The organism is Bifidobacterium sp. UTCIF-38, assembly GCF_006454495.1.
GTDB classification, from domain to species: Bacteria; Actinomycetota; Actinomycetes; order Actinomycetales; family Bifidobacteriaceae; genus Bifidobacterium; species Bifidobacterium callitrichos.
This window is the reverse complement of record NZ_JFAL01000026.1, coordinates 1-57,671: the sequence shown is the minus strand read 5'-3', so window position 1 is coordinate 57,671 and position 57,671 is coordinate 1. Positions and strand designations below refer to the sequence as shown.

The 57,671-nt window shown below is 61.4% G+C and carries 39 protein-coding genes and 1 pseudogene (1 of these 40 running past the window's edge); 11 read left to right on the top strand and 29 right to left on the bottom strand.

Annotated features, from left to right (window positions below):
- The 11 genes from BW11_RS09685 to BW11_RS09635 all read right to left on the bottom strand — a co-directional run.
- Positions 1–120 carry the 5' end (the start) of a serine O-acetyltransferase gene (locus BW11_RS09685; protein WP_140445391.1) on the bottom strand. The gene continues 447 nt to the left of window position 1, outside the view, so only the first 120 of its 567 coding nucleotides appear in the window; the start codon lies at positions 118–120; the stop codon falls past the left edge of the window.
- Entirely contained in the window at positions 113–1,507 is a 1,395-nt protein-coding gene (locus tag BW11_RS09680; protein WP_140445392.1) for a hypothetical protein, read from the bottom strand. Before BW11_RS09680 ends, BW11_RS09685 begins: the two co-directional genes overlap by 8 nt.
- Before the next feature lie 440 nt (positions 1,508–1,947).
- Positions 1,948–3,000, bottom strand: coding sequence for a glycosyltransferase (locus BW11_RS09675; protein ID WP_181162568.1), 1,053 nt, complete (start codon positions 2,998–3,000; stop codon positions 1,948–1,950).
- Positions 3,001–3,096: 96 nt separating this feature from the next.
- Positions 3,097–4,110, bottom strand: a complete 1,014-nt coding sequence (locus tag BW11_RS09670) for a capsular polysaccharide synthesis protein (RefSeq protein WP_140445394.1) — start codon at positions 4,108–4,110, stop codon at positions 3,097–3,099.
- 41 nt (positions 4,111–4,151) lie between these two features.
- Positions 4,152–5,489, bottom strand: coding sequence for a glycosyltransferase (locus BW11_RS09665; RefSeq protein WP_140445395.1), 1,338 nt, complete (start codon positions 5,487–5,489; stop codon positions 4,152–4,154).
- Positions 5,489–6,628 (bottom strand): glycosyltransferase family 4 protein, encoded by a 1,140-nt coding sequence (locus BW11_RS09660; protein WP_140445396.1) that lies wholly within the window; start codon positions 6,626–6,628, stop codon positions 5,489–5,491. The genes BW11_RS09665 and BW11_RS09660 overlap by 1 nt, the downstream gene beginning before the upstream one ends.
- Before the next feature lie 192 nt (positions 6,629–6,820).
- A complete protein-coding gene (locus BW11_RS09655; protein WP_140445397.1) occupies positions 6,821–8,221 on the bottom strand; it encodes a type II toxin-antitoxin system HipA family toxin in 1,401 nt (466 codons plus the stop codon).
- Entirely contained in the window at positions 8,221–8,523 is a 303-nt protein-coding gene (locus BW11_RS09650; RefSeq protein ID WP_140445398.1) for a hypothetical protein, read from the bottom strand. Before BW11_RS09650 ends, BW11_RS09655 begins: the two co-directional genes overlap by 1 nt.
- Before the next feature lie 277 nt (positions 8,524–8,800).
- The gene (locus tag BW11_RS09645) at positions 8,801–10,246 is read right to left on the bottom strand and encodes a polysaccharide biosynthesis tyrosine autokinase (RefSeq protein ID WP_375137661.1); all 1,446 of its coding nucleotides are present in this window, start codon (positions 10,244–10,246) and stop codon (positions 8,801–8,803) included.
- A gap of 109 nt (positions 10,247–10,355) precedes the next feature.
- A complete protein-coding gene (locus BW11_RS09640; protein ID WP_375137658.1) occupies positions 10,356–12,191 on the bottom strand; it encodes a DUF4012 domain-containing protein in 1,836 nt (611 codons plus the stop codon).
- 242 nt (positions 12,192–12,433) lie between these two features.
- Positions 12,434–14,011 (bottom strand): sugar transferase, encoded by a 1,578-nt coding sequence (locus tag BW11_RS09635; RefSeq protein WP_140445414.1) that lies wholly within the window; start codon positions 14,009–14,011, stop codon positions 12,434–12,436.
- Positions 14,012–15,229: 1,218 nt separating this feature from the next.
- Between BW11_RS09635 and BW11_RS09630 the strand changes: the two genes are divergently transcribed.
- Entirely contained in the window at positions 15,230–16,366 is a 1,137-nt protein-coding gene (locus BW11_RS09630; RefSeq protein WP_258184631.1) for an ATP-binding protein, read from the top strand.
- Between the two features lie 16 nt (positions 16,367–16,382).
- On the opposite strand, the gene BW11_RS11610 is transcribed toward BW11_RS09630, so the two are convergent.
- Positions 16,383–16,550 (bottom strand): hypothetical protein, encoded by a 168-nt coding sequence (locus BW11_RS11610; protein WP_181162569.1) that lies wholly within the window; start codon positions 16,548–16,550, stop codon positions 16,383–16,385.
- Between the two features lie 50 nt (positions 16,551–16,600).
- Here BW11_RS11610 and BW11_RS09625 point away from each other — a divergent pair, with 50 nt between their 5' ends.
- The 6 genes from BW11_RS09625 (at position 16,601) to BW11_RS09600 (ending at position 24,049) form a co-directional block, all read left to right on the top strand.
- Entirely contained in the window at positions 16,601–17,749 is a 1,149-nt protein-coding gene (locus BW11_RS09625; protein WP_140445401.1) for an ATP-binding protein, read from the top strand.
- Positions 17,750–17,980: 231 nt separating this feature from the next.
- Positions 17,981–18,460 carry a hypothetical protein gene (locus BW11_RS09620; RefSeq protein WP_140445402.1) on the top strand — a complete coding sequence of 160 codons (480 nt, stop codon included), beginning with the start codon at positions 17,981–17,983 and terminating at the stop codon, positions 18,458–18,460.
- A gap of 246 nt (positions 18,461–18,706) precedes the next feature.
- On the top strand, positions 18,707–19,675 hold the full coding sequence (locus tag BW11_RS09615) for a type IV toxin-antitoxin system AbiEi family antitoxin domain-containing protein (RefSeq protein ID WP_181162570.1): 969 nt from the start codon (positions 18,707–18,709) through the stop codon (positions 19,673–19,675).
- 463 nt (positions 19,676–20,138) lie between these two features.
- Positions 20,139–21,308 (top strand): endonuclease domain-containing protein, encoded by a 1,170-nt coding sequence (locus tag BW11_RS09610; RefSeq protein WP_258184633.1) that lies wholly within the window; start codon positions 20,139–20,141, stop codon positions 21,306–21,308.
- Positions 21,309–21,820: 512 nt separating this feature from the next.
- A complete protein-coding gene (locus tag BW11_RS09605; protein ID WP_140445404.1) occupies positions 21,821–23,140 on the top strand; it encodes an IS481 family transposase in 1,320 nt (439 codons plus the stop codon).
- Between the two features lie 453 nt (positions 23,141–23,593).
- Complete coding sequence (locus BW11_RS09600; RefSeq protein WP_140445405.1) at positions 23,594–24,049, top strand: hypothetical protein; 456 nt, start codon at positions 23,594–23,596, stop codon at positions 24,047–24,049.
- Positions 24,050–24,116: 67 nt separating this feature from the next.
- Here BW11_RS09600 and BW11_RS09595 read toward each other — a convergent pair whose 3' ends face one another.
- The 8 genes from BW11_RS09595 to BW11_RS09560 form a co-directional block, all read right to left on the bottom strand.
- Positions 24,117–25,448 carry an Nramp family divalent metal transporter gene (locus tag BW11_RS09595; protein ID WP_140445417.1) on the bottom strand — a complete coding sequence of 444 codons (1,332 nt, stop codon included), beginning with the start codon at positions 25,446–25,448 and terminating at the stop codon, positions 24,117–24,119.
- Positions 25,449–26,033: 585 nt separating this feature from the next.
- Positions 26,034–26,816, bottom strand: coding sequence for an HNH endonuclease family protein (locus BW11_RS09590; protein WP_140445406.1), 783 nt, complete (start codon positions 26,814–26,816; stop codon positions 26,034–26,036).
- Positions 26,809–27,672: an aldo/keto reductase gene (locus tag BW11_RS09585; RefSeq protein ID WP_140445407.1), complete on the bottom strand. Its 864-nt coding sequence runs from the start codon at positions 27,670–27,672 to the stop codon at positions 26,809–26,811. The genes BW11_RS09590 and BW11_RS09585 overlap by 8 nt, the downstream gene beginning before the upstream one ends.
- 219 nt (positions 27,673–27,891) lie before the next feature.
- Positions 27,892–28,911, bottom strand: coding sequence for a LacI family DNA-binding transcriptional regulator (locus BW11_RS09580; protein ID WP_258184636.1), 1,020 nt, complete (start codon positions 28,909–28,911; stop codon positions 27,892–27,894).
- Positions 28,912–29,595: 684 nt separating this feature from the next.
- Positions 29,596–31,836: a beta-galactosidase gene (locus BW11_RS09575; RefSeq protein ID WP_140445408.1), complete on the bottom strand. Its 2,241-nt coding sequence runs from the start codon at positions 31,834–31,836 to the stop codon at positions 29,596–29,598.
- Positions 31,837–31,845: 9 nt separating this feature from the next.
- Positions 31,846–32,850 carry a carbohydrate ABC transporter permease gene (locus BW11_RS09570; protein WP_140445409.1) on the bottom strand — a complete coding sequence of 335 codons (1,005 nt, stop codon included), beginning with the start codon at positions 32,848–32,850 and terminating at the stop codon, positions 31,846–31,848.
- Positions 32,851–32,983: 133 nt separating this feature from the next.
- Complete coding sequence (locus BW11_RS09565; protein ID WP_140445410.1) at positions 32,984–33,913, bottom strand: carbohydrate ABC transporter permease; 930 nt, start codon at positions 33,911–33,913, stop codon at positions 32,984–32,986.
- Positions 33,914–34,111: 198 nt separating this feature from the next.
- Entirely contained in the window at positions 34,112–35,473 is a 1,362-nt protein-coding gene (locus BW11_RS09560; protein WP_140445411.1) for an ABC transporter substrate-binding protein, read from the bottom strand.
- 421 nt (positions 35,474–35,894) lie between these two features.
- On the opposite strand from BW11_RS09560, the gene BW11_RS09555 reads away from it, so the two are divergent.
- Positions 35,895–38,480 (top strand): sugar porter family MFS transporter, encoded by a 2,586-nt coding sequence (locus tag BW11_RS09555; RefSeq protein ID WP_258184634.1) that lies wholly within the window; start codon positions 35,895–35,897, stop codon positions 38,478–38,480.
- Between the two features lie 415 nt (positions 38,481–38,895).
- On the opposite strand, the gene BW11_RS09550 is transcribed toward BW11_RS09555, so the two are convergent.
- The 6 genes from BW11_RS09550 to BW11_RS09525 all read right to left on the bottom strand — a co-directional run bounded on the left by BW11_RS09550 (position 38,896) and on the right by BW11_RS09525 (position 48,030).
- Positions 38,896–43,101 carry an ATP-binding cassette domain-containing protein gene (locus BW11_RS09550; protein ID WP_375137660.1) on the bottom strand — a complete coding sequence of 1,402 codons (4,206 nt, stop codon included), beginning with the start codon at positions 43,099–43,101 and terminating at the stop codon, positions 38,896–38,898.
- A 301-nt stretch (positions 43,102–43,402) separates the two neighbouring features.
- Complete coding sequence (locus tag BW11_RS09545) at positions 43,403–44,467, bottom strand: amidohydrolase family protein (protein ID WP_140476363.1); 1,065 nt, start codon at positions 44,465–44,467, stop codon at positions 43,403–43,405.
- Complete coding sequence (locus BW11_RS09540; protein WP_140445419.1) at positions 44,464–45,336, bottom strand: ABC transporter ATP-binding protein; 873 nt, start codon at positions 45,334–45,336, stop codon at positions 44,464–44,466. The genes BW11_RS09545 and BW11_RS09540 overlap by 4 nt, the downstream gene beginning before the upstream one ends.
- A complete protein-coding gene (locus BW11_RS09535; protein ID WP_219846746.1) occupies positions 45,333–46,250 on the bottom strand; it encodes an ABC transporter ATP-binding protein in 918 nt (305 codons plus the stop codon). The genes BW11_RS09540 and BW11_RS09535 overlap by 4 nt, the downstream gene beginning before the upstream one ends.
- On the bottom strand, positions 46,247–47,053 hold the full coding sequence (locus BW11_RS09530; RefSeq protein ID WP_140445420.1) for an ABC transporter permease: 807 nt from the start codon (positions 47,051–47,053) through the stop codon (positions 46,247–46,249). Before BW11_RS09530 ends, BW11_RS09535 begins: the two co-directional genes overlap by 4 nt.
- A 2-nt stretch (positions 47,054–47,055) precedes the next feature.
- Positions 47,056–48,030: an ABC transporter permease gene (locus tag BW11_RS09525; protein ID WP_219846747.1), complete on the bottom strand. Its 975-nt coding sequence runs from the start codon at positions 48,028–48,030 to the stop codon at positions 47,056–47,058.
- 513 nt (positions 48,031–48,543) lie between these two features.
- Between BW11_RS09525 and BW11_RS09520 the strand changes: the two genes are divergently transcribed.
- The gene (locus BW11_RS09520; RefSeq protein ID WP_181162571.1) at positions 48,544–50,604 is read left to right on the top strand and encodes a cation:proton antiporter; all 2,061 of its coding nucleotides are present in this window, start codon (positions 48,544–48,546) and stop codon (positions 50,602–50,604) included.
- 136 nt (positions 50,605–50,740) lie between these two features.
- Here the strand turns inward: BW11_RS09520 and BW11_RS09515 are convergent, their stop codons facing one another.
- Positions 50,741–52,327 (bottom strand): ABC transporter substrate-binding protein, encoded by a 1,587-nt coding sequence (locus tag BW11_RS09515; RefSeq protein WP_140445422.1) that lies wholly within the window; start codon positions 52,325–52,327, stop codon positions 50,741–50,743.
- Between the two features lie 236 nt (positions 52,328–52,563).
- The gene (locus BW11_RS09510) at positions 52,564–54,177 is read right to left on the bottom strand and encodes a sugar porter family MFS transporter (protein ID WP_140445423.1); all 1,614 of its coding nucleotides are present in this window, start codon (positions 54,175–54,177) and stop codon (positions 52,564–52,566) included.
- Positions 54,178–54,610: 433 nt separating this feature from the next.
- On the opposite strand from BW11_RS09510, the gene BW11_RS09505 reads away from it, so the two are divergent.
- Positions 54,611–56,434, top strand: coding sequence for a long-chain fatty acid--CoA ligase (locus BW11_RS09505; RefSeq protein ID WP_140445424.1), 1,824 nt, complete (start codon positions 54,611–54,613; stop codon positions 56,432–56,434).
- Positions 56,435–56,517: 83 nt separating this feature from the next.
- Here BW11_RS09505 and BW11_RS09500 read toward each other — a convergent pair whose 3' ends face one another.
- Positions 56,518–57,306: a hypothetical protein gene (locus BW11_RS09500; protein WP_140445425.1), complete on the bottom strand. Its 789-nt coding sequence runs from the start codon at positions 57,304–57,306 to the stop codon at positions 56,518–56,520.
- A gap of 151 nt (positions 57,307–57,457) precedes the next feature.
- On the opposite strand from BW11_RS09500, the pseudogene BW11_RS09495 reads away from it, so the two are divergent.
- Positions 57,458–57,671, top strand: a pseudogene (locus tag BW11_RS09495) (response regulator); the annotation flags it as partial.

Genomic DNA, 57,671 nt, shown 5'->3' with positions numbered 1-57,671 from the left:
AATTCGTACCGAAGGAACCTGGACCAAGTAGTCTATCAATGCAGTTCTAGGATTGGAAGAAATATATATCTTTTTTTCTGCGTCAAGAAAAGACCTTAAATCACTTAGGGTTTTAATCATGAATACTTCCTTCAACGAGTAAATGATCTTTAACAAAAACTAAGGGGAGGCCAATAAACCACGCCATAAGATATGAAGATTCGATAATAGCAGTCGAATTATACGATATAAGAAGGATAGAAAGAATGGAAAACACGAAACAAGAATTACTGATCGATGAACGATTTATATTCCTAACACTAAATACTTTGCAAGATACGCAAAGATAAAAACCAACATAAAGTAATAGACCAACGAAACCAGTTTCAATGAATACAGAAGCGTGCGTAAAATATATCCAATGAAGAATATCGCCATATTTACTATACAAAGGAGCTTCAAAAAATTGGGTATGCTGCCCACTACCTAATCCGAAACCAAATAACGAATCAATAGGAGAATGCATAAAATCACTGTTTAAGGTTTGGACAGCCGTTAGACGATTAAGATCATAACGAGTCGAATAACCCCCTTGTGCAGAATATTTCATTATTGAATTGATGTCAAAAATATCAATCGAATCGGGATATAAAATATAGTATAAATGTATTCCTAAATAAAATACTAAAATAAATCCAATAATTAAAACTAAAGTTTTAAACGATAATTTTAAAATGGTTACTGAAAGAAGAATAATGATAAATAACTCAATGTAGAAAACTTTAATCTCTGAGAGAGCAGCAAAGATACAACAAATAATAAGTCCTGCCAAAGAAACATAGAAATGCAAACTACGCGACAGCAAGCCGACAACACAAAGGCATGACACGAGGATCAATAAGACATTTAAACCTGTGTTTCCTCCACTGAGAGAACCAAAAAATCCACTTACGTTATCAGGAGTCGATGGGAATTCTATTTTTTGGATTAGAAATATTGGTATACTAAATATTATATATATAGGCAAAAATTTCAACTGTTTAACAGCATCTTGCTCTCTCATAAGGACAACTGCTGAAAACAAGAAAACTGGCGCTCGAAGGAACACCCTTAACGACCACAGTGTATAAAGTGGATTCACACCATTACCAAGCGCAGAAGTAATACCTACTGTTACAAAAAGGAAAAGAACGAAAAATGCTCCACCAAATTTGGGTCTGTAGTATCGGGGCGTTTTGATGAATCTGTATAAAGCGATCAAAAACGCCATAGCATTGATCACATCCATCCCATACGACAAAGCTCCAGGAAGATGCAGGTCGCCTATTAAAAAGCCATAGAATAATACATATATGAATTGAACATAAATTAATCTAACTGGATGCATACACATCCATATACATGCAGGAATAGCAAGAAATAAACCTACAATCAGTAGCGGCATGCTAGTAACAAGTGACAAACAAACAAAAACTGCAAGACATGAACCTACAGTTACAGTTCCTGCATCAAATTTGAAACGCGTCATTAGTTGTCTCATGTAAATCAACTTTGCCTCTCATCAGCAATGACGATGACTCCACAACCACCGGCATATCGTTCGATGAATTCAACACATCGGCGGACAATCATGCGGAACATTTTCAACTCCCTGCCACCAGCAAACCCGGATCTTTCCTTTCAAACTGGAGTCACTGACCGGTAGAGACACATTATAATCATACGTATTGTAGAAACGACTGTTTCGTTTCTCGAAGTACCTCGTAAAGATCTCATGCTTGCGTACGAGTCTATCGCGTACATCAGAAGACTCCTTAAATCCGTTACGATTCATCACCTGAATGTCCACTTTCGAAAAGAATATTCCCGATACTTCAGACCATTACATCAAACAATTGGTCTCGGTTGTAGAATGAGGCCCCTCAACAATTCGATTGATGATTCGTCTGTTACTTGCATGCCCTGTGGTCATTTCCAAATCCTCTTCTTCAGTAGCTGTCGCATATGCAACAATAACAGTGCTGTGTTCAATCCGTTCTTCAACAATGCTTCATGGAACAATCGTTGTTGTCGAGGCAACTTGTCCATCGGATAATCACGGCAGTACTTATGGAACATCTCACTAGAAGTCAACCGCTTGGTTTCCACGAGCTGCTGGCGCCAAGACAACCGCCCCCCGGCGATCAGACCGACATACAAACGACAGTAATCGATCGCCATGCGCTTTGCACGAAGTAGACAACGCTCACGCCTCGGATCCTGTTCAGCTATATGGAACAGTTCATCTATAAAACCCTCATACTGTTTCAACTTCTTTGCAGAGAAAGTTCGCATGATCGAAGGCTGGTTATCCATACGATAACAATATGCGGTGCCATCGGTAAATGAAATCACCTGAGCCTGTTGATATGCGGATAGATTAAAGATCGTATCCTCAGAAAGAATCGCCTTGAACCGTAGGCAGTGTTCTTTAAGGAAGTCGTTCCTGTAGATGCCCGTCCAGACACGCATCGGAAACGCCTCGATCTCCGCGTCATCTGGTAGATGTCCGAACAGCCTTTCTCGAATGTCGAGGATCTGACTTTTAGTTGTCAGCGTCATACCGGCCAGCGGATGGGACTTGACGGTATTCACTTTGCCATTGACCATGTCCTTATGGCCACCGAACACGATATCCGCGTGGCGACGCTTCGCTGCATCGTACAGTCCCTTGAACATGTCGGGGTCGACCCAGTCGTCGGAGTCCACGAAACCGACGTATTCGCCTGACGCATGTTCGATGCCAGTATTACGTGCGGGGCCAAGTCCCCCATTCTGCTGATGAACGGTCTTGACACAATCATGCTCAGCTGCAAGCTCGTCCGCGATTCGTCCGCTACTATCCGGAGAGCCGTCATCCACAAGAATGATTTCCATGCTAGGCAATGTCTGTCGCAATAGACTATCAACACATATGCGCAAATACCGTTCTACGTTATAGATAGGGACCACAACGGATACGGTCGGACGTGACGATCTCATAGGTGTTATCATTGCTGTATTACCTCTCTATGAGGGCTGATATGCACGGGCAAGCATGGTGGATTCGTTGATGATTATCCATATATAAGTCCTGCCTTACAGGGTGCCGTCGATCAATTTGCCGTAGAAGGTCTTTCCTCCTTTTACCTCAGCAGGGAAGCTCTGTTTCCACGTAAGCTTAAAGAGGGAGGTATCTGAAACAAGTTTCCGCCATGATTGCTCGCTATAACGATTGCCAAGTACCTTGTACAAATCATCGCATCGCGGATTGTTCGGTTCGATAGCTTGGAAGATATCCCTAATCTCATCACAATGCCGTTGCGCCATGACGATCATGTAATCCACCATAAGGTAGTCCACCATGAACTCGTTTGTCTTCCAATACTCGAGGAAGAAATCGCGTATGGCACGGAACACCCACCTGTGCTCAGTATCACATGCCAGAGAATATCCAGCGAAGTACCCCTGCGCAATGGAACAATGCAGGTAATCCGGTCGTTTAATCGACCAGAGCGGACCACAGAAAGCCGTGTCCTCCAACGGTCCTGTACAGTAAAACGTGGAATCGAGCCACAGGCCTCCATGTTCAGCAAGCAACGACAAGCGCAGCAAATCGGAGAGATTCGTCCTCGTGATGATGCCGGCCTTTTGCTTTTCCTTCACCCATTGGGGAATATGCACGTACTGTTCGTAGTTATCGTCGGTGATGACGATGACATCACGGTCGCCGGCGTTCCGCTTGATGGATTCCACACATCGCTTCACGATGGCAGGAGCCTGATCAAGCCCTTGCCACCAGCACATCCAGATCTTGCCTTCCAATGCAGGATCACTCTCTGGCATGGGCGCATGGAAGTCGTATGCATCGGCGAAACGCCCGTAGCGCTGCTCGAAATACTTCATGAGAATCTCATGCTTGTGCACCAGACGCCTGCGTACCGCAGGTGGTTCCTTGAACCCGTTGCGGTTCATCACCTGAATGTCCACTTTGGCCATGAAGGTCTCCAGCGCCTCCGGCCATGACGTCAGCCGTGCGATCTCCGCCGTGGACCGGCATTCCTCACCGACACGGTGGACAATGCGTTTGATACTTGAATGACCTGCGACCATATCTATCCTCACTCTCCTCTTCCTCTGCCTCTTCTACACGCCTAAACGGCAACTCGAGTTGATTCGTTCCCCTCACGAGAAGCCACAGTGAAGACATCGGCATGATGAATGGCCTGATAGATGTCCTCCAACTGCTGCACGTATATGTTCTGTCGGCAACGGTCCTCGACGTAGCGACCGCACGCTTGCTGCATTGTTCCGTAACGCTCTGCATCCACCTGTGATGCATTATTCAATATATGTGCCAAGTCGGCTTTGTTTCCGCTCTCGAATCTGAAACCGGTCTTGCCTTCCACCACAAGCTCGGGGATGCCACCGATGTTCGCGCCGATCACCGGGGTCTGCGCGGCCAAGGACTCCAAGCCGGAGTACGGCATGTTCTCGCGCCATTCGGAGCAGAGCACACTGAAACGAGCGTTGCCAACTTCGCGCTGCAGGTCCTCGCCAGTCTTGTAGCCGAGTAGCCTGATGCGATGCTCCGCCTCGCCGCCTGTCTGCTTCACGAGATTTTCAATGGTTCCGCGTTCCAGTCCATCACCGACAATGTGCAGCGTCCAATCCTTCGGAAGGGACTTGTTTACGGCATCAAGGAACGCTCTCACCAGCGTAAGGATGCCCTTCTCCTTAGAGAGCCTGCCGAAGAAGAGGAAATACGGTTCAACCGTGTTGAACTTATCCGTATTCGTTACCTTCTTGGCCATCGCCATCTGGCTTTCGGTCAGGAAGTTCTGCATCGCAATGGTACGGCCGGCGTATCCACCCTCATCGAGCTTGTTCTTCATGAACTCACTCGGCGCGATGATCCTGTCGATCTTATCGTAGCTGTGGTGGTACTTGAGGAATTCGGCCTCCAGAAACGCCAGTCCACTCTTGGCCTTTGAACCCTTCACACAGGTCTTCTTCACCGCATGGATGAAGTGACGGTCGAGGCAGTCGTCGCACACGTTGCCGGAACCATCCACCATCGTGTAGGCGGGGCACAGCAGGATGTAGTCATGCGCCGTATACACCACCGGTACGTGATGCTTCTTCAGATACGGCGCATCCAGAATCGACAATGTGAGCTGTCGGTGGACGTTGTTCATGTGGATCACGTCCGGCTTGAACTCCTCAAGCAGCGCTTCGAACTTGCGCTTCGACTCGAACGAATAGACGAGTGTGGCCGCTTCCTTCGCCTGCTGGAACGCGGAGATCTTGCCCACGTAGTCCTTTTCGGACACGAAGTACTTGCTCCAATAGCTCGGCTCGTTGTTCGGATGCAGCATGGAGAAGAACGCAACCTCGTGGCCGAGTGCCTTCAATCCCTCGGCTAGCGCGAAGAAATAGGTTTCCGCGCCGCCCTTGCGGTAGAAGTACTTGTTGACCAGCAGAATCCTCATCAGGCTTCCTCCCCACGGTAGAGAGCGAGTGTCCGATCGACGACCTTGTTCCAGCTGTACTTGGCGGTGATGTAGTCGGCGGCAGTGTCCTTGAGTGATTTCACACGAGCGGAATCAATGAGCAGCGCATTGAGCTTATCGGCAAGATCGTCGATATTCCCCTTGTGGAACATCATCCCATGGTCCTCGAGCACCTCGGCGCATTCGGGGATATCGGAGGTTAGGCAGCAATTGCCGTAACTCATCGCCTCCAGAAGGCTCATCGGCATGCCTTCAAGATCGCTCGGCAGCACGTACACGTAGGCATTCGAGTACAGTTCCGCAAGCTCACGGCCTTCCGTGAACCCGGTGAGGACGATACGCGGATCAGCCTGCGCGGCAGTCTTGATCGTGTCGTAGTACTCGGCGGAATCGGAGGATCCTCCTGCGATGACGAGCTTCTTGTCCGTATCGAGGCGCTTGAACGCATCGATCAGGTAATGCACGCCCTTCTCCGGCACGATACGCCCCAGGAACAGAATGTATCCATCCTTCTCAAGACCGTACTTGCGCGTGATCTCATCCGCAGACACGGGCGTATTGCGTTCGATGCCGTTCGGAATGAATCGAACATCGCGACCGTACGTGTCCTTGAAATACCGCTGGACGTTACGGCTCAGGACAATCACCTCGTCCGCGCATGTCGCGGCCGTACGTTCGCCCAGCTTCAGATACGTGGAGGCGAATTTGCCCCACTTGGCGCGCTGCCAGTCCAAGCCGTGGATCGTGGCAACCGTGCGGATACCCGCCCAGTGCGCCAGACGCAACGGAACGCACGGGCCCTCCGCATGGTAATGGATTACATCGGGGCGAGCCTTGATGGCCTTGATCGTCGCGAAGAACGAGGAGGTGAGCGCAGCCAGACCCTTCGCATCGATCGTGGTGACGGGGATGACCTTCACGCCCTTGTACGTGAACGGTTTGTCGTTCTTGTTGGACTCATTGTCGAAACGTTCGCCAGCGACGTTGTGCCCCTTGCGGTTATACGCGACCACCTGCTCCCCACGCGCGGCCATGCGGGTCGTGAGTTCGTCCACGACGATCTCAATGCCCCCCTCGCGCGAGGGAATACGCTTATGCCCTATCATCGCAATACGCATTGCAGACTCCAGACAAACCTCAGCAGTCAGCGAACCACGAAACTGGCATCACGGCCGTTATCGACCATACGGCTCTTCTTCACTGTCTCTTCCTCCTGCCTGCGCTGCGTCTCCCCGAAGGGATCCGCGCCTCGCAACGAATCACGCTCCAGTATAACCCGACGGGGGTAACAACGGGGGTCAACCCCGTCCTCAGACCACATCGTGAGTCAAGTCACGCCTACGCCAGTATCCAGAGATATGATGGTCTTCACGGACATAGGGCCGTACCCACACGTCGTCGTCCTCGCGTTGGTAGCCAGAAAAGACAGATGAGTCCGCTCCAATATCCTCAAGGGGCTCATCAACCGGCTCGATATTAGCGTTCGACTTGATGATCCCTCGCAACATGGCATCGCGTTGAGGTGCAGGAACATCGCGTACTGCCTGATCGGCATACATTAATACCGCATGTGCAATGACACGGGCGATGCGGACGACCCTTTCCTCATCCAAACCAGCGGCTCTGGCGAACGCAGCCCAATCAGACGGAGTCAGCCAATCAGCATATTGGACACCATTGATGGACATCGACAGCTCCTGATCAAGTTGAGGCCAAGTTCTCGTCGACGTCAGATCATACATAGGCGAGAACCGGAATCCACTAGGGGTAAAGATGATCGAATAGTTCTTGCCATGGGAGTCGCAATCACCGGACGAGATGTTGAAGGCAAGACGTCTCACCCACTCGTATGCCATCTTGTTGGTCTCGTCATAGCCACGAAGGAACCTGACGCAACTGATCGCATCAATGTCGTACTTCAGCCCTGGCATCATGCCCATAGACTGAGCAAGATCCTCGCAATGCACGCGACGCACGATACCGGAATTGATCACACGGTCGAATCGACGAGTAATAAACGCACGCGTTCCCGCAACCTCCAGCAAACCATGCTCGGCTACAGGCAAACCGCACATCTCCCCCAGCGTCATGGTGGCATTCTCCACCGTATCGGAATTCGGACAATCCAATACCTCGGGCTTGATGATATGTGTAGAAGGAATATCTAGATTCGGCCACAGCCACACGCCACCACGCCTAGCCACCGTAAATTTGGGCTGTCCACCCGCAATGGAAAATCGACATCGCGGAACAGCACGCTCATTGAACTCATCATCAATGTCCCGAGCGAACCAGTTGTAACCATTCGCTCTAACGTAACCGATCTGTCGTGCCAACTCCTCGTCATCGAGAGGCCGTACCTCCAACGGCATATCAGGCAACTTGTCCCGCCGCGTGAACACTAGTCCGCCTACAGTGTCCGCGCCGTCAAGCAGATCAAATGTATCCGTTGAGGAAATATGCAACCTTGCAGCCATTCTTTGCCGGGCATTCGGATCATCAGGAAGCATGTTCTCCAGAAACGCCTTGGGCGCCCGCCGGGACGATACGCCGCTCAAAGGAAGGCTAAGACTGATCGGCACACCGACACCGCCGGAAGTAGATTCGTCCGAATCATAACGGAAATCTACATCAGAATCGGTTCCTGTACGGAAGAATTCCCCCACATGGCAACCTTCGTTCCACACATGTAGGACATCACGGCGACGCATCAGGCCTCCAGATACTCGGCAGGTACGCGCACCGGTTTGACACCCACCACGTCGAATACGCGCATCGCTTCGGCCAACGGAACCGGATGACCGCCCGCCATATTCTTAACCACCGTATCAGGGACACATGCTCGATCGGCGACCTTCATGGCAGACCATCCGGTCTCGTTCAAACAGCCGCCAACGATGCGGGAGACATCCTCCAAACGAGGCATGTCACGTATACCGCCATGATAGGGTTCATCCAACACGATCACATGCTCATCCCTCAGCGGTAGCGCATCAAACTCGCTGAAATCCATGAAAGCGCCTCCTCTCAGGTTGCGTTGCACTCCTGTTCTTTCGGGTTCCCTACGAATCCGCGTATCTACATCGTATACGCATACATGCTACGGCCACGTGCAGCTCCTCGAGCTTCGGCGTTGAGCAAGACCGACCGGTCAACGTATCAAGAAGGTACGTACAAGCACCGGCGGACCATACATGTGATGATGCCGCGCCGCCACATGGGTGGCGGCGCGGCATCATCACAGTACTATTGCGTGAGAGTCTTGAACAGGCTTATGCACGAACGGAGAATCAGGCGTTCTTCTTGTCGTCGGTTTTCGCCTGGGCATCACTCTTGGCACTGCCGTGCTGGCCCTTCTTGCCCTTGCCGTCCGCGTCATCACCGTAGTAGTAATAGCCGCTCTTCTGCGGCTTCTCGGCCTCGACGTAGTTCATCGCCACACCGGCGGCCTTGATGTTCAGCGTCTCGAGCTCCTGCTCGGTCTGCTTCAGCTGCTTCTTCTCGGTCACGCCGACACCGGCCACCAGCAGCAGTTCCGGACCATCCTTCGCAAAGACGGCAGCATCGTTGGCCACCTGCATGGGGGCGGTATCGATGATCACGTAATCGTACGCACCAGCCACCTGCACGATCAACGCCTTCATTGCACGGGAGTTGAGCAGAATGCTCGGATTCAGGTTCTGCTTGCCGGCGGGAAGAACATGGAAGTTCGGCTTCCAGTAGCGCTGAATCGCATCCTGGGAGGACACGCGGTTCGTGATCAGATGAGTCAGACCGACCGTACCCTCGATGTCGAGCTTCCTGCTCACCGAGGGGTTGCGCACATCGGCGTCGATCAGCAGCACCTTACTGCCGTTCTCGGCGAATGCGGTCGCCAGATTCACGCTCGTCGTGGTCTTGCCTTCGGCAGGACCGGCCGACGTCACGACGATCACGTTCGAGAACTTCTCGTCAGGCAGCACAAACGCGACGTTCGTGCGCAGACGACGAACCTCCTCGGCCTCGCGGGAGGCCGGGTGAGCAATGATCACCGGAGCCTTGTCATCGTACGCATCATTACGGCTCAGACCACCGAGCACCGGCGCATCCACGATGGCGGTCACATCGGAATCCTGACGCACACGGGTGTCCATCAGGTCCTTGATCAGCGCGGCGACAATACCCAGAATGATGCCGCCAAGCACGCCGACCGCCAGATACAGCTTGATGTTCGGCGAGCTCGGAGAAGCAGGCGCGTACGCCTGCTGGACGACGGTCAGGTTCACCGGGGAGACGATCTTATCGCCCTCGTCGCTGTACAGCGTGGAGGTCACCTGTTCCTTGAGGCTCTTGGCCACAGCGTTAGCGATGTTCGAGGCGTCCTTCGGATTATTGTTCTGCACAGAGATGTCCACGAGCATCGTGTCGGTCGGGTTGGATGCGGTCACGGTCTTGGCCAGATCCGTCACCGTGGTGTTGAGCCCCAGATCGTCGATCACCGGCTGGAGCACGGACTCGGTCTTGACCAGCTGCGGGTAGGTCTGGATCTGGCTCGTCAGATAGTTCGCACCTGAATTGAGCTCGCTGCCTGCACTGTTGTTGCTGCTCGCCGACGTACGATACGTGGCCAGCAGCTCCGAGGTAGCCGTGTACTGCGGGGTGCGGGTGAACGTATAACCCGCCACGGCCGCGACCACGATCACCAACGTCACGATGGCGGTGATCAGGTGCTTCCTGACCGCCATCAACAGATCCATTACGGTCAGGCCGTCCTGCTGACCCTCTTCCGGCTCATTCACTACCCTGCTCCGTTCTTTCCTTTACTCTTCCGATACTGTTTCACTATAAGGACTAGGGGGGTCACCCTCAGTCGACCAAGGGGGTCTGTCTCAAAACCAACGCATTCGAGCCGGCCTTCGGGCTCGCCAGTACGTGCACCGTGGCCTCGAAGCTCTCCCCCGGCTGCAATGTGATCGTCTTGGCTCCCAACGTCAGCGTGTCATGCGTGGCGATCTGGTCGAACTGCGGATCCCAATCCACCAGACGGCCCTCATCGGGCGCGTAGATGTACATCACCGTGTCGATCTCGCCGTGACGGGGCTGATGGTTCGCATCATACCCGCGCAGCAGATCGGGTGCGGCGTTGATCTGTGCCGCATCGGCGGTGTTAGTGAGTTTGATGTGGATCGTGTATTGCTTGGCGCCGTTGGGATACGTCTTGTCGTAGGTACTGATCACCTCGCGCTTGAGATACCAGTCCATCTTGCCCATCGTGCCGTCGTTGAAGTAGACGCCGACCACCGGTTTGGCCGGGTTCGAGGCGAGCGCACCGGAGATCGCCGTATCCTGGATCTTCTCCTGTTCCTCCTCATGCGCACTCCATATATATACGTGCCCGTCGGTGACGGCCTGACGCATCGTGGCGACGAGATCCCTGTTATGCCCGTTGAGATTGTGCAGCACATGGTCGAAGACCTGTCCTGCAGCCATTGTGAAGAACGCGTCCTGCTCGGCCTGCGAGGACTTGGTGATGTACGTCTGGTTGAGAATCACCTGTGCGGCGTTATCGCCGTTCAACGCAGTGCCGTCCGTGAGCGTGACCGGACCGGCGATTGTGAGCAGACGTTGCAGCAACACCGGGTCGACGCTGATGACGCCGTCAACGTTGCCGCGTCCTGCCCTCTGCCAGATGGCGGTGGCGAGCGCTGCAGAACGAGGGAAGTCAGGTGTGAAGTTGATGTCCGGATAGTCGGTGGCCATCTTCGTGGAGAACAGGTTGCGTTCATCCGGAGTGAGGACGCTCTGTGCCTCGCTTTCTGAGTACAGACCAGCACGCGGCGGCGTATCGAAGGTACCCATGCTGAGCTTGCCTCGGTCGATGGTGAGGGTGCTCCATGAGGTCGGGATGCCTCCGGTGGCACGCAGTTCGGCGTTGTTCTGCGCGAGTACGAGGTAGGTTCGCGGTGTGGCGTCCGCCTGGCCCGTCTGGTCGAGATCAAACATGGCGGGCATGATGTCGGCCATGCGGGTGACCATGTCGGTGAGGTCCGCGAGCTCCTTGAACTTGGCCTTGCCGGTGTTCAGAGCTTCGGTCAGTTGCGGGATATGCGTACCGGAGATGTTGTTGAGTCGGACGTTCGCGTCGGAGATCACCTGATTGGCAGCGTCGAGATTCTGTACGACGGTGTTCATGTCGCCCAGCTGGATCGCGCCGTCCTTGATACCGATCTTGTCGAAGTCAAGTGCGGCCGCGGAATTGGCCAGCTTCGGCAGCGCATTGATCGACACGTCCTTGAGGATGGAGACGACGTCGCGTGCGGCCTTGACGTCCGAACCGTAATACGGTGTGAACTCGGCCAGACGCCATACCGGCTGTCTGGTCTGCGCGTAGGCGGCGTCGATGTGTGCGGCGAAGGCATTGATGGAGGTCTTCGCCTTCGCGGTGTCCCCGCTGCTGACCTGCTCCTGGATACCGCTTGCGGATTGGACGGCCGCTTCGATCTCGCCCTTCGCCTTGATGGCCGAAGTGGCGAACCATGCGGCCATGCCGGCGAGCGCGATCAGGACCACTACCACGACGATGAGGATGATGCGGATCCGCTTCCTGCGCTTGATGCGTTTGATGTGCTCGCGGCTCATGCGGCGGCGGTGCTTGTGCCGTTCCACTTCCTGCCGTTCCTGTTCGATGATCTTCTGATCCACATGAGGCATGTAGATCTTGGGCGAGGCCTCAAGTTCGGGCTCAGGTTCAGGCTCGGAGGCGTGACTCGTTATGTTCTCCGGTGGCTTCGGAGGTTCCGGCGGATGAGGGGGGTTCAACGGAGAGCGGGAGTCGTCCTTCCCCACCTCTGCGCCCTCGTTGCCCCCATGGTTGTGTTGCGCGTTCATCGAGGATGAATTCTACCGCCATGGGGGTATTTATCAGGGGGTTTTCTCAAGTACGCTCAGTAGGCGCCCTTGTGGCTCAGGACGGCGCTGACTGTGCGGAACATCAGGTTGATGTCACCGGAGATCGACCAGTCCTGCACGTACGAGACATCGAGCGACTCGCTCTGCTCCGCGGACAGATCGGATCTGCCGGACACCTGCCACGGGCCGGTGATGCCCGGCTTGACCAGCATGCGCGTCGCGTATACGCGGTTGTAGCGCGCGTACTCCTCCGGCAGCGGCGGACGCGGACCCACCACGGACATATCGCCCATCCACACGTTGAGGAACTGCGGCAGCTCGTCGATCGAGAACCTGCGGATAAAGTGGCCGACCTTCGTGATGCGCGGATCGTCCTTCATCTTGAAGATGAAGCGGTCCTTCTGGCCGGTCTCGGCGGCCAGCTTGGCCTTGAGCGCGTCCGCGTTGACCACCATCGAACGGAACTTGATCATACGGAACGGTTTGCCGCGCAGACCGATGCGCTTCTGCGTGTAGAACACCGGGCCGCCATCGGTGAGCTTGATCGCGATCGCGACCGGCAGCGTGATGATCAGGGACAGCACGATCGCCAGGGACGAGACCACCAGATCGAACAGTCGCTTGACGATGCGGGTCTTCATCGAATACTGGGGCAGACGGTACGTGACGATCGTCGTGCCCTGGATCGAACGGATCTGCGTCTCGTGGCCGGCGATATCCGCCGCGGACGAGATCAGGGCGATCTCCAGACCCAGGGACTCCATGCGTACGGAGAAGATGTTGAAGTTGTCGGAGAAGCGGCGGAACACATCTGTGACCATCACGGTCTGGATCTGCTCGCGGACGAACATCTCGGCGAGACCGTGTTCGCTGTACTCGATGACCTTGAGCTCCGGCCACTTGTCGAGAATCAACTCCCGCAGGGTCTTCGTGTCATTATCGGCCTCGATCAGGCCGGTCTCCTCGTTGAGCCGAACCGGGCACAGGGCAACGGTACGGTAGTTGAGCTGCTGGCGGCGATCGAGGAATCGCAGGGTCTTCGCCATGCCCTTCGGCGAGCCGACGAGAACGGTGGCGTACGAGTAGGCGCCCTGACGGCGAGTCCGCGTGATGTACAGACGGGTGACGATTCGCTCGACCAGAGTCAGGGCGAAGCCGGCGAGCACGATCAGCGTGAGATTGACCAGCGTGATACGCAGATCGAGGAGGAACACCAGCGCGCATAGTGACAGACCACACTGCACCGCGCTGAAGAACAGCTTCATGTTGAGTCGATAGCCATCGCCCATCACGTGACGGTGGTACACGCCCAGACGGTACAGGCACCACACCCACAGGCATGAAGTGAGAATGAGGAATACGGAATCACTCACCCACAGGTGGAAACGCACCGACCAGAACGGACCCGTCTCGCCGCGCAGATTCGACACCGTGGCGCCGCCGATCAGGAACATGGCCGCGTCGCAGCACGCCAGGGCGATGTTCACGAAGAAGCGCCAGTACAGTACGTGAGAGAGCTGGCTCTGTCGCATGTCGTTCAGCTTGCGCCTCGTCTCCTCCGTTGAATCGTTCGCCTGCGATTCGTCCACCTTTGGATTCTGGCTCTTCGGCATCTTCGGCGTTCCGGGCGCATCGGGCGCTCCGGAATTGTCGATTATACCGGTGGTGCCCGTCTTTTGGCCAATCTGCACATTGCGATCAGCCTTGTTAACGTTACTGCCGACGGTCTGAGGTGCGACCTCCGATGTGGCCGACGACGAGGCCAATGCCGAGATTGATGCCGGGACCGATGCTGCGTCCACGGGCGAATCTCCCTCTCCTTGTGCTACGGAGTACGAGTCATTGCTGTACGTCAACTTCTCCTTGCACCTCTACTTCACATTCTCTACTCACTCATTCGCCTGGAGACGGCTATCGCCACGCCAGGCATCTGCCGACCCGACCGGTTCTCCATCAACCATCTTCCATCAACCCAGCAGGCATGAGACAACTAGACGGGGGCATCTCCTCTCCGCAGTTTATTCACAAGGGGGGATGTCAAGAGGGCGAGTGTTTCACTGTGCAGTCATAAGGGTCGTCATATGGCAGTCACGGGCCAGTCATTATGGGCCAGTAACAGCCAGTAAGGTCCATCCCCCGTTCTGCGTACGCCGGGCGGCGGTCAGCGTACGGGGAAGGGGAGTATACGACTGGAATCACCCGGTTTCGTACGCTCACTCGCGGTCAGCGTACGTAATCGGGTGATCCCACGCCGATAGCCCCACGGACCGTACGCCACGAACGGCTCAGCGTACGGACATGCGGGGTCGGACCGGCATGACCACGGACACCGTACGCACACCCGGATCGCTCCTCTTATCCAAGGCATCCGGAGCCATCAGGCCACTTCTCTTTTGCCCGCCATTTGCATTTCCGGCGATTTCGCGGGCGATCCTGCTTGCACGGCTGCTTGCACGGCACATACGGCACATACAGGAAACACTCAAAAACGGCTTGATTCCAACGAAAACGCTGATGTCACCCTTCTCATATTTCTTTTGCTTCCAAAAGCAGAAGAGCACCCATATACTGTCACCGGCCCTGTCACCGGCCCTCAATACACGGGGCTCAGCGGAGCTCAACCCGACACCTCCGACAAATCACGTCATCAGGCAGCTACCCATAAAATATGAATACACATATACCCAAAATTTAGGATATATATGCCCATAAATTCCCATTCGTCTTCTTTTTCGATAGAATATACTTGGTTTTAAGGTATATAACCCATAAAGGATGGCATCTCCAATGGAACTGCAGCAGATAGTGCAACACGTGACGCCGACGTACGTATGACCGCCACGGAACTCTACGATATCGAGACGTTCAAGGAAGGCCGAAGAGACGACATCAGCACAAGTCCCGCAGCGGCACTCGACGCACTCGACGCAAGGAAAATCGGCCGTTTCATCCTTAACGCGACCAAAGAGCGCCCCCTGCTGTCGCGTCGCACGGATGACGAGATCCTGTCGTTGACGGGCATCATTCGCGATGATCGCCCCACACTAGCCGGAATGCTCACGCTCGGCGACTACCCACAGCGGGCATACCCCAATCTGTGCATCACCGCCATCGCAGTCAACGGCACCTCCATCAGCCCCGACGACACAGGGGAACGGTTTCTGGACAGCAAACGATACGAGGGAACCATCGAAGACATGCTGGAGGGCGCGCAGAGCTTTGTAGCCCACAACAGCAGAACCAAAGTGGTCATCAAAGACGGAGAGCGCATCGACGTTCCGGAATATCCGGAAACCGCAATACGTGAGATAATCCTCAATGCGCTGATGCACCGCGATTACGGCCCCTACTGCAACGGCACACCCGTCAGACTCACCTTGTTCTCCGACAGGCTGGAATGCTGGAATCCCGGCGGCGTCTACGGCGGACAGAACATCGACGACATCGGATACGCCAACATGCCTACGCGGAATCCGACGTTGGTGTCCCTCCTCGAGATACAGAAGATCGCCGAGAACCGCCACTCCGGCATTCCCGTCATCCGGGAGGAGACGGCATCCAGAGGACTGCGGCAACCGGAGTTTCAGGACAGAAACGGATCGTTCCTCGTACGGTTCTTCAATGAGAACGCCGCTCCGTCAGCCGACGGCCGAACGACCGCGACAGCGAGCCCGGTCGGAGTCTTCGCAAGGCAATCCGCCCCTCAATCGGCTCGTCGAACGGACGACGACCATCACGGGAACGTCAGGAACAACCCCGAGACCATGCGCCGCATGATCCTGCGTTATTGCCATGAACCACGTTCCGCGAAGGACATCGCCGAACATTTCGGCTACAACATGACCTATATGCGCAAAACGTTCATCCGGCCCATGGTCGCGGAAGGAGCACTGGCCAGGACGATGCCCGACAAGCCACGAAGCAAGTACCAGCGGTATCTGGCGACTGATCAGCACACGGCCTTATGACCCAGCGACTCAGTGATCAGTACGCGCCCTTGTGGCTCAGGACCGCACCGACGGTGCGGAACAGGAGCATATGATCACGTTCGGCATGGCCACGGACACCGGAAACGACGAATCGCTCCGGTCTCAGCATCATTACCGACGGCTCTTCCCGCGCCACTCGTTTTATTTTTTCATAAGTTTTCATAATGTTTTATAATGTTTACGAAAGTTTGTGATCACAGGAAGGCACATGGAATGACCGACACCAGAAGCAACCCCTTCAAACCAAGTGCCGGGTTCACTCCCCCACTGCTGATCGGCAGAAACGAGGTCATAGATGATTTCGTTGAGGGACTGGACGACGGCCCCGGCGCCCCTTCCCGCCTCATGCGCATCACGGGAGCCAGAGGCGTCGGCAAAACCGTGCTGCTCTCCGAATTCTCCCGCATCGCACAGGGACGAGGTTGGGACGTCATCAGAGAATCCGCGTCAAAAGGCTTGGCAGCACGACTTGTGACGCATCTACGTACAGAGAAGGAATCATTCGGATTCAGAGTAAGCCCCAGCATCAGCATCGCAAACATCGCCGGTGGCAGTTTGGGGGAATTTCACTACGAGTCACCGCAACAGATGCCGTTGACATTGTCCGACGCATTGCACGGCAGACTGACCGAACTCGAGAAGAGAAAAACGGGGCTGCTCATCACGATCGATGAGGCACAGGCCACCAGCAGAGACGATATGATCGCCATCGCCACGGCCGCCCAGGACATGAACACGGAAAACAAGAACTTCGCCTTCGTGTTCGCCGGTCTGCCATCCATGTCATCAAAATGGCTCAACGACGAGGCGACCACGTTCATGCGACGTGCGGAACCACATATGCTGGCTGACGTACCCCTGGATGACGTGGCAGAGGCGTTCGAGGACACCTTCGCCGAATCGGGCATGACCATATCCGGCGAGGCATTGCGTACGGCGGCAGAAGCCACTTACGGATACCCATTCATGGTCCAACTGGTGGGATACCACATCTGGCGGCTTGTCAAACGCCGACACCCACTGAATCCCGCCGTCTCCATGGAGGACGCCCGTGAAGGCATCGCCAAAGCACTCGTTCGGCTTGGCGACACCGTGCACGGGCCTGAACTCGATAGTCTCTCGCGGGTCGACAAAACCTATCTGCTTGCCATGGCACAGGACGACGGCCCATCATCCACATCCACGATCGCCAGCCGCATGGGCAAGGACGTCAGCTATGCCAGCACCTACCGGGCACGATTGCTCGACGCACAGGTCATCGAAGAGAAAGGATACGGACTCGTCGACTTCGCGATCCCCTATCTGCGAGAATATCTACGCGAACATGCGGCGTATATTCGCATGAGCATCGAACAGTGTTAGCGACTTACCCGCCTATATGGGAACATGGAATGAAACCGCCGAATATTGCCAAGGGTCATGACCGACAATCGTTGGCGCCGCTTTATGTCGGACATAATTCGGCGAAGACGTCCCCGGATAAGATTTGACCCTGCATTACACCGATATCCGCGATCATTCGTTATACTGATATGGAAATACCTTTGGAAATTCCACTGGAATACCACTGAATACTGAATCAAGGAGTTCAATATGGCATTCGCCCTTCAGGGATTCAAGGAAGTCGAATTCGTCAAGCCGGTCGGCAGGATCGTGATGACGTTCACCGGCAACACCATCCGCTTCAACAAGGCCACCGCGCAGGCCCTCGGATACCCGGCGTACGTGCGCCTGCTGGTCAACGAAAGCACCAAGCAGATCGCCGTCGCGGTCACCACCTCCAAGGCGCTCAACGCGGTGAAGTTCAGCAAGCCGGAAGGCAAGCAGACCCTGTCCGTGAGCATCCGCGAAAAGAACGCCGTCGAGGCGATCGGCAAGTTCTTCACGCTCACCGAAGCCCCGGAGGGCGAGGTCGCCTACGCGTCCGTGGATGGCGAATACTTCCCGCACGAGAAGGCCGTCATCTTCAACGCCGAGGACGCCACCATCGGCACGATGAAGCGCCGCGGTCGCAAGAAGGCCTCGGAGTCCGCTGAAGGCGTCGAGTCCGAGAACACCGAAAACGCCGAGTGACGAATGAGACGAATAATCGGGGTGATCACCACCCCGTGATCACCCCGATTATTCTCTGCAATCACACTGAATGTCATTGCCCTGAAGACTGGGGACACCGCCATATCGCGCATCGATTCGCTTGAATTTCCATGCACGCCGACTCATATCAAGCACACATGCGGAGCCCCCAATCTTCAGGGCAATATGTTTTCCAATCCGTCTTCTTATGCTTGGATTGTATACTATATAGTATACAATCCAAGCATGGTTAGACAGTCGATCATTCAACGCCTCACCCCGCTGATGGCAACCCAATGGGGTCTGGTTACCACTGCGCAGGCGCAACGGCTGGGCGTCGCACGGTCCCTCATGTCTCGACTGGAATCGACCGGCAAACTGGAGAGGATATGCAAGGGCGTGTACCGTAACACCTCCGCCCCATCCGAACAGTTTGAATCACTGCATGCCGCATGGCTATCCCTGCACCCTGAGAGAACCGCGGAGGAACGGCTGCAGATCTCCCCTCCCGATGCCGTAGTATGCTCGCATACCGCAGCATGGATTCTACAAGCTGGCGATTTCGTCCCGGAACCCTACTGCTTCAGCACCCCTTCAAGGAAGCAAACACAACGGACAGACATTACGATTCGGCAAAAAAGCTATCCGACCGAGTCACTGATCGTGCGAGAGGGTCTACCGATCACCACATTTGAACAGACCGTCGCCGACCTTGTCGCGGAGAATATGGATCTTTCGCTGGTATCAGACATGTTCCTGAACTGCAGCGTCGAAACATACGACAATCTCAACCGCCCATACCTTGAAAAACTGCTTGCCCCTTATGCGAAACGCAATGGTTTCGCTGCCGGAGATGGAGCCGGACTGTTCCACGAGCTTACCGCTCCCGTCGACGAACGCATCCAACAAAGCATCCAATCGGCCCACAAGCTGGTCTCACAGAGCATTTCCCCACAGATCAAAGAACTGCAACAGGCTCTGAACCAGATTGCATCGCCACAGCAATACCGCGATTCACTGCTTCCGATAATCGATACCCTCGTCAGAACACAGAACGCAGCATTCACACAAGCAACGCGACAGATATTAGAGGCAGTTCGTCCACGTATAACCCAATCACACCGACTACCCGATAAGTGGACGAGAATCCACGAGAATCAAGGATCTTGTGGATTTGATTATCATCGCCAACACACAGGATTGCAATGCGACTGAGCTATCGGAGGCCATACACAGCGAATGCCGCAGACGGCATCTCCCGTTCCCGCTCGTCTTCCACGTTCCCGGAAGCTGGAAGACCTCGCAATTCAGAAAGACAGCAGCAGGCACCCCAGCCCGGTCATACGACCTTGAGGAGGCAGAAGATCTCGTTATTCGATTCCTGAACGCGCCGATTTCGGATGGTGCACGATCCGCACACTGGAACCACGCCGATCTCAAATGGGAAACACCTGACGTGTGATTCGACACGCAAAGGCTCATGGCAGTGAACAGCTGAGCATATAAGACATACCTTTTACACCAAAGTTTGTACGGCTGTTCTCAACTACATCCCGTCTGGCGGGATAGCGGAATCATCCGCAACGCGAATTGTGGATAAGTGGATATTCATAGGGGTTTCGTCCACATAGGTCGTTTGGACTTTCGCACGTACACGATCGCTCTGTACGGTGCCGTCATGACTACCATGACTACTTACGGCGCAATCACCCCGACCAACGACGGCATATCCTCTGCCGACGGCTTCGGCATCGATGCCGAATGGGACGACGTTCCTCCCACGAACACGCCTTCACCATCGTCTTCGCCGCCACGTACGACTTACTCCAGCCCAAGCAAGACAAGGGCATACGGATCGAACGCGTTCCAATCGCCGAACGGCACCGACGCCGCGCAACCGACCCTGCATGAATCGCTCGCCGACCGCAGACGAGACACCGTCCAACGATGTACGGACGCGGCGAAATCCGCCGGCAAACGACTCCTCTTCGGCATGACCACGTCGCTCGCGCTTCAATCCGTGCCGATACCCGACGACTGCGATCTCGATCTTGACGTCACTCAACTGCACACGGTCTCCAGCAGCGACGACCGACGCAAGCGGCTGGCGGACCCGTCGATCACAGCGCACGTCTGGCAGCCACTCACGCAGCATCCTGACGCCAACGTGCGCATCAACCAACATGTCTACGCGCTGGATCTGTTCCACACTTGGGCGCAACTCGCACACCATCTGACGGTGGAATCGCTGATCGTGCTCGCAGACGCGATCATCACCGCGATCACGCGCCAGCCGAAGCTCGCGCAGGGACGTGACGCGGAGACGATCCGTCGCGCGCTTATGGGTTTCGCGGATACCCTGCCGCGATTCAGAGGCAAGCGGGATTGCCAGACGGCAGCGCTGCTCATCAGAGCGGGCGCGGATTCGCCCACCGAAACCCGCGAACGACTGTCGCTGCTGAAGCACGGGTTGCCGGAGATGGTGCTCAATCATGTCGTTTCTGGAATAACCTTCCGCTCAGGATCGGCCATGACATTGGATATGGCGTGGCCGGAGCATCGGGTGGCGGTCGAATACGATGGCGACCATCATCGCACGAATAAGGCGCAATGGCGAAGGGATCAGGAGAAGCGCGATCGGCTGCGCAGTCGAGGATGGCTGATCTTCATCGCGACCGGTGCGACAATTGCGGATGCCGGCGCGCGAGCGGAATTCGCGTTTCATGTGGCGAGAGCACTGATGTCTCGTGGGGCGGAATTCTCCTTCCGCGTGTTGGAGGCGCCCATTGAATCGGTGGCCAGGGAGGCACGGAAAAGAGAAGCGGCAGTGAGTGCTTTGGCGGTTTGAGGGTTTCTGGTATCCTGCGCCGGTAATTCAGTGATGAATTGAGTACCCCTCGGACTGTCCCCTCGGACTACCCCCTCAGACCCGATTCAGAGGCCGACCTGAAATCAAGGACACGCTACACGCACGACATACCAGCTCGCTTGTCAGCTCGCTTGCCAGCTCGCGCATCGTCTACAAACAGCCCCGCTGTGTGTTTGCCGCACAGTGTTTGCCGCACGGCACCGTCCTGACCAAGGGAGCCGAGAATGAGATAAACGAATTCCTGACGCGAAATACTCGTAGTTTCGAGTCAGGGAGAATCACCATGGGCAACCCGCAAGCAACCCGCACGCAACCCGCAAGGAGGAATCTGCCACTCAACGCAAAAATGCAGCGAAATACCGTTGAGTGGCACTGTCTAGTTCGAGCGGATAGTTGACGTATGTCTCGGGGGATGGTTGACGGGGTGTCCTGGGGCATGGCTGACAGGTGTCTCGGGGCATGGTTGACACCTGCCGCGTGTTGGATGGTGTATGGATACACAGCCACAGCAGCAGACACCAGTACATTCCAATGATGATGGCCCCGCGGCGCGTAGCGAGTTCCTGCGCAACAAGGCCATCGTCAACGCGATCCTCGCGGGCATGCCGGTCGCCGAGGCCGCCCGCCGCCACGGCGTCACCAGGCAGTGGGCGCACGAGCTGAAGCGCAGGTGCGAGCGGGAGGGCGAGGCGGGGCTCCTGCCCCGTTCCAGACGCGCGCACCGGATCGCCAACAGGACCGGGGAGGGGATCAGGGAGCGGATCGTGGCGCTCCGGCGCGAGTTGGACGCCGCCGGTCTGGACGCGGGGCCGGAGTCCATCGCCGCCAGGCTCGAGCGCGAGGGCGTCAGGCCTCCGGCGAACTCCACGATCCACCGGATCCTCAGGGATGCGGGTCTGGTGCGTCCCGAGCCGAGGAAGCGGCCCAGGTCCTCGTACGCGAGGTTCGAGGCCGCGCTGCCCAACGAGACGTGGCAGTCGGACTTCACCCACTGGCCGCTCGCGGACGGCACGGACGCGCTCGTCGTCTCCTGGCTCGACGACCACTCGAGGTTCCTCCTGTACTCGCGCGCGCACGCGACGGTCACCACGAGGACCATCGAGGAGTCGTTCCGCCAGGCGTGCGCCGAATACGGGATCCCCGCGTCCACGCTCACCGACAACGGCACCGTGTACACGACCCGCCTGCGCTCCGCCGAGCCCGGCTCGTTCGAACGGCTGCTCGCGCTGATGGGCGTGCGCCAGAAGAACGGCAGCCCCTACCATCCCCAGACCCAGGGCAAGATCGAACGCTGGCACCGCACCCTCAAGCAATGGCTCGCCGCCCGTCCCCTCGCGCGCGGTCTCGACGAGCTCAACCGGCAGCTGGACGAGTTCCGCCACGAGTACAACGAGGAACGCCCCCACCGCGCCCTGGACCGGCACACCCCCAGGGAGGCGTGGGAGGCCAAGGGCAAGGCCGGCCCCGACCCCGAGATCGCCGCCCGAGAACAGGCCAGACGCGACGAGGAGGAACGGCTCCGGGCGGAGCGCGAACGGCCGGCGGCCGTCGATGTGACCGTCCCGGCCGTCCGCCGCAGGGCCGACGGGCGCGGCTGCGTCGCGCTGGGCGTCGCCGGCCGCCGCCGCATCGTCAACATCGGCAAGGAGAACGCGGGCAGGGTCGTGGAACTGGAGGTGGTCCACGGCGTGATCACGGCCATCGACACGGACACCGGCGAGATTCTCGTCGACCAGGTGCTCGACGTCACCCGGGACTACCAGCGCCGCCAGCCGCTGCCGGACGTCAACCATGCCCCAGAACATGCGTAAGCCATCCCCCGAGACACCCGTCAACCATGCCCCGAGACAATACAACCGTTGAGTGGCACGAATCACTGCCACTCAACGCAAACTTGATGGTTTTCGACGTTGAGTGGCAGTCCGATCGCGACTGCAGTGCGATTACGGTTATCACACGCACTGCAAAATGGCTTAATTCCAACGATTCTTCAATTCGAGTCCTCGTGGGAAATCATGAATTCGACGATGCCGCTGCCATTCAACGCAAAAACACAGCGAAATACCGTTGAGTGGCACGAATCACTGCCACTCAACGCGAACTTGATGGTTTTCGACGTCGAGTGACAGCTTCACCATGAATCACACCACGAATCACTGCCACTCAACGCGAACTTGATGCTTTTCGACATCGAGTGGCAGTGAGCGGCAGGCACATCACGAATCACTGCCACTCAACGCAAAATTAGCGGATAATCGCGTTGAATGGAAGGAGAAAGAGAAGGAGAAAGGAGAAGCAGAAAGGAGAAGCAGAAAGGAACCGAAGCCATGGAGAACGCTGCGTCACTCGTCGGCGAACGCTCCTACAAGCCCAGGAGGGTGAGGGTGGAAGCAAGAGCGAGAGCGAGGGAAAGCAGGCAAGAACGAGGAAAGGAGAAAAGGAGAGCGAGAGCGAGAAAAGGAGGAAAGGAGGGCAAGAGCAAAGAAAAGCGGGCGAGAGCGAGGGAAGGAGAAAGGAGGGCGAGATCGAGAAAAAGGAGGAAAGGAGAGCAAGAGCGAGGAAAAGCGGGCGAGAGCGAGGGAAGGAGAGCAAGAGCAATGAAGATGAGCAGCATCCTCAAACACCTCAATCCACATACCCCAGGTCAAAGAGGAAGAGGATCAAAGAGGAAGAGGGCCAAAGAGGATGAGGGCCAAAGAGGAAGAAGGCGAGATCAATGAGGATGGGCGGCATCGTATCCTCAAACACCTCAGGCCGCCTACGCCAGACCGAAGAGAGTGAGTCCGCCTACGCCAGACCGAAGAGGGTGAGGGCGATGAGGAGGACGTTCAGGGCCACGATCAGGGCGGCTACGGCGATGAAGATCACGTGCTTGGCCATGCCGTCGGCGTACTCCCCCATCAGCTTGCGGTCGTGGGTGTAGCGCAGCAGCGGGATGATCGCGAACGGGATGCCGACCGAGAGGATCACCTGGCCGATGACCAGCGCCTCGGTGGGGTTCGGCGCGAACCACAGCACGATCAGACCCGGCACGAGCGTGACCACGCGGCACGCCCACATCGGCGCCTTGATGCGCAGCAGTCCGTGCATGATCTCGGAGCCCGCGTAGGTGCCGACCGACGTGGAGCTCAGCGAGGAGGCCAGCAGGCCGATCGAGAAGATCGTGCCGATGACCGGTCCCAGCACGGAGACGATCGCGTGCTGCGCGCCCTCGATCGAATCGGTGCCCTTCATGCCGTATAGCGAGTTCGCGGCGAGGACCAGCAGGCACAGGTTGACCGAGCCGGCCAGCAGCAGCGCCCACACCACGTCGATCTTCGAGCCGTGGAGCAGTTCGCGCGTGGTCGGACGCTTCTCGCCGCCCACGTAATGGTCGTTGACGAGCGTGGAGTGCAGGTAGATCGCGTGCGGCATGACGGTCGCGCCGAGCATGGAGGTGGCCATGAGCACCGAGTCGCGTCCGGTGAAGTGCGGGATCAGGCCGCCGGCCACGGCCACGGGGTCAGGCGGGGCGATGAAGAGCCCGGCGATGAAGCCGAACGTGATGACCAGCAATAGGGCGATCACCATCTTCTCGAACAGTCGATGCGTCTTGCCGCCCTCGAACAGGAGCAGCACGGTGGAGACCGCGCCGATGATCACGCCGCCGACGAACAGCGGCAGACCGAATAGCAGGTTCAGGGCGATCGCGCCGCCGATCAGCTCGGCCAGATCGGTCGCGATGGCGATGACCTCGGCCTGCATGAAGAACATGAATCGCCCGGCGTCGCGCATGCGCTCGCCGAGCAGCTCCGGCAGCGATTTGCCGGTGACGATGCCGAGTTTCGCGGATTGGTATTGGATGAGCACGCTCATCGCGTTGGCGACGACGAGCACCCACACCAGCAGGTAGCCGTATCGCGCGCCGGAGGTGATGTTCGCGGCCACGTTGCCCGGGTCCACGTACGCGACGGCCGCCACGAACGCGGGGCCGAGAATGCCGGCGAGCGCGTGGCCGTGGTGGACCTTGCCCGACTGGTGGCGCGCCGCCTGACGCTCCTTCTCGATCTCTGGTTCGGGCCGCTGGTATCCGTCGGCGCCGACGAGGTTGCCGTGTGCGAAGTCGCCGTTGCGGCGCATGGCGGCGGTGATTTTGGCTCGTTTGGCGTCGCCGTGGATGCGCCCGTAGCCGCTGCCGTGGGCGTGTCCGCTTTTGGCGATGGTCGGGTAGCTGGTGGTGTTCGCCCCTTCGACGACGCGATCGCTGTTCCTGGGTGACTTGGGCTCGTTTCCGGTGCCGTTGCTTCCGCTGTTTCCGTTGTCGTTATCGATGTTCACGCTCATATTTTCCTTTTCCATCCCCTCGCGTGTCCTGCATGTCTGCGCTTGTCCGGCGCATGTCCATGCCATGGTCATCGATTTCCACGCAAAGGTATAGCGCGACCGTGTTACTTGCGCCAGTCGCGTGCGTGATGTCTCATCGTCTCGTTCTCGCCTCGACCTCCCCTCAGGCCCGCTTCGTCGATGGGATCTTTCCCGGTCGGTCTCTCCCCCAGTCAGTTTCGCTGACAGCCCGTCCTGCAATTGAGGACGTGCTACGCACGCGTCATGCTGGCTCGCCTGTCAGCTCGCACGTTGCCTACAAACGGCTCCGCCGTTTGCTTCACGACAACGTCCCGTCAGAGGGGGCCAAGGTCTGCCGGACCGCATAATCGATGCCTAGGCCTACGGGATCTGCTGGGCGGGGCAGGTGTGGAGGACGGCGAGCATCGCGTCCTTTTCCGCGGTGGTGACGGTCAGGCCGTAGGTCGATTTGACGCCGATCTGCCGGGCGATGTACTCGCATCGGTAGGCGCCGTTCGTCGGCAGCCAGTAGGCGGCGGACGCGGATCCCTTCTCCTGGTTGGCGGGGCCGTCGACGGCGAGCAGGTTGTACGGGTCGTTGCCGAATCGCCGGCGTTTGGCGGAGTCCCAGTTGCGCGCGCCCGAGGCCCACGCGTTTTCGAGGGCGACGACGTGGTCGATCTGCACGGCGGCGGAGGTGTCCACGCCGCGGGTGAATCGTATGGTGCGCCCGGTGTAGGGATCGTCGAGCACGCCGGATGTGACCTGGCATGCGCCGGTGCCGGTCGCGGCCTTGTATCGCACGTCTTTGAGGTCGCGGGCGAGGATGTCCTCGCGGATGTCGCAGCCGTTGCCGTCGTCGTCGGTTTCACGGTATCCGAACGCGTCGCGGTCGTAGCCGGACGTGCTCTGCGCGTCGTCGACCGTGAGTTTCGCGAGCGCGTCGGCGGCGGGCCCGGATGCGGCGGTGAGTCCCGAGACCTTGCCGATCTCGGGGCTCAGGTTGGGCAGGAGCGATCCCGCGCCGATGCCGCCCAGCGCGACGACGACCATGATGATGAGCAGTCGCTCGAGCGGGGTCGCCCCGGTGAGGATCCGGCGGCGGAATCGCGCGGGAGCGGCGCCTGTGCCTCTCCCGGGCCGGCGACCGCGGCCATCACGCATACGTGAAGGTGAGGGGATCGTGGCCGGCGCGGGTCGGGCCGTCGAGCTCGTCGATCGCGGCGTGTTCGGCCGGGTCGAGCACGAATCCGAACAGGTCGAGGTTCTCGCGCTGACGGTCGGTGTGCACCGACTTGGGGATGATGATCGTGCCGTTCTCGATGTGCCAGCGCAGGATCACCTGCGCCGGGGTGACGCCGTGCGCCTCGGCGATGCGCGCGATCGTGCCGTCGCCGGCGTTGAGGTCGGCGCCGCGGGCCATCGGCGAGTAGGCTTCGACGGCGATGCCGTGCGACTTGCAGAACGCGACGACCTCGCGCTGCTGCCACGTGGGGTGCAGTTCGATCTGGTCGACGGCCGGCCATTCGCCGGTTTCCTCGTGCAGTCGCTCCAAGTGCTCGGGCAGGAAGTTGCACACGCCGAGGGTCCTGACGCGGCCTTCCTCGCGCAGTTTGACGAACGCCTTCCAGGTCTCGCCGCTGCGCCAGTCGAACGGGGTGGGCCAGTGGATCATGTACATGTCGACGTAGTCGACCTGCAGCTTGGCGATGGAGTCGTCGAACGCCCTGAGGGCGGAATCGTAGCCCTGCTGGGAATCGCGCAGCTTGGTGGTGAGCCACAGGGACTTGCGGGCCTCGCCGGTGTTGAAACCGGTTTCGGCGAGCGCACGTCCCACGCCGGCCTCGTTGTTGTAGCCGGCCGCGCCGTCGATATGGCGGTATCCGGCCTCGAGCGCGCTTTCGACGACCGGGGTGACGCCCTCGTCGTCGATTCGCAGGACGCCGAGGCCGATCTGCGGGATGAGATGGCCGTCGTTGAGGGTGATCACGGGCACATGGAATGTGGGCTTGTTCGTCATGGCTGCTCCTTCGTTGCTGCTACGCACTCACTGTACACGTTGGTGCATGCCGGATCGATGTTGTCAAGGCTGAAGCCTTGCAGAACCGACCGAGCAACCAATCACAGCCTCCGTCTCTCCCCCAGTCAGCTTCGCTGACAGCCCCCTCGTCAGAGGGGGCCGGGTAATACGAAACCCGATCGCGAGCGGGCCGAGATGGGTTGAGAAGGCGGAGACCGTCTAGCGGGTGGAGGCGCGGGGGATGACGTGCGACTTGGCCATAAGGAGTTCGGGGGTGGAGATGTCGCCGCGGATTCGGCCCAGAATGCGTTCGACGGCGGTGGGCGCGGTCCATTCGAGTCGCGAGGCCATGGTCGTCAGAGGGATCTGCAGGTAGGGGGCCTCCTCGATGTTGTCGAAGCCGATCACCTGCACCTGGCCGGGCACGTCGTAGCCGGCGGTGCGAAGCGCGGTCATCGCGCCGATGGCGAGCTGGTCGTTGAGCGCGACGACCCCGTCGAACGGCACGCCGTTGTCGATGAGTCGCTGGGTGACGCGGGCGCCGGCGCCGATCGTCCAGTCCTGATCGGTCGTGCCGATCAGTCGCGGGTCGAGCGCGAGCCCGCGGCAGCGAGTCTCCTCGATGACGCCGCGCGTACGCAGCTGGGCGTTGCCTTCGATCGCCTCCAGCAGCGCGGCCTCGTCGTACGAGCCGCGCGCGCCCACGACGGCGAGGTGGCGCGAACCGTGGTCGTAGAGGTAGCCGGCGGCGGTGGCCGCGGCGGCGACATCGTCGGGTGTGACGTGGTCGGCCCTGCCCCACGTCGTACGTGCACCGACCACGACGAGCGGGAAGTCGACCTCGAGATCCTCGGGGGTGATGTCCTCAACCTCGCTCATCGACAGGATCATGCCGTCGGAGACGGTGGAGTTGAAGCGGCGCAGCAGGTCGCGCGCGCCCTTGGCCGAACCTTCCGCGTAGGTGGTGACATAGACGGAGTAGTCCTGCAGCCGTGCGGCGTCGATGGTGCGATTGGCGAGTTCGGCGAGGTAGGGCGGGGTGAGCGTGGGCACGGCGAGCGTGATGAACCCGGTGTGGTCGCGGCTCAGGTTGCGCGCGGCCACGTTGACGCGGTAGCCGAGGTCCTTGATGACCCGTTCGACCTTGGAACGTGTGGCATCGCTCATACGCCCGGAATGGTTGATGACGTTGGACGCGGTCTTGAGCGAGACGCCGGCCGCCTCGGCCACATCGCGCAGTGTGACGCGGCGGGGGCGGGCGGGCCTAGGCGGCGTGTTGCTGGCGGGCGTGGAGGGGACGAACTTAGCCGAGCCGGACACGGATGAGCCAGGCACGGATGAGTCAGGTATAGACGAGCCGGACGCAGATGAGCCGGATGTGGACGAGCGTTGCACGGAGAAACCGGGCGCAACCGGATCGGATGATGCCTGCGACTTCACCTCGTTCATGGAACCCACCATCCTTACGCTATCCGTGGTACCCGTATATATATGCCCGCACATACCCGACATGTCCAAACGCGATCGGCGAACCACCGACGCGGGAGGACACCGGCCCGGGTTTCGACCTCATTATCCTACCCGCAGGAACGGTCCTCGTCCTTCTCCATCAGACCGACGTCTTGCGCCCGTGCGAATCTCGGTCGCCTCGAAACACTGATTCGGGTCAGATGCATCGGCATCATCGGAGGCATCGGGAAACGGCTATCTGCGTTGTGAGGGGTGCTCCGGACCATTGCGAACATCCAACTGCGTTGTGAGGGGTGTGAAAACATGGATACCCCACGTATATGGCCCTCATGGTGAACCTGTCATGCCGGTTTTAGATGGTCAGATACTTCGACATACACCCCTCATAACGCAGTTGGATGTTCGCAGGATCTCGGAGCACCCCTCACAACGCAGATAGCGGCTTCGACGCGGTCACAACACGGTCTTCGTAACGAGGATCGCGTTGCGGCCGAGCGTGTAGGACACGGTATCCGCCGATTTCGGCCGGGGCTCGAGCGCTCCCGCACCGGCGGCCGCGCCCGCCACCGCCTGCGCCGATACCGTCCGCGCAACGGATGCGGCATCCGGCACCTTCGGGGTCGGGCCCTCCGCTGCCTCGCATCGATGGGCGATGACCAGCTCTCCCCCGATCCCCGAGACCTCCACCGCTTCCTTGGCCCGATTCATGTAGAAATCGAACCGGGTTCGGCCGTCCTCGGATTCGCGGATCGTGTGGATGATCCGCGTGTCGGCCCCGCTCACGACCCCGGCGGCCAATCCGGCCAAGGCGATGAGCCGCGCCAGATCGTGGCGGTCCAGATCGCAGCCGACGTAGACGCCCTCGCCGGCCCCGTAAGGGTGACGGGTGACGGCGGGCGTGCCGTCGAGCTCCCATTCGGCTGCGGCCGTGCCGGCGTAGGTGGCGAGCACGGTCGTGTCCTCGGCGGTGGAGGTCACGTCGTTCTGCCACAGTCGCGTGGTCATGCCGTTCGACAGGGTGATCGCGGCGGACTCGCCCTCGGACGTCCCGTCACCGGAGCCATCGTCGGGCCCGAGGATGTTGAACTCCTCGGAGCGGATGCCGAGCAGCTCGCGCAGCAGGCCGTCGCCCGCGCCCGGGTAGCCGCCGAGCCCCGCGTGGAAGCGTTCGTCGATCAGCCCGGTCGCGTATCCGACGACGACCCGCCCACCGCCGGCCGCGAAATCGGCGATGCGGCGCACGTCCACGTCGGACAGGGCGATGAGCGTCGGCAGCACGATCGTGCGGTATCCGCTCCAGTCGTAGGCGAGCGGGATCACGTCCGCGCGCGACCCCGCGTCGAGGAACGCGCGGTACCAGTCGCGCACGTCATGCCAGTGGTTGAGCCTCATGCTCGGCAGCGTCTCGGAGCGCGTGGCCCATTCGCTGGTCGCATCGAACAGGATCGCCGTGTCCACGCGACGCAGGCGCGTGCCCTGCACGCCGGCGTCGGAGAGCGCCTCCAGGGCCTCCCCCAACTCGACGACGCCCCGGTACAGCTTCGAATCCTCGCCCGCGTGCGGGAGCATAGCGGAGTGGAACGCCTCCGCGCCGCTCGTGGACTGACGCCACTGGAAGAAGTTGATCGCGTCCGCGCCCAGCGCCACATGCGCGAGGGAATCGCGCATGAGTTCCCCGTGGCGCTTGCGCGCGTTCCACGGCTTCCATTGCACGGCGGACGGGGAGTGCTCCATCACGTACCACGGGTCGCCGTGGGCCAGGGAGGACATGAGCGCGTCCGAGCAGGAGAGCTCGTCCAGGTGGGATTCACCTTCGTGGAAGTAGTGGTCGTTCGACACGAAGTCGACTTCGGGCGACCATTGCGCGTAGTCCATGCAGCACTGGTCGGTGGAGACCATGAAGTTCGTCGTGCACGGCTTGTCCGGACAGACGGCCGTGATCGCGTCTCGCTCGGCCTTGTAGAAGTCGAGGAGCATGTCGTTGCCGAACCGCTCGAAGTCGAGCTGCTGGGCCGGGTTGACCATCGCGTCGCCGCCCATATGGCGCGGCAGCAGCACCTCGTCGAAGCCGTTGACGTGCTGCGACCAGAACGCCGTGCCCCACGCCTCGTTGAGCGCGTCGATGGTGCCGTAGCGCCGCTCGCACCAGCGGCGGAACTCGCGCAGCGCGTCGTCGGAGTAGTCGTAGCGGTTGTTCCAGCCATATTCGTTGCCGACGTGCCATGCGGTCACGTACGGGTTGTCCCGGTAGTGTTCGGCGAGTTTGCGGCACAGGCGCAGCGCATAGTCCATGAACACCGGGCTCGTGGGACGCCACGATTGACGGCTGCCCGGGTTGACGGTATGCCCGTATCGGTCAACCGGCAGTACCTCGGGGTGCGATTCGTACAGCCACAGGGGCGCGGAGGCGGTCGCCGATGCGAGATCCACCGCGATGCCCGCCGCGCCGAGCTGGTCGATGACCGAGTCGAGCCAGTCGAAGGTGAACGCGTCTTCGGTCGGTTCGATCCGATCCCAGCTGAAGATGGCGAGGGCGACGGTGTTGACATGCGCCCGCTTCATGAGGCGGATGTCGTCGGCCACCACGTCGTCCGGCCACTGGTCGGGATTGTAGTCGCCGCCGAACGCGATGCCGCGACCCGATTCGGTCAGCAGTGCCGGCCACTTGAACGGCCGACGCGATGTCGTTTCCATGATTCTTGATTACTCCTTGACGGCGCCGGCGGCGAGGCCGGACTGCCAGTACTTCTGCAATGCGAGGAACGCGATGACCAGCGGGATGATCGTGATCAGCGAACCCGTGATCACCAGGTTCTGGATCGCCTGACCACCGGCGGTCGAGGCCTGGTCCTTCCACTGGTTCAGACCGATCGTCAACGGATACCAGTCAGCATCCTTCAACATGATCAACGGCAGGAAGTAGTTGTTCCACGTCGCCACGATCGTGAACAGGGCCGTCGTCACGATACCCGGAGCCAACAGGGGCAGACTGATCTGCCAGAACGTACGGAACTCACTCGCGCCATCCACACGCGCCGCCTCCAGCAATTCGGTCGGCACCGCCTGATCCGAGAAGATCCACATCAGATACAGACCGAACGGGCTGATCAGGCTCGGGATGATCATGGCCCACGGCGTGTTCGTCAGTCCGAGCTTGGCGAACAGGAGGAACTGCGGGACCGCCAGCGCGATGCCCGGCACGGAGATACTGCCGATGATCACCGCGAACACGGCCTTCCTGCCCGGGAAGCGGAACTTGGCGAGGGCGTAGCCGCCCATGATCGCCAGCAGGGTCGCGCCACCCGCGCCCACCACCACGTACAGGAGCGTGTTGATCAGCCAGCGGCCGAAGATGCCGTCCTGGTAGGTGAACACCGTCACGATGTTGTCCCACAGGGCGAACGTATGACCGAACCCAAGACCGAACGTGCTCGTGAAATCAGCCTGCGTCTTCGTGGCGTTGATCAGCAGGTACACGAACGGGAACAGGCAGTAGATCGCGAAGATCGCACACACCACCGTCATCCACACGCTACGCCGCGGATTGTTCACGTTGGCGAAACCGGCCTTCGCGCTGCGCTTCCTTTCGGCGGCCTCGTCACGCGCGACGCGCTTCTGACGCTCACGCTCGGCCCTCTTCGCCTCGCGCTCCTGGGCGCGCAACTCCGCATCCGTCAAACGGGACACACCCGCATTTGCTGCACTCATTTCCTGATCTCCTTACCCATCGACGATGACATCTTCGGCATTCGCAGTGACGCCCGATAGTCGGGGGCGTCCACGACGGCGCGCGTACTCGTCACGCGCGGCGACTCACCGCGCAACACATGCGTCACCCGCGTCACTTCATCTGCTCCTTCATGCTGTTGAGCTGCACCGCATACGCGATCGCCATCGTGATCACCGCCATCACGATCGCCAACGCCGCCGCATAATTCGACTGGTTACCGCTGAAGCTCAGGTTGTACGCGTACATGTTCGGCGTGTAGTACGTCGTGATCGCGTTGCCCGGCACCATGTTCTGCAGAATGCTCGGCTCGTTGAATAGCTGGAACGAACCGATGATGCTGAAGATCACCGTGATCGCCAGCGAACCACGAAGCTCAGGCAGCTTGATCGACTTGACGATCTGCCACTCGCTCGCGCCATCGATCGACGCTGCCTCATACAGGCTGTGCGGGATCGTCGACAGCGAGCTGTAGAAGATCAGCATGTTATAGCCCGTGAACTCCCACGTGTTGATGTTGCCGATCGAGGCCAGCAGGACGTTCGGGGCGAACAAGTCGATGTTCGTACCGAAGAAATCATTGAACGAACCCACCAGACCGTACTTCGCGCCATACACGAAACCCCAGATCAACGTGGACACCACGGCCGGCACCGCATACGGCAGGAACGTCGAGATACGGAAGAACTTCGTACCGTGCAGCTTCATCGAATCGATCGCCAACGCGATCGCCGCGGCCAGAAACAGCATGATCGGCACCTGCACGACGGTGAACAGGGCCACGCGCCCCACCGAGCTCCAGAACTGGCCGTCCTGGAACAGTCGCGCGTAGTTCTCCACACCGACGAACTTGGTGCCGCCGATCATCTGCTTCTTGAAGAAACTGATGTAGATCGCGTACACGATCGGGATGATGAACACGAACACGAACACCACCGCAAACGGCGCCATGAACTTCCAACCACGCCAATCCGGCTTATGCCGGTTGACTCGGGCGGCGGCCGAATGACCGTCGACTGTGACGGGAATTGCTTTTCCGGACATAATGAATCACTTTCTTAACAACACATGACAGACACAGACATGACAAGAGCGGGGATACTGCGGAGCATCCCCGCTCCCGTCGATTTCGGTTCGCGTCTTGCCGATCACGTGACCGGGAGAGGTGAGGAAGGAAGGACGAACGCTCCCCCGGTCACCGCATCGCCGTGACGCTTGCTCGAGTTATTCAGGGTCGTCGACTCACTTGACGGTGACGGTGTAGCCCTGCTGCTCGCCGTATTCGGCCAGCTTCTTGCCGTAGTTGGTCAGGGCCTGCTCGAGGGTGATCTCCTTGGTGTAGGCCTTGGAGACCTCATCGCCGTAGGTGGACTGGGCGTACGGGTTGTACGGCAGGTACTGGAACTTCTCGGTCGGACGCTGGGCCGCCTCGGCGAGGATCTGGTTGACGTTCTGGCCGCCGAAGTAGTCGTTGGTCTTCTTGTTGGCCTCGGTGGTCGGATCGGTGAAGGAATCGGACTGGAGGATCTTCTTGAGGGACGGGAAGGTGCCGGTGTCGGCGGAGATCTGCGCACCCTCACCGTGGGTGATGAACTCGACCCACTTCCATGCTGCGTCCTGGTTCTTGCTCTGCTTGGTGATGGCCCATGCGGAACCACCGTCCTCGGCGGAGACCTCCTTGCCGGACTCCCACTGCGGCAGCTGGGCGACGCGCCAGTTGCCGGCCTGGTCGGGGGCGCCGGTCATGAGGTTGATCGGCATCCATGCGCCGATGGTGAGGGAGGCGAGGGTGCCGTCGTTGAGCTCGCGGTTCCAGTCGTCGGACCAGTTCGGGGTCTTGGTGTCGATGAGGTCCTCGTCGATGAGCTTCTGAACGAACTTGATGTAGCGCTGCATGCCCTCGTCCTTGGTCATGTTGATGGTGATGTTCTCACCATCAACCGTCCACGGCTTGGCGCCGGCCTGCCAGGTCTGCGCGGTGAACGGCTGGTAGTCGTTGGAGGTGCCGGCGATGTTGGTGATGTAGGAGCCGGTGGCGCGGATCTTCTTGGCGGCCTCGTAGTAGTCGTCCCACGTCTTGATGGATTCGCCGTCGACGCCGGCCTTGTCGAACACGGCCTTGTTGTAGAAGAACATCTCCGGGCCGGAGTCGATCGGCAGCGCGTACGGCTTGTTGTTGTACTGCAGCTTGTTCCACGGGCCGGCGGCGAAGTCGTTCTCCATCTTGTCGGCGCCGTATGCGGTCAGGTCGACCAGACCGTCGGTGACGGCGAACTGGGTGACGGTCGGGTCCTCCAGCATGACGGCGTCCGGTGCGCCGTTGCCGGCGGCGATCGCGTTGGTGAGTGCGGTGGAGGTCTTCTCGGCGGTGCCGGTGTTGTTGAACTTGACCGTGATGCCGGGGTTGGCCTTCTCGAACGCCTTGACGATGTCCTTCATCGAGTTGCCGGAGTCCCAGCCCCACACGACGAGGCTGGCCTTGTCGGCGTCGCCCTTGTTCGCGGAGTTGTCGCTGGCGGTGTCCGAGCCGCCTCCGCAGGCGGCGAGTCCGACGAGCGTGGCGACTGCGGCGCCGGCCGCGACGATCTTCTTCAGGTTACGCATGGTGTTATCTCCTCCTGAGCGATGAGTCGGAGCGCATTCTCCGGCCGGTATCGCCCTGTTTCTGTCCTTGCGGTACTTGCGGTACTTGAGCTTGGGTACTCGGTTGATACAACTGTGTACCAAGTACGATTCTTATGATACAGCCGTGTACCAATTTGTCAACGGCAGACGAAAAGCAGCGTGTCGAGCCCCAGTCCACGGCAACAGCCAATGGGAAAAACCGAAACGATGAACGCCGGATGCATCATGAGACGACACCCGCACAGTGGACGCACAGTGGCCATACGGTGGACGCACAGTGGAATCAGCCAGCCAAAAATGCCCGACATCAGTAATATAGGCTCCAATCCCCCATAGCTGCATTTGAGAGGAAGAGCAAATGGCGGGCCTGTTTCAGGCTGTTTCGAAACAGCGGAACCCCTTGGGAACCACCATCCGGACACAGGGTTCGGGTAGATACACGTTCGGTCTGGCTCTAAGCGCCGGTCTCGCGGGACTGCTGTACGGATACGACACCGTATCCATCTCCGGCGCGATCGAATTCCTTCGCGCGAAATATGGTCTCGACACCGTGATGGAGGGACTGGTCATCTCCTCCATCATGATCGGCGCGATCATCGGCGCCGCGACGGCCGGCTTCCTGTCCGACAGATTCGGCCGCAAGAAGATCCTCATCATCGGAGGCGTGTTCTTCCTCATCTCCGCCATCTGGAGCGCACTGACCTTCGGCCCGATCACGCTGATCGCCGCGCGCATCGTCGGCGGATTCGGCATCGGACTGACCGCCGCACTCGCCGTCACCTACATCACCGAATCGGCGCCGACCAACATCCGCGGCCTGCTCTCCTTCTCCTACCAGATGCTCGCCGTGTGCGGCATCTTCCTGACGAACGTGATCAACTACGTCATCGCCTCGTACGGCACGAACCACTGGGACGTCGAGACCGGCTGGCGATGGATGCTCGGCCTCGGCGCGATCCCCGCCGTCGCCTTCCTCGCGGCGATGCTGCGGGCGCCCGAAAGCCCGCGATTCCTCATCCAGGTCGGCAGGGTCGACGAGGGATTCGAGGTGCTCGAGCACATCCTCGGCACCGAACGCGCCCGACTGCGCACCGACGACATCAGCGCGTCGGTCAAGCTCGAGAACGAGATGTCCAAGGAGTTCCACGACCTGTTCCGCCCGGGACTGCGCAGGGCGCTCATCATCGGCATCTTCCTCGCCGTGTTCAACCAGTTCGTCGGCATGAACGCGATCTCCTACTACGGACCGGTCATGTTCGCCGACATGGGATTCGGCGGCGACACCGAGTTCCTCGCCTCCGCCAGCGTCGGCGGCATCGAACTCGTGTTCACGGTCGTGGGCATGTACCTGATCGACACGTTCGGACGCAAGCGTCTCATGGCGATCGGCACCGGACTCATGTGCCTGTTCGCCCTGTGCATCTCCGCATCCTACGCGATGGGCAGTTCGCTGCTCACGCTCGTGTTCGTGATGATGTTCGCCGCGTCGTTCGCGTTCTCGATGGGGCCGATCCCGTGGATCGTCATCCCCGAACTCTTCCCGACCTACCTGCGCGGACGCGCCACCGGCCTGTGCGTGACCTGCCTGCTGTTCGCCAACTTCGTGATCGCGCAGTTCACGCCGATGATGATCGACGGACTCGGCGGCGGCATCTCGTTCGCGATCTTCGGTGTCCTTGACCTCATCGGACTGGTCGGCATCATCACGATGGTTCCGGAGACGATGGGACGCACGCTCGAGGAGATCGAGCACCTGTGGCAGCCGAACACCGAACTGGCCGCGGCGAAGTACGCACTGAGCTCGGCCGACGCGAACATCCGCCACGCCGAGGCGACGATGATGCGAGTCGAGAACGAACGCCTGCAGGCGATGGGCATCATGACCGCGGCGGAACGTGCCCGGGTCGCCGCACAGAAGAAGATCTTCGAGATCGAGGTTGCGGAACGGGCCAAGGCCGAACGCCAATCGGCCGAACGGGCAGCGGAGGAGGCCCGTCAGGCGGCGCACACGCGTGGAGCCGAATCGCTGGCTGCATCGCTGGCTGTGCGCGGCAAATCGGACAGGAATGACGATATCGCCTCGGGGATCAGGCGGATGAAGCCCGACGCGGGTCGTTCCGGCAACGCCTACCTGCACGAATCGCAGCTGCATGGCGAGAGCGAGGAGACAATCACGTCCCGTTCGATCGCGATGACCGATGGCAGGAATACCGTGGGTAACGCCGGGGGTATTGGCGATTCGAGCGATTCGAGCGATTCGAGCGCAATGGGCATCGGGGGAATCGGCGTAGCCGAGGAAATGGGCGCAGCCGGGGCGACCGGATCGCGGGCTCCGGTGTCGCCGAAGCCCGCGGATACGCGCCCATCCGCGGCCACCGCGCCTGCCGACGCCGTGAGCTACGGAACCGTTGGGAGCGCCGGCGAGAGTGCGGCTTCTCTCGAGGAGAACAGGCATCGCGATGCCGATCGGTATCGTGGAGCCGAGGTACGGGAGCAGGGCTCCCAGCAGGGCTCCCTTGTGGATCGGGATCAACGCGGTCAACGCGGGGACGATGCCGATTTCGGGACGCATCAGGACGCACGGATCGAAATCCCCGATATCGCGCCGGAAGGCATGGGATCGGACAGGTCCAGGCGCGGAACCGGCAGCGTCATGTCCGGCGATGGCCGTGGCACCGGACGCGACGGAAGCCATCGTCATAACGAGGATGGGGACAAGGGCCACGACTATGGCCACGCCGAGAGCCACGCCAAGGGCCACGCCGAGGGCAGAGAGCCGCGCGTGCTGGAGTACGGCGAGGCGATCCCGAACCGTCCCATCACCCCCGATCCCGAACTGTCGCGGGGTGTGCTGCTGCCGCGTGAGGCCGATATCCACCCCGTCGAGGCATCGAATCCAACGGGGGTCTCGGCAAGCGAAGAGGAGCGCGAATCCGCCGCCATCGACCGTGCGCTCGACTCCCTCGACGCCCTGATCAAAGCGTAGGAGGTCATTCTCCCCATTCCCAGGTTTCCCTCTCATCACCCTTCGTCGGAGGCCGCCGCAGTGACCTCCCAACCACAGTGACCTCCCAACCACAGTGGCCTCTCAGCGTCACTTATTCCCGAAATAATCGGACTCCGCGGGAATATGTGACGCTGCCTTGAACTCAGCGTCACTTATTCCCGAGCAATGGACCAATCTCGGAAATATGTGACGCTGATTTGGACCGAGCGTCACTTATTCCCGCGGAGTCCGATTATTTCGGGAATATGTGACGCTGAGGAGGAGAGGATGAGGAAGGAGAGGAATGAGGAGGGGAGAGGAAGAGACGCCCCGGAAAAGCCACCGACGGGGGACGGATTCCAGTGATTCTTCCCCACCTGACCGACTGACGGGAAGGTCAGGTGGGGAAGGACGCTTAACGCAGCGAGAGCGTCTGGTCGGCGATGCGCATCGCGGATTCGCGGTGAGAAACAAGAACCACAGCACGGAGGTGGGGAGCCGTCTTGGTCGACGAAACTGTTTGGGCACTGGTAATGTCAATGCCCCTGCCGCGGGCGAGATCGCGGATCGAACGTAGGATGACGGCCTCGTTGAGGGCGTCGAGGCGACTCGTCGGCTCGTCGAAGAGGATGAGGTCGGCGTCGCGCAGGAACACGCGGGCCAGACCGATGCGCTGGCGCTCGCCTTCGGACAGGCGATCGCCGAGCTCGCCGACGGGGGTGTCGAGCCCCTTGGGCAGCGAGTCGATCAGGTCGAGGACGGAGGCCTTGCGACACGCGTCGCGCAGCAGCTCGTCACTCGAGTGTACGGAAACGCCACTGGCGTTATTGGTGTCGGTGACCGTTGCTGTGAATGGCAACTCATCACCCGGGCGTACGGGGACGCCACCGGAGTGGGAATCGGCGGTTCGGTCGGCAGAATCACCGGCAATCACTTCACCAGAGAGGGTCGGATCGCCGCTCAGCTCCCCTTCCGGGAGAGCGAGGAGGAGATTGTCTCGGATCGTGCCGTCGAACAGGTGCGTCTCCTGACCCATCAGGGCCTGCACGCGACGACGGTGATGCGCGTTAACCTGCGGCAACGGAGTGCCGGACATCGTGACCTTGCCGGACTGCGGGTCCCAGTAGCGCATGAGCAGTTTCAGGATCGTCGACTTGCCGCGGCCGGAGGGGCCCTGGATGCCGAGGATGCCGGTGATCGGGATGTCGAGGGTGAAGTCGTCGAGGACCGGAGCACCGGTGGCGGTCGTCGCGGATCCGGCCGTCACCCCGACCCCGACCCCGACAGCATCGCCCTGTCCGACGGACTTCTGCGCGCCCGACGCATCCGCGCCCGGCGCATGTGCATCCTGCGTCTGCGGATAGGCGAAGGTGACGTGGTCGAGTCGCATGCCCTCGTAGTCGGGCGTGTGCTTGCCTGATTCGCGCACCGCGGGCGATTCGTCCATCAGGGCGAACAGGCGGCGTGCGGAGGCGAACGTCTGCGTCAGGTTCGCGGGCAGCGCGCTCAGCGCCATCGTCGGACCGAAGGAGCTGGCGAACAGGACGAACGCGACGATGATCGACGGCACCTGCGCAAGGTCGGCGGCGGATGCGGCGCCGAACGCGGCGCGCAGCACGGCCGCGGTCGTCAGGATCAGCACGAGCAGACCGCCGATCGCGGCGAATCGCCCGTTGACGCGGCTCAGGTCGGCGTGCTTGCGCCACAGTCGCTTCGTGCGCGTGACGATCGCGGCGACGCGATCCTCGCCACGGCCGAATCGGATGATCTCGTCGAGACCGCGCATGTCGTCGAGCATCACGTCGTCGAGCGCGGAGGCCTGGCGGCGGATCGCCGGGCCGAGGTTGCGCACGCCGGTCGCGAAGAACTTCGGCACGAGCACGCCGATGATCAGGTGTGCGACGATGAGCAGCAGCGCCATCATGGGGTCGAGCGTGAGCAGCGCGATCGTGTATGCGACCGACGTGACCACGGCGATCGCGACGGGGCTGATCGTGTGCGCGAAGAAGATCTCGAGCAGTTCCACGTCGGTGGTGATCAGGGCGATGAGATCGCCCTTGCCGTGTCCGGCGAGCTTGGCCGGCGCGAGGCGGCGCAGCGCGTCGAACGCCTTGGAACGGAACAGGGCGAGCAGGTGGAACGCGACGTTGTGGTTGAGATACTGTTCGACGTAGCGCATGACGCCGCGCAGGAGCGCGCAGACGATCATCGCGATGACGGCGGGACGCACGTCCATCCCCCACACCGGGTGTCCGGCGAGCGCGAACGCGGCGACCATGCCGAAGACCGGCAGGAAGGTGGCGGACAGGTGGCCGATCGCGCCGGTGACCGAGGCGGCGGTCATGAGGCTCGCGAGGGGCTTCGCCTCATTCAGGAGTCGGGAGATGACCTGTTGCGTGGTCATCGATTCGGCCGGCGCGGTCGGACGCGGCTTGAGGATTCGGAAGTCGGACTGAGGGACAGCGGCGGCATCGGCGGCGGCGCCGGCGTTGACGTCGGCATCAGCATCAGCGGAATGGTCCGTCTTGGAGGCCGCCTTGTTCTCCTCGATGCGGTGGGCGCGTTCCTTGCGGCGTTTGGCGACGCCTTCGCCGTCGTAGGAGGGCGGGACGTTTGCGGCGGCGGATTCGGTCCTGACGGATTCGGCAAGTCCATGTTCGTCGGAATGAGTCGCATCGGCTTCGGCGGTGGTCTCTCCCCCAGTCAGCTCCGCTGACGGCTCTTTCGTCAGAGGGAGCCGGAAAGCGTTCTCGTCGGTATCGGTATCCGCATCGAGCGATTCGATGTCGGCCTGGGTGTGGAAGAGTTCGGCGTAGCGGCCGCCGGCGACGAGCAGGTCGATGTGGTCGCCGGTCTCGACGGTCTCGCCGTGGTCGAAGACGGCGATGCTGTCGGCGCGTACGGCGTTGGCCATGCGGTGCGTGATCATGATGACCGTCTTGCCGTGGGTGGTGGCGAGTTCGCGGATCGTGGCGATGATGAGCTCCTCGCTTTCGACGTCGACGCTGCTGGTCGCCTCGTCGAAGACGACGATCGGCGCGTCGTGCAGGAGCGCGCGGGCGATGGCGATGCGCTGGCGCTGTCCGCCGGAGAGGTTCGCGGCGTCCTGTTCGATGGTCATGTCGAGTCCGTCGGGGTGCGAGCGCACGAAGTCGGCGATGCGCGCCTGTTCGAGCGCCTGCCAGAGTCGGGCTTCGACGGATTCGGAGGTATCGCCCGCAGGCAGGGCCATCGTGAGGTTGTCGCGCAGGGTGCCGGCGAAGAGGTGACTGTGCGCGCCGATCAGGGTGACTGCGCGGGAGAGCGATTCGGCGTCGAGGCGCGAGATCTCGACGGCGGAGTCGGACGAACCGATCGTCAGGGAGCCGGAGTAGCCGGTGATCGTACCGGCGAGGAGTGCGGCGGCGGTCGACTTGCCGGAGCCGGACAGGCCGACGATCGCGGTGACCTGGCCGGGGCGTGCGGTGAAGGTCACGTCGCGCAGGGCGGGGGACGTTGCCGAGGAGCCGGCCCCGGGGTCACTGGCCTTGCCGGCATCGCCCTGGTCATAGGAGAAGCCGACGTGGTCGAAGCGGACGGTCAGGTCCGTGGCGTCGGCGGGCAGGGATTCGTCACCGTGCGGCGGTTCGGGCGCGTCGAGGAGCGCGAAGATGCGCTTGGTGGAGGTCATGCCGTTCATCGCGACGTGGAAGTACGAGCCGAGCTGTCGCAGCGGGATGAAGAAGTCGGCGGACAGCAGGGCGATGAGCAGCAGTCCGGACAGCGTGATCGGCCCGCCGATGCGGAACGGGAACGCGTAGGACAGCGCGTAGCCGACGTACGCGAGCGGGCCGGGCAGTCCGCCCGCCCAGCTGACGAGCGAGACGCCGGCCGCAGCGCCGGCGGAGCCGAGTCCGGAGGCGTACTGCCACAGGGCCATGCCGATGCCGGCCGCGGTGCCGCCGTACGCGACGATGTCCATCGCGGACAGGGATCGTAGCTGGATCTGCAGCACGCGCATCGTCATGACGCGGAAGTTCTCGGCCTTCTCGTCCATTTCGCGGGCAGCGCGCTCGTCGGCGTCGAACGCCTTGAGGGTCTCCAAGCCCTGCAGGTCGTCGAGGAAGGCGGCGCCCATGTCGGTGTATCGCCCCCAGTATTTCTTGAACACGCGGGCGGCGCTCATCGCAACCATGCCGACGATCACGACGATGAGCGGCGCGCATATGAGCAGCGTGAGCGAGGTCGGCAGGTTGATCGGGGCGATGACGAGGAACAGGGTGATCGGCGCGATCACCGCGTAGAACAGCTGCGGCAGGAACAGTTCGAAGAACGTCTGGATCTGTTCGATGCCCTCGCCGGCCGACTGGACGATGTCGGCGGTCTTCACGCGCGTGCGGTAGGACGGGCCGAGCGCGAGCATCTTGCGGTAGAGCTTCTCGCGCAGGGCGAGTTTGACGCGTTCGGAGGCTTCGGTGCCGAGTCGTGCGGCAAGCGTGGTCATCCAGAATCGGATGATCGCACACACGGCGATCATCGCAAGGTAGAAGATGAGGTCGCCAGCCATCGGGGCTTCGGCGGTGTGGCCCGCTCCGGTCAGTCCGGCGACGGCGTTGCCGAGCAGGGCGACGAGGGCGATCATGAAGCCGATGTTGGCGAGAAGCGCCACCCACAGGCACGCGATCTTGCCCGCCACGAGCCGGCCGATGCCGGGTGCCAGCTGGAACAGTCGCTTATCGAACATTTTTTCTTCCCTTCGCATGTCAAACCCCTACCAGCGTACTGAAAAGCGGGGTCACACGCCATACTCGCCTACAGCGAATCGTTCTCACTAGCAAAAGTGTGAGCCTTCCGCACATTCCCGCACAATCGCACATCGCCGATAATCGTTGCGATTCCGCCATTCCGGCAATCACGATGTGCGATTGACAACATGTCAAGGCTCACACTTTCCTTATTGAAAACGATTCGCTGCAACCCCTATAGCGCAGATCGGCCGCATGGGGCACCCGCATCGGATCAACCCTGAAGATCACCTCAGGCGCCGGCCGCGCAAGACCGATGATGCGCGCATTGGTCTCGGTGACGGCACGCCAGGTCTCGGCGCGGGTCAGTCCGCAGGATTCCAGCGCGTCAAGCTCTTCGAGATTGCGCCCGAACAGGTACGGCGTGCAGTAGTCGGTGCCGACGCCGATCGTCACACCAGCGTCGCGGGCGAGCCGTACAGCGCGGGGATGCGCGTCGGCGGCACGACCCGCACGTTCCGAAACGATCGCCGGCACGCCGAGTCCGTCTTCGCCCGCCTGCGTGCGATCGGCAAGAATGCGGTAGATGGCGACGGTGGGAATGAGCGGGATATGTGCGTCGGCAAGTCGTTCAGCCTGTTCACCAGTCAGATACACACCGTGTTCTACGGTGTCGACGCCAGCTTCGATGGCCCAGTCGAGCGCGACGCCGCCCCAGACATGAGCCATCGCCCTGCGACCGGAGGCGTGGATGCGCGCGATGATCTCGTGGATGCGATCACGTGTCATAAGCGGGTCAAGCACGTGTTCCGGTGACGTACCCATGCCGCCGGTGAGAAACAGCTTGACCCATGGAGCGGCATCGGACGACGTCGACGCGATGCGAGAGAAAGTCCTGTTCAGCGAACTCGGGCTGGCAGCCTCGTCGTGTCCGATCATCGCGGCACAGCCGACGACCGTGACCGCCGGATCCGTCTCGCTCCCATATACAGCCCCGTCCATGCCGCCGGCGTCGCGCATCGCGGTGAACCCGCATGCGCGCATGAGCCGTGCCTGTTCCGCGACGAGTCGCGCGGTCTCACGGGGCGTGCGACGGGCACGGTCGGCAGCGTCGAAATCGGTCCAGGCCAGGTGCGCGTGCGCATCGACGAGTCCGGGTGATCGCCACAGACGCTGACTGCGGCACGGTTTATCGGCCGTCCCAGACGTCTCGGCCGTCTCAGATGTTCCGGTCGTCCCGGTCAATTCCGTCAATCCGGTCATCGGCGCATGTCCCCGGATTCTCCGATGTCACCGACCGTACCGGGCAGCGCGACCTCGCGGGCGGCGGCGAGGAGGTCGCCGGAGTAGCCGGCCAGGGGTGCGTGGAAGAAGAGATCGGCGGGGCCGTCGGCGACGATCCGGCCGTGGCGCATGACCGCGACCTCGTCACACACCGCGTTGACGACGCCGAGATCGTGGGTGATGAGCAGGAGCGCGAGACCACGCTCGCGACGGAGTCGGACGAGCAGGTCGAGGATGCCGCGCTGGACGGTCACGTCGAGCGCGCTGGTCGGCTCGTCGGCGACGAGCACGTCCGGTTCGACCGCGAGCGCCCGGGCGATGGCGATGCGCTGGCGCTGTCCGCCGGAGAACGCGCGGGGGCGGCGGGCAAGGATGTCGGCGGTGCCATCGGCGCCGTCCCCCTCCCCCAGTCCGACCATGGCGAGGAGTTCGCGGCATCGCGCGTCGACGACGTCACGCGAGGGATGCGGTCCCAGCGTGCCGTGCAGGAGCATGCCTTCGGCGAGGATGCGGCGGACGGTGTGGCTCGGGTTGAGTGATGAGTCGGGGTTCTGGAAGACCATCTGGATGCGCCGACGCTGCTCGCGCGTGCGACGGATCGGCGCGAGCTCGCGTCCGTCGAGCAGGGTGCGGCCGGCGGCGGGCGCGATGAGTCCGGCGGCGACGCGCGCGAGGGTCGATTTGCCGGCGCCCGATTCGCCGACGATGCCGAGCGCGCGGCCTCGCTTCAGGGCGAGCGAGACGTCGTCGACGGCGGTGAAGCCGCCGTAGGCGACGGTGATGTGACGCAGTTCGAGGAGGGCTCCGGGAAGATTGCCGCCGGATGCGATGGGGATTGTGGCGTTCATCGGGGATCCTTTCCTTCGGCAGGGATCGGCAGGATCGCGTCGATGAGACGTTTCGTGTAGTCGTCCCGCGGATCGGCGAGGATGCGCTCGGTCGGTCCGGTTTCGACGATGCGCCCCTGATGCATGACGATGAGTCGGTCGCACAGGTGCGCGGCGACGCCGAGATTGTGGGTGACGAACAGCATCGTCAATCCCAGTTCGCCGCGCAGTCGGGCGAGCAGGTCGAGGATCTGGCGTTGGACGGTCACGTCGAGCGCGGTGGTCGGCTCGTCGCACAGGAGGATGTCCGGCTGCACGGCGAGCGCGATCGCGATGCCGACCCGCTGGCATTGTCCGCCGGAGAGCTGGCCGGGGTAGCGGTCGTGCTCGCGCAGCGATTCGGGCAGTCCCAGTGAGACGAGCAGGTCGGCGGCGCGACGGTGGGATTCACGTCGGGCGTTCGGGGAGAATCGGCGGCCGAGGCCGAGTCGGCCGATGAGTCCGCTGCCCGTATGGCCGGGAGCCTCCTCATGGCAGCGCATGACCTCGGCGACCTGCCTGACGACGCCGCACAGCGGGTCGAGGGAGGCAACCGGATCCTGGAAGATCATCGCGAGACGCGGCTGGGCGGATGGCGTGGTTACGGCCGCGGGGTCGGTGATGCGGACGCCTTCGGGCGGTAGGCCCATGATCGCGCGCAGGGTCAGGCTCTTGCCGGAGCCGGATTCGCCGACGATGCCGACGGCCTCGCCGCGCGCGACGTCGAACGAGACGCCGTCGACGAGCGGCCTGCCGTCGGCCGTCGCCTCGACGCGCAGGTCGCGTACGGCGATGAGCGGCATCGCGCCGCCCGGTTCGACATCGACCGTCTCGCTAGCCGTCTCGCCAGCAGGTTCGTCCGGCAGCGAACGTACGGGACTCCGCTTCTCGCTCATGCGCTCCTCCTCCAATCGTTGAGTCCGTCGCCGATCAGGGCGAGGGCGATGCCGACGAGCACGACCGCGCACCCGGGCAGGGTCGACACCCACCAGCGGGTCGACAGGAACGACTGGCCGTCGGCGATCATCGTGCCCCAGTCGGGCGTGGGCGGGGCGATGCCGAGCCCGAGATAGCCGAGCGTGACGATCGCGACGAGCAGGGCGACCATGTCGCTCACCAGCACGGTCACGGCCTGCGACAGGACGTTCGGCAGCATCTGCCGCACGAGGATCGACAGGTCGTTAAAGCCCATCACGCGCGCGGACTCGACCCATTCGGCGCTCGCAAGCGAGGCGGTCGCGCCGGTGACGGTGCGTGCGAAGATGATCCATCCCATGATGAGGAACGTCAGAAAGATGCCTTTGACGCCAGTTCCGGTCACGAACGCGACGACCGCGACGAGCAGGTAGAACGGGAACGCGATCAGCGCGTCGGACAGGAGGGTGATCACGCGGTGCGGCCATCCGCCGTAGAATCCGGCGACGAGCCCCGCGGCGGTGCCGATCACGAACGGCGCGGCCTCGACGCCGACCATGAGCGCCAGGTCGATGCGTCCGGCGGCGGCCACTCGCGTGAGGATGTCGCGTCCCAGCTGGTCGGTGCCGAACGGGTGGGCGAGGCTCGGCGGCTGAAGCATCGCGGAGATGTCCTCGGCGATCGGGTCGTAGGGCGAGAGGAACGGGATGATGATGACGGCGAGCGCGATCAGGGCGAGCAGGGTGAGGCCGGCGACGAGCGTGGGGGCGAAGGTGCGTTTCATCGTTATCTGCCCTCCCGTACGCGGTAGTCGACGAGGCCGGTGGCGATGCGGACCAGGGTGGAGACGATGACGACGCCGAGGGCGCAGTACATGGCGATCGCCTGGATGAGGGGGAAGTCGCGTGCGGTGATCGCGGAGAACAGGAGCGTGCCAACGCCGCGCAGGCCGAAGACCTGTTCGACGACGAGCGTGCCGCCGATGAGGAACGAGATCTTCATGCCGTACAGTTCGAGCGCGGGCATGAGCGAGTTGCGCAGCACGTGGCGGCGGATCGCGCGTTCGGGCAGTCCGGCGGCGCGCAGGGTGGTGACGAAGTCGGAGCCGAGCACGTCGAGGATGCGCGTGCGCAGGGATCGCACGATGAACGGGGTCTGGGCGAGTGCGATCGTGAGCGAGGGCAGCGCCATCGAGTAGAGCATGCCGTCGATGCCGGGCTGTGTGCCGCCGACGGGGAAGATCCGCAGCGTGACGGCGAAGAGCAGCACGAACACGAGTCCGACCCAGAATTCGGGCATGCCGAGGGTGATGGTGGGGACCACGCGCACGAGCTGGTCGATCCACGTGCCCTTGTGCAGTGCGGCGATCATCGCCAGCGGCAGGGAGATCGCGACGACGAGCACGGCCGAGCAGCCGACGAGCCACAGGGAGACAGGCATCCGGTCGAGGACGAGCGCGCGCGAGGAGGCGTGGTAGGCGATCGATTCGCCGGTGTCGCCCGTGGTGGCGAGCGTCGCGATGAACGACGTGAACTGCCGCCACAGCGGCTGGTCGAGGCCGAGTCGGCGATGCATGTCGGCGATCTGCTCGGGCCGGGCCTTGAGTCCCAGTACCATCTGCGCCGGATCGCCGGGCACGATGCGCACGATGAGGAACACGCCGACGGCGACGAGCGCGATCACGAGCAGCGCGTGCAGGACGACGCCGCCCAGCCATCGCAGGGAACGCGGGGCACGCGGCGACAGTGCGATGGGAGGCACGGCACGACGGGATGCATCGCCGCGGGATGCGTGGGTCGAGGCTCCGGGCGAAGCTGCATCACCAGGGCGGATGCGGCGGGATTGGATCATGTGGGCCATTGTAGGACTCCGGTCACGGCAGCCATCGCGCATCATCCACGCATCGGCGCGCGCGGAAGAGCCGGCACGCGCGATTCAGACGGCGCACACGTAAGAAAAACGTAAGAAAAACACGGGAATAACCCCACGCATCGTATGCATTCCGTTAGGAGCCGGACGAGCGCACGCGAGCGGCCAATATCATTGGCAACGGTGGTCTGTCTCACAATCGCAAACGATTGCGAGCGCAGTTCCCGGCCCCTGTGACGATGTGCCGAAGGGGCTGTCAGCGAAGCTGACTGGGGGAGAATACAAGACATGCCCGCCCAATTCAATTCGATGAGCCACTAGGGTCCATGCCCGTATGGGGCCCACTCGGGGATGGCGACGGCACGGTCACGTGCAGGACGGCCCCGAGAAGGAGCACATGGCACGATGGCGAACGCGATACTCGTCACGGAGATCCTCTTCGCAATTCTGATCTCCTCGTTCCTCAGCCGGTTCCTGCCCAAGATATCGACCCCGCTCATCCAGATCGCCTTCGGCATCGTCTGGTACTTCACGCCGTCGCTGCAGAACATCCAGTTCGAGCCGGACATGTTCATGCTGCTGTTCATCGTGCCGCTGTTCTACCTTGAGGCGCGCAACATCGACCGCAACGCCCTGGGCAAGGACCTCAACCTGTCGATGTCGCTCGCCGTGGGCCTCGTGCTGGTGACGATGGCGTTGAGCGGCGTCGCCCTGCACGCCATCTGGCCGGCGATCCCGATGATGGCGGCCGTCGCGATGGGCGCGGTCATCAGCCCCACCGACGCGGTGTCGGTCGCGCAGCTGGGCGGCGTCGTCAAGCTCACCCCGCGCCAGCAGTCGGTCTTGCAGAGCGAAAGCCTGCTCAACGATCCGGTCAGCCTCGTCGGCTTCCAGACCATGCTCGTCGCGCTCGCCACCGGCAAGTTCTCGCCGGTCGGCTTCGGCTGGCAGGTGCTGCTGAGCTTCATACTCGGCACGCTGATCGGCGCCGTGGTCGGCTGGCTGTTCGATCGTATGGTCCTGACCCTGCGACGCCACAATCTCGAGGACGTCACCACGCGCATGCTCATGGAGTGCTTCCTGCCGTTCGGCGTGTATCTGATCTCCGAGCATGTCGGCATCTCCGGCCTGCTGGCCGTGGTGGCGTGCGGCGTGGTGATCACGTTCCCGCGCACCGGCGTCGGCGGCGACGTGGCGCGCGTCAACCTCGTGTCGAACTCGGTGTGGCATTTCGTCGACTTCACGCTCAACGGCATGGTGTTCGTGCTGCTCGGCATCGAACTGCCGATCGCGATGCGCGCGATCTGGGACGATCCGCGCGTGAACCTGTGGATGGTGATCGGACTGGTGCTGCTGCTGACCGTCCTCACCCTGCTGCTGCGCTTCGCCTGGTGCGTGGCGACCCTGCGCTGGGCGAAGGATCTCGTCACCGGCCTGCGCCGCAGGATGACGCCGGAACGCTGGCATTCGGCCGTGGTGATGACCTTCGGCGGCCCGAAGGGCGCGATCTCGCTGGCGATGGCGTTCTCGCTGCCATATTCGATCGACGACGGCGCGTCGGTGCCGGTGCGCAACATCATCCTGTTCATCGTCTCCGGCTACATCGTCCTGTCGATCCTCATCTCGAACATCATGCTGCCGCTGCTCTCCCCCAAGCCCGCGGACACGTCGAAGGAGGAGTGGGCGAAGCGCGACATCGAGATGCTGCGCCGCACGATCGCGAAGATCGTCGACGCGGAGACGCCCGAGACGCACTCGGCCGTCACGCGCGTGCTCAAAAGCTACAACGACCGCATCGAACGCGTCGAGATGAACATCCCGTCGTCCTCGCCGAGGGAGGCCAACGAACTGCGCGTGCGGACGCTGGAATGGGAGCGCGACTGGCTGCGCAACGAGATCAAGGCGCGACAGGGCGTGGTCGACCCGGACAAGGAAACGCTCCAGCAGCTGGAGGGCGCGAAATACCTGCTCGAACACATCGAAGGAGTGCTGGAGCGGCTCGAACCCGGCGACGAGGGGCGCAGGCACGGCCTGTCGTTCCGTCTGGCGAAGATCCGCCGCCGCTTCATGCCGGTGATCCGCCGCTACTGGGAGGGCGTGGCGCAGCGCACGCCGGGACTCGAGGCAGAACACACGCGCGCGATCCGCGCCGTGCAGGTGCCGCTGTACAACGACATCATGGAGAAGTTGCAGGATCTGCTCCTCGACCACGTCTACGACGCCGAACTGGTCGCCGAACTGCTCATCGAATACCGCAAGGGTCTCAACCAGATCCTCGACACGTCCATATCGGCGATCCCGCTGGAGGACGACACGAAGGTCAAGACGGTGCGCGCCGACGCGATGCGCATGGAGCTCGACACGATCCGCGAGATGCTCGAGAACCAGGAGATCACCCGCGAGGACGCGCGCCTGATGCGCGCCAACGTCCACCTCATGCAGGCCGAGACGGTGATGGCGCAGTGAAGCAAAAGGAGGCCCGTCTCCCGGAAACGAACCGGGAGACGGGCCTCCTCACTTAGTCTGGCTCCCCTTGTACCTGGCTCCCCTTGTCAGGGGAGCTGGCCCGCGAAGCGGGTCTGAGGGGTAGTCAGCAATATGATTATTCGATCTTCACGTCCTGGAATCGCACGGAATCGTTCGGCAGGACCTCCAGTCCGCTCACGTTCTTGCGCACGGCCTTGACGATGTCCGGCGAGTACAGCGGGATGTACGGCACCTCGTCGGCCAGGGTCTGCTGGATCTTCGTGTAGAGTTCGGCGCGCTCGCCGCCGTCGGGCGTGACCTGCGCCTGCTTGAGCTCCTTGGTGACCTCGTCGTTGCTGTAGCTGGTCCAGTAGGACTTGCTGAAGCCGTCCGGGTCGGCCTGGAAGTCGATGATCGAATCGGCGTCCGGGTAGTCGGCCTGCGCGGAGTTGATCATGATCTGGTAGTCGAACGCCTTGAAGCGGGAGCGGAAGGTCGCGATGTCGACCGAGTCGATGTCGAGCTTGACGCCGATCTTCGCGGCCGCCGACTGCAGCAGCTGCGCGGCCTGCGAGTACGCGTTGTTGCCGGAGGCGAGCAGGATCTTCGCGCTGAAGCCCTGCGGGAACTTCGATTCGGCGAGTTCGGCCTTGGCCTTGTCAAGGTCGTTGTCGAGCGGCTTGATCGTGTCCTGCGTGCTGTATTCGATGGCCTTCGGCAGGACGGTCTTCGCGGTCACGGCGTGGCCGAAGCTCACGGCCTTGGTGACGTCCTCGCGGCTCAGGGCGTAGGCGAGCGCGCGGCGCACGTGCACGTCGGCGAGGTGCTCGTCCTTGGTGTTGAAGAAGAACGTGTTGGTGACCCAGCTGCCCGCGGTCTCCACCTTGGTGTCGGCGCCGTTCTCGAGTTCGTCGAGGTTCTCGAGCGCGGGGCTTTCGATGCCGTCGACCTCGCCGGTCTTGAGCTGGTTGACGGCCTGCGTGTCGTCCTCGACGACCTTGTAGACGAGCTTGTCGATGCCCGGCTTGCCTTCCTGCCAGTAGTGCTTGTTCTTCGTGAACGTCAGGTCACCGGACTTGTCCCACTCGGAGACGACGAACGGACCGGTGCCGACCGGGTTCTTGAAGAAGTCGTCCTCGGACTTGCCGCCGAAGTCCTTCGGCACGATGCCGTTGGAGAAGTTGGCGAGTTCGGCGAGCAGCGGGGTGTACGGGCTGTTGAGTTTGATCTCGACGGTCTTGTCATCCGGGGCGTCGACGGAGGCGATGTCGGCGGTCAGCGGCAGGGCGGCGTCCTTCTCGGCCTGATGCTGCTTGATCGAGAAGACGGCGTCGGCGGCGGTCACGTCGGAGCCGTCGGAGAACTTGAGGCCGTCGCGCAGGGTGAACGTGTAGGTCAGACCGTCGTCGGAGATCTGGTGCGACTTGGCGAGCCAGTCGATGATCTTACCGTCCTTGTCGAAGCTGACGAGCGGTTCGAACACCTTGTCGATGGCGAACGCGTTGTTCGAGGTGATCTCGGTCCACAGGTTGAGCGATGTCACGGAGGCGGCGCGCGCGTAGGTGAACGTGGTCTGGGCGCTCTTGTCGGATGCGCCGGCATTCGCACTCGAGGATGCGGTGGTGCCGCCGGTCTGCGAGCAGGCGGCGAGCGAGAGCGCGAGCACCGCGGCGAGTCCTGCCGCGAGTACGCTTCTCAGTCCCTTGTGGTTCTTCGTTCTCATGATTCTTCCTCTGCTTGATGCTGTTTCGTTGCGCGGGGCGGGCGCATGCGGTGCATGACGCACCTGGCGTGCAGGACGTGCAGGACACCGGGCCGCGCAACAGTCATGCGCAATAGTAAACGCCTATCGTGTCGCGGTGCAATCGCGACGCGATAGGCGTTCCTTCTAGCGGGTTATCGGTGTCCGAAACCGTCGGTCAATCGACTTTGCGGTCGACTGCGCAATCGACTGCGCAATCAGCGGACCTTCTGCGCGGCGACAAGCGCCTCCGCGGCGGCCTTGGTCGCGATCGCGCGTTCCTTGGCACGGCGGGCGCGGGCGAGCTCGGCTTCGGCGGCCTTGATGTCGGCCTCGGCCTGCTTCAGGTCGGCGGTGGCGCGCACGACCTCCATCTGCGCATTGGACTGCTCGGCCTTCGGCTTCCACAGTTCGGCGATCTCCTCGAGCGTCTTGTCCTTCGTCTCAGGCACGAACGTGACGACGCCGAGGAAGCACAGGAGGTTGGTGCAGGCGAACACGAGGAACGTGCCCATGCCGCCGATCGAGCTGATGAGCATCGGGGTGAACTGGCCGATCGCCCAGTTGGTGGCCCATAGGAACACGGTGCAGATGCCGGTGGCGCGACCGCGCAGGTAGGTCGGGAACAGCTCCGGGATCATGATCCACGGAATCGGGCCCATCGAGAACGCGAACGCGGAAGTGAAGCACATCACGAAGATGAGCATGAGCAGCTGGTAGTTGTTCGCGTAGGAGAAGGAGATGCCAAGCGCGAACAGGACCATGAGACCCGAGCCGACGGCCATGAGCTTCTTGCGGCCGGCGGTGTCGATCAGATACATGCCGACGACGGTGAACACGAGCTCGATGCCGCCGACGAGCGAGGAGGCGAGGAACTCGGTGTTGCCGCCGAAGCCCATGTGGCTGAACATGACCGGGCCGTAGTAGGAGATCGCGTTCATGCCGATCGCCTGATTGAAGATGGCCAGGAAGATGCCAATGAGCAGGGCCTTGCGCAGGCCAGGCTTGAACAGGTCGGAGAAGCTGGCGTTAGCCTTCCTCTCCTCGGCGATCTGCAGCTGGATCTCCTCGACGTCGCGGCGCGCCTTGTCGGAGCCGCTGATGCGTTCGAGGACCTTGTATCCCTCCTCGACGCGGCCGGCCTGGACGAGGAATCGCGGCGACTCCGGGGAGAGCCACAGCGCGGCGACGAAGATCGCGGCCGGGATCGCGCCGATGCCGAGCATCCAGCGCCAGCCGGAGGCAACTCCCCACTCGTGGGAGCCGGAGGAGGCGATGAAGTAGTTGATGACGTTGGTCAGGAAGATGCCCGAGATGGTGAGCAGCTGATAGGCGGAGGTCAGCGCACCGCGGATGTTGGTTGGCGCGGACTCGGTGATGTACGTGACGGCGAGCGCCGCGGCCAGGCCGATGCCGACGCCGCCGATGATGCGGGCGAGGATCAGCGTGAACGGGCTGAACGTGAACGCGCTCCACAGGGCGGCGACGAAGAAGAACGCGCCGCCGAACATGAGGATCTTGCGGCGGCCGTACTTGTCGGACAGGAATCCGGAGAAGCCGGCGCCGATCACACCGCCGATCATGATGGAGCTGATGACGAGACCCTGTAGTGCGGGGCTCAGCGCGTACCGCTCCTGCAGGAAGTCGATCGCGCCGGAGATGGATACAGTGTCGTAGCCGTAGAGCAGACCGGCGAGGCCTGCGCTCAGTGCGAGGCCGACGATGTATCGGCCGGAGCCTCGGCGCTGGTGGTCGTCCGTTTCCTCCACCGGGGTGACCGATGCGCCTTCGGCCACCGCGTCCTTTGCCGCTTTCGATACTGCGTTATTCATGGCAGCGTCCTTACGTATGATGTGTTCTTCCTCTGCTTGCCGCGAGATTGCAAGCGCTTTCCATACGTACTGCGGAACCTGATCAAACACAGTACGTTAACGCTAACAAAAATCGCCGAATGACATAGTAATCGCGATATCGAGCGAAACGGCCGTATCGGCCGAACTGTTGCCAAACTGTTATACTCGCCCGGCGGCGGCCCGCCACTCCATCGCACGCAGGCCCCGGCAATATCCCCCGCCGCACACGGCCGCCCTTCCGTTGTGGACCTGTACAAAAGCGGAACCCCGGGTTGTGGCATTGCGCACAATACGGCGCAACCTACGGGCGCGTAACCTCGTTGACAACATGACGGGGAGCGTCAACATGCACGATGACGCACGACGACGCACGACTCCCGCCCCGCCGCCGAACGTACGTAAGGAACGTGGAATGCTCACCGAATACACCACCCCCGGCTCGTCGATCGAGCTCAGGCACGACCAGACCATCTACTCCCTGCTCACCGCGCGACTCGAGCGCACCGGCGAGGACACGGTCATCGCCGAGAAGAAGCTGGGCCCCGGCCGCTGGCAGAACGTCACCACCGGCGAGTTCCACCGCATGGTCGTCTCCGCGGCGCGCGGCCTGATCGCCCTCGGCACCGGCAAGGGCGACGCCGTGACGATCTTCTCCTCGACCCGCCTCGAATGGGGCGTGCTCGACTTCGCGATCGCCGCGATCGGCGCGGTCAGCGTGCCGATCTACGACACCGACTCCGCCGCACAGGCCGAACGCATCATGAACGACTCCGACGTGAAGCTCGCGTTCGCCGACGACCGCGAGCGCTTCGACCGTCTCGACTCGGTCAAGGACCACTGCCCGGCCCTGAAGCAGATCCTCATGATCGAGGGCAACGCGCTGGGCGCGCTGGAGGGTCTCGGCGTCACCGTGTCGGACGAGGAGCTGGACGAGCGCATCACGTCGGTCGGGATCGACGATCTCGCGACGATCGTCTACACGTCCGGTTCGACCGGCGCGCCGAAGGGCGTGGAGCTCACGCATCGCAACTTCGTGTCGATCACGCTCGCCGCAAGCGAGGCCCTGCACGAGATGGTCCTCGACGATCATCCACGACTGCTGCTGTTCCTGCCGCTCGCCCACTGCTTCGCCCGATTCATCCAGTACGCGTCGATTGCCTCCGACGACGGCGTGGTCGGCTACCTGCCGGACACGAAGTCCCTGCTGCCGGATCTGCGCTCGTTCGAGCCGACCTACCTGCTGGGCGTGCCTCGCGTGTTCGAGAAGGTGTACAACGCGGCCTCGCACAAGGCGGGCGCCGGCTGGAAGGGCCGTCTCTTCCTCAAGGCGGCGGACGCGGCAATCGCGTGGAGTCGAGAGGAGCAGGCCGGCGAGAAGCACACGCTGCGCGAGATCGCCGACCACGCGCGCTACGAGGCGCTCGTCTACCGCACGGTGCGCGGCGCGCTCGGCCCGAGGATCAAGTACGTGGCGTGCGGCGGCGCGCCGCTGTCGCTCGACCTCGCGCACTTCTACAACGGCATCGGCCTGCCGATGATCCAGGGCTACGGCATGACGGAGACGGCCGCCCCGTTCGCCGCCACGCGCGTCGACGACAACGTGATCGGCACGGTCGGCCAGCCCGCGCCCGGCTCCTCGGTGCGCATCGCCGAGGACGGCGAGCTGCAGGTCAAGGGGCCGAACGTGTTCCGCGGCTACCACAACCTGCCCGACAAGACCGCCGAGGCGTTCACCGACGATGGATGGCTCAAGACCGGCGATCTCGCGACGATCGACGACGAGGGTCGCATCGCGATCACCGGCCGCAAGAAGGACATCATCATCACGGCCGGCGGCAAGAACGTGTCCCCGATCCCGCTGGAGGAGGAGATCGCCAAGTGCCCGATCGTCGAGCATGCGGTGGTGGTCGGCGACCAGAGGCCGTTCATCGGCGCGCTGGTGACGCTCGACCCGGAGGCGCTGGCCCTGTGGCTGCCCGCCCACGGCCTGTCGATCGACACGCCGATCGATCGCCTCGCGACCAACGCGGCCGTCCACGACGAGATCCAGCGCTACGTCGACAAGGCCAACGCAACGGTCTCGCGCGCCGAATCCGTGCGCAAGTTCGTGGTCCTCGACACGCAGCTGACGCAGGAGAACAAGTGCCTGACGCCCTCGCTCAAGGTGGTGCGCCCGGCCGTCAACCGCGTCTTCGCCGACGTCATCGAACAAGACCTCTACGCCGGCAAGCACTGAGTCACCGAGATCAGCGACAACTGCGCGGATCGGAGCGGAGGCAACGCAACGACGTTCCCGCTCCGATCCGTATCAGCCTCGGATCATGCTCCAGAGGAGTAGAACACCTCGTCGTACGGTATGATCACCTCGTTCGATCGCCTGTCGGAGGCAACACCGGCATCCTTGCCACCGCGGTCGGACCCGCCCGCGTCCGCGGGTACGGGCGGGCGGTGTTTCAGCACATACGTCTCGCCGTACGAATCCTCGCGGGCGATACTGCGCGCGAACCGCTTGTCGGCGATGACGACGTCACCGGAACGCCACCACCATTCACGGATCTGTCCCTTGCCGTCATGATGGATGACGACCGGCCGGGAACCACTGGGCTTCTCCGCCCACGTCGCGTCGACATTGGGATCGAACCACAGGACCCGCACCGACACGCCCGCGGAATCGCCATTCCCCGCATCGGCACCGCTCTGCATCGAGCGATACGGGGCGACGCCCTCGACATACAGGCGCAGGATGGATTCGCGCCCGGATCGCACGTCCGCAACGAACTTGGCGATCCGCTCATCCTCCGACCCGCCGAGCACATACCACGGATACGACGAGTCCTCCCCCGTGTCGGCGGAGTATGCACGCCAGCCATGTTCGGCCCGACCGCCATACACGTACCCGTTGTCCTTCAACTGCTCGGCGGTGACGGACGGGTCGAGAGCGGACAGTTCGTCATAGATGCGTTGCGCGGTCATACGCGTCGCGCGCTGCCAGACGAACGCACCGGTGACGATTACCGCGAATGCGAGGAACGCGGCCAGCAGCCACCACCATGTGGGCCGCGCGGACGACCGATCCGTCATCCTGCCCGTCATAACGTCCTTGTTCATCACGGCCTCCTTTCATGGAACTTCTCGTGGGATTCGATCCCCATACCGATGATTCAAGCCTATGCGTTCGCGTCCGTCACCGTACAGCGGGCGACATGCGCCGCATGACATGGACTATTGTGCGGCGTGTCACCGGCCGTAGACTTGGGTCATGGATCGAAACAACGCATCGGACGACACGGGACGGCAACGCATCGCCATCGTCGACAACGATAGGATGGCACTGATGGCCCTGTCCGCACTGCTCACGCGCGAGGGGTTCGCGATCCGCTGGACCGCGCAGCTGGGCGCGGCCGCGATCCAACGCTGCATCCGCATCGATGATCGCCCCGACGTGCTGCTCGTCGACATGGCACTCGCCGACA

What these genes read in the sequence shown, in the direction of transcription:
- BW11_RS09665 (WP_140445395.1), bottom strand. Translation starts at nt 5,489, where the DNA reads ATGAGGATTCTGCTGGTCAACAAGTACTTCTACCGCAAGGGCGGCGCG.
- BW11_RS09570 (WP_140445409.1), bottom strand. Translation starts at nt 32,850, where the DNA reads ATGAGTGCAGCAAATGCGGGTGTGTCCCGTTTGACGGATGCGGAGTTG.
- BW11_RS09560 (WP_140445411.1), bottom strand. Translation starts at nt 35,473, where the DNA reads ATGCGTAACCTGAAGAAGATCGTCGCGGCCGGCGCCGCAGTCGCCACG.
- BW11_RS09500 (WP_140445425.1), bottom strand. Translation starts at nt 57,306, where the DNA reads ATGAACAAGGACGTTATGACGGGCAGGATGACGGATCGGTCGTCCGCG.
- BW11_RS09530 (WP_140445420.1), bottom strand. Translation starts at nt 47,053, where the DNA reads ATGAAACGCACCTTCGCCCCCACGCTCGTCGCCGGCCTCACCCTGCTC.
- BW11_RS09670 (WP_140445394.1), bottom strand. Translation starts at nt 4,110, where the DNA reads ATGGTCGCAGGTCATTCAAGTATCAAACGCATTGTCCACCGTGTCGGT.
- BW11_RS09575 (WP_140445408.1), bottom strand. Translation starts at nt 31,836, where the DNA reads ATGGAAACGACATCGCGTCGGCCGTTCAAGTGGCCGGCACTGCTGACC.
- BW11_RS09520 (WP_181162571.1), top strand. Translation starts at nt 48,544, where the DNA reads ATGGCGAACGCGATACTCGTCACGGAGATCCTCTTCGCAATTCTGATC.
- BW11_RS09625 (WP_140445401.1), top strand. Translation starts at nt 16,601, where the DNA reads ATGACCGACACCAGAAGCAACCCCTTCAAACCAAGTGCCGGGTTCACT.
- BW11_RS09600 (WP_140445405.1), top strand. Translation starts at nt 23,594, where the DNA reads ATGGAAGGAGAAAGAGAAGGAGAAAGGAGAAGCAGAAAGGAGAAGCAG.
- BW11_RS09630 (WP_258184631.1), top strand. Translation starts at nt 15,230, where the DNA reads ATGACCGCCACGGAACTCTACGATATCGAGACGTTCAAGGAAGGCCGA.
- BW11_RS09545 (WP_140476363.1), bottom strand. Translation starts at nt 44,467, where the DNA reads ATGACCGGATTGACGGAATTGACCGGGACGACCGGAACATCTGAGACG.
- BW11_RS09595 (WP_140445417.1), bottom strand. Translation starts at nt 25,448, where the DNA reads ATGCGCCGCAACGGCGACTTCGCACACGGCAACCTCGTCGGCGCCGAC.
- BW11_RS09645 (WP_375137661.1), bottom strand. Translation starts at nt 10,246, where the DNA reads ATGGATCTGTTGATGGCGGTCAGGAAGCACCTGATCACCGCCATCGTG.
- BW11_RS11610 (WP_181162569.1), bottom strand. Translation starts at nt 16,550, where the DNA reads ATGAAAACTTATGAAAAAATAAAACGAGTGGCGCGGGAAGAGCCGTCG.
- BW11_RS09675 (WP_181162568.1), bottom strand. Translation starts at nt 3,000, where the DNA reads ATGAGATCGTCACGTCCGACCGTATCCGTTGTGGTCCCTATCTATAAC.
- BW11_RS09550 (WP_375137660.1), bottom strand. Translation starts at nt 43,101, where the DNA reads ATGATCGCCCTCGTCGCCCTGCTCGGCAACGCCGTCGCCGGACTGACC.
- BW11_RS09620 (WP_140445402.1), top strand. Translation starts at nt 17,981, where the DNA reads ATGGCATTCGCCCTTCAGGGATTCAAGGAAGTCGAATTCGTCAAGCCG.
- BW11_RS09655 (WP_140445397.1), bottom strand. Translation starts at nt 8,221, where the DNA reads ATGCGTCGCCGTGATGTCCTACATGTGTGGAACGAAGGTTGCCATGTG.
- BW11_RS09540 (WP_140445419.1), bottom strand. Translation starts at nt 45,336, where the DNA reads ATGAACGCCACAATCCCCATCGCATCCGGCGGCAATCTTCCCGGAGCC.
- BW11_RS09635 (WP_140445414.1), bottom strand. Translation starts at nt 14,011, where the DNA reads ATGCCGAAGAGCCAGAATCCAAAGGTGGACGAATCGCAGGCGAACGAT.
- BW11_RS09605 (WP_140445404.1), top strand. Translation starts at nt 21,821, where the DNA reads ATGGATACACAGCCACAGCAGCAGACACCAGTACATTCCAATGATGAT.
- BW11_RS09585 (WP_140445407.1), bottom strand. Translation starts at nt 27,672, where the DNA reads ATGACGAACAAGCCCACATTCCATGTGCCCGTGATCACCCTCAACGAC.
- BW11_RS09590 (WP_140445406.1), bottom strand. Translation starts at nt 26,816, where the DNA reads ATGCGTGATGGCCGCGGTCGCCGGCCCGGGAGAGGCACAGGCGCCGCT.
- BW11_RS09515 (WP_140445422.1), bottom strand. Translation starts at nt 52,327, where the DNA reads ATGAGAACGAAGAACCACAAGGGACTGAGAAGCGTACTCGCGGCAGGA.
- BW11_RS09505 (WP_140445424.1), top strand. Translation starts at nt 54,611, where the DNA reads ATGCTCACCGAATACACCACCCCCGGCTCGTCGATCGAGCTCAGGCAC.
- BW11_RS09680 (WP_140445392.1), bottom strand. Translation starts at nt 1,507, where the DNA reads ATGACGCGTTTCAAATTTGATGCAGGAACTGTAACTGTAGGTTCATGT.
- BW11_RS09565 (WP_140445410.1), bottom strand. Translation starts at nt 33,913, where the DNA reads ATGTCCGGAAAAGCAATTCCCGTCACAGTCGACGGTCATTCGGCCGCC.
- BW11_RS09615 (WP_181162570.1), top strand. Translation starts at nt 18,707, where the DNA reads ATGGTTAGACAGTCGATCATTCAACGCCTCACCCCGCTGATGGCAACC.
- BW11_RS09535 (WP_219846746.1), bottom strand. Translation starts at nt 46,250, where the DNA reads ATGAGCGAGAAGCGGAGTCCCGTACGTTCGCTGCCGGACGAACCTGCT.
- BW11_RS09660 (WP_140445396.1), bottom strand. Translation starts at nt 6,628, where the DNA reads ATGCGTATTGCGATGATAGGGCATAAGCGTATTCCCTCGCGCGAGGGG.
- BW11_RS09610 (WP_258184633.1), top strand. Translation starts at nt 20,139, where the DNA reads ATGACTACCATGACTACTTACGGCGCAATCACCCCGACCAACGACGGC.
- BW11_RS09510 (WP_140445423.1), bottom strand. Translation starts at nt 54,177, where the DNA reads ATGAATAACGCAGTATCGAAAGCGGCAAAGGACGCGGTGGCCGAAGGC.
- BW11_RS09650 (WP_140445398.1), bottom strand. Translation starts at nt 8,523, where the DNA reads ATGGATTTCAGCGAGTTTGATGCGCTACCGCTGAGGGATGAGCATGTG.